The sequence below is a fragment of the Caenispirillum salinarum AK4 genome, from assembly GCF_000315795.1.
Classification (GTDB): Bacteria; Pseudomonadota; Alphaproteobacteria; order Rhodospirillales; family Rhodospirillaceae; genus Caenispirillum; species Caenispirillum salinarum.
Map to the genome: position 1 here is coordinate 168,204 of NZ_ANHY01000017.1, position 57,671 is coordinate 225,874.

The window sequence follows — 57,671 nt, forward strand, 5'->3', positions numbered from 1 at the left end:
AGCAGTGGGCCGCCCACGCCTGGACCTGGCACGAGGCCGCCGACACCGCCCTGTTCCACCCGCGCGACGACATCGCCGCCAGCCGCGACCTTGTGTGGATCGGCAACTGGGGCGATGACGAACGGACGGAGGAACTCGACCGCTTCCTGCTGGAGCCGGTGAAGGCGCTCGGCCTGTCCGCGACCGTCCACGGCGTGCGCTACCCAGCCGACGCGCTGGACCGGCTGAAGGCCGCAGGCATCGACTATCGCGGCTGGCTGCCCAACCATCGGGTGCCGGAGGTGTTCGCCGCACATCGGGTGACGGTGCACGTGCCGCGCCGCTTCTACACCGACATCCTGCCGGGCATCCCCACCATCCGCCCCTTCGAGGCCATGGCCTGCGGCATCCCGCTGGTCTCGGCCTCCTGGGACGATGCCGAGGGCCTGTTCACGCCCGGCGAGGATTACCTGATCGCCCGAAACGCCGACGACATGGCCGCCAAGCTGCGCATGGTGCTGACGGATACCGACCTCGCCCGGTCCTTGCGCGAGAACGGCCTGGCCGCCATCCGCGCCCGCCACACCTGCGGCCATCGCGCCGACGAACTGCTGGACATCCTGGCGAGCCTGGGATGCCCCGCCGACACCACCCATTCACCCCGCGCCCGCGTGGAGATCGCCTGATGCACATCGCCTTTTTCGGCTCGTCCCTTGTCTCCGCCTACTGGAATGGCGCCGCGACCTATTATCGCGGGATGCTGTCCGCGCTCGCGCGCCGGGGGCACACCATCACCTTCTACGAGCCGGACGCCTTCGACCGCCAGAAGCACCGCGACATGGACCCGCCGGACTGGGCGCGCGTCGTCGTCTGGCCGGCGACGCAGGAAGGCTGCGAAAAGGCGCTGGAAGACGCCAAGGGCGCCGATCTGGTGGTGAAGGCGTCGGGCGTTGGCGTGTTCGACGCCTTCCTTGAGCAGAACGTACTCCGCCTGAAGGCGCCGGGCACCCGCGTCGTGCTGTGGGATGTGGACGCGCCGGCGACGCTGGAAAACATCCACACCAGCCCCGACGACGTGCTGGGCCCCCTGGTGCCCGACTTCGACATGGTGCTGACCTACGGCGGCGGCGACCCGGTGGTGCACGCGTACACCAGGCTGGGTGCGAAGGCTTGCGTGCCCATCTACAACGCGCTCGACCCGACCACGCACTTCCCGGTGGAGCCCGATCCGGCCTTCGCCGCCGACCTGGCGTTCCTGGGCAACCGCCTGCCGGACCGCGAGGCGCGGGTGGAGGAGTTTTTCCTGAAGGCCGCCGAATTGCTGCCCGAGCAGCGATTCCTCATGGGCGGGTCCGGCTGGGACGACAAGCCCATGCCGGCCAACGTGCGGAACCTGGGGCACGTCTACACGCACCAGCACAACGCCTTCAACTGCTCCCCCAAGGCGGTGCTGAACATCACCCGCGACAGCATGGCCAAGACCGGCTTCTCGCCGCCGACGCGCGTCTTCGAGGCCTGCGGCGCCGGCGCCTGCCTGGTGACCGATGCGTGGGAGGGCATCGACCAGTTCCTGGAGCCCGGCCGCGAGGTGCTGGTCGCCCACGACGGCGCCGATGTCGCTCGCCAGCTTGCGTCTTTAAGCGAAAAAGAGTCCGCCGCCATCGGCAAGGCCGGGCTGAAGCGCGTTCTGGCGGAACACACCTACGATCACCGCGCCGCCGAGGTGGAGGCCCTGTTGGAAGGCTCCGACCGCGCGGCGCCCGTTGCGGAGGAGGTTGCCTCCTGATGCCCTTGTCCATCTGCATTCTCGGCCTGTCCATCACGTCCAGCTGGGGCAACGGCCACGCCACCACCTTTCGCGGACTGGTGCGCGAACTGGCGAACCTGGGTCACCGCGTCACCTTCCTGGAGCGCGACGTGCCCTGGTACGCCGACAACCGCGACAAGCCGGAGCCGGAGGGCTGTGCGACACACCTGTACGCCTCGCTGGATGAGTTGAAGGCCAAGCATGTGGCCGACGTGCGCGACGCCGATCTCGTCATCGTCGGCTCCTACGTGCCCGACGGGGTGGAGGTCGGCCGCTGGGTGCAGAAGACGGCGGCGGGCATCGCGGCCTTCTACGACATCGACACGCCGGTGACGCTGGCGAAGCTGGGCCGCGGCGACCACGAATACATCGCGCCCGAGATCATGCCCGGCTACGACCTGTACCTGTCGTTCACCGGCGGCCCGACCCTGCGCAAGATCGAGCGCGAATACGGCGTGCCCATGGCGCGCGCGCTGTACTGCTCCGTCGACCCCGACCTGTACTACCCGGAGCCGGAAACGCCGGTGAAATGGGATCTGGGCTACCTCGGCACCTATTCCGACGACCGGCAGCCGACCCTGGAAAAGCTGCTGATCGAGCCCGCCCGCCGCGCGCCCGAGTGCCGCTTCGTCGTCGCCGGGCCGCAGTATCCCGACAGCATCCAGTGGCCGGAGAACGTGGAGCGCATCGACCACTGTCCGCCGGCCGACCATCGGGCCTTCTACAACGCCCAGCGCTTCACCCTGAACGTGACGCGCGCCGACATGATCCGCGCCGGCTACAGTCCCTCCGTCCGCCTGTTCGAGGCGGCGGCCTGCGGCACACCCATTCTGTCGGACTGGTGGGAGGGGCTCTATACCCTGTTCGAGCCCGGTCGCGAGATCGTCACCGCCGAAACCGCCGACGAGGCCCGCGCGGTGCTGGAGGACATGCCGGCCGAGGAGGCCCGGGCCATGGGCGAGCGCGCCCGCCAGAAGGTGCTGTCAGCCCACACCGCCGGCCATCGCGCGAAGGAACTGGTGACGGCCTACGAGGAGGCGCGGGCGGAGAAGGACGCGCGCGGCGACGTGCGCCTCGTGCCGTCGGAGGCCCAGGCATGACCCACGGCGCCCACCCCACCGGCCCGTCGGCGGAGGATCTGGCGCCCTGGTTTCACAACCTGCACCTCCCCGATGGCAGCCAGACCCGCCCCGACCACCCGCTGGGCGACTTCCCGCGCTACAAGTGGGAGCAGGTGGCCGAGCACATCCCCGCCGACCTGGCCGGCAAGCGCTGCCTGGACATCGGCTGCAATGCCGGGTTTTACAGCTTCGAACTGGCGAAACGCGGGGCGGAGGTGGTCGGCATCGACATCAACGACCACTACCTGCGCCAGGCCCGCTGGGCTGCGGCGCGCATGGAACTGTCGGAGCGGGTGACGTTCCGCAAGCGCCACGTCTACGATTTCGCGCGGGGCGCGACAGACAATTTCGACATCGTCATCTTCATGGGCGTGCTCTATCACCTGCGCTACCCCATGCTGGCGCTGGACACCATCCGCCACCTGGACCCCGAGCTGATGGTGTTCCAGACGCTGATGACGGCGGATCGCGCGGTGGCCGGGGATGCTGCCGGCGACGTTCATTTCGAGGACCGCGAGACCCTGGACCAGCCGGGCTGGCCGCGCATGGCCTTCATCGAGAACAGTTTGAACCGGGACCCCACCAACTGGTGGGTGCCCAACCATGCCGCCATCCTGGGCATGATGCGGGCGACGGGGTTCCGCGTGGTGGCGCGTCCGGGCGATGAAATCTACATCTGCCGCCCCATGGCGATCCGCACCGGCCACTGGCTGGCCGACGAATTCGACGCCGCCACTGGCCGCGCGGACAAATCGGACGAGGTGGGAGAACCCTGAACGCCCTGCCTCCGTTCCTCGGTCAGACACGGCGCACGCGATACTGCGGCGCGCCGGCATCTTTCAGAAGCACGGAGGAAACAATGGCGACGCGAATCAAGGAAGTGATGACCAAGAACGTCCGCCTCGCCGACCCCAAGATGTCGCTGAAGGAATGCGCCAACGCCATGCGCGAGGACAACATCGGCATGATGCCGGTCTCCGACGACGGGCGTCTGGTGGGCACCATCACCGACCGCGACATCACCCTGAACGGCACCGCCAAGGGCCTGGACCCCAACAACACCAGGGTCGCCCAGGCCATGACCGAGGGTGTGGAATACGTGTTCGACGAAGACACGGTGGACGAGGCCGCCCGCGTCATGGCCGACCGCCAAGTCCGCCGCCTGGCCGTGCTGAACGCCCAGAAGGAACTGGTCGGCATGATCGCGACCGCGGATCTGGCGACTCATGTGCGGTCGTCGGGTCCGGTTGACGAAGCCGTCCGCGGCGTTTCCCAGGGATAACGTCAAAGTCCTGAATTACCATATTTTTCGGCCCGGCTAGCGGAATGCTCGCCGGGCTGTTTTCGTGTGATCCGGGGCGGAATAGGGGCCGTAGACAAAAGCGACACGGCCCCTGGACCTCACCGGTCTGGGCGGCTTCCCAACCCGGCACCGGGGCGTCACCCCTCCGTGCGTTTCCGGTGTGGAAGTCGGGTGGGGCCGGGGGTCGTGCCGCCCGTCTCCGATCCGTCGGAGGCGGGCGCCCTTTCCCCGGACGGGATCTCCGCGAAGAAGAAAGAAGTGACGGCGCATGGCGCACCGCAAGCCCCACCTGCCCACCAAAATCTGCGAGGGCTGCGGTCGCCCGTTTTCCTGGCGGCGCAAGTGGGCGCTGGTGTGGTCGGAGGTCACATGGTGCTCCGACCGCTGCCGGCGCCATCGCGGGCGCGCGCCGGGGACGACGGCCGGCGGACGCCACTCCCCTTCGGCGCCTGCCGCCGTCGCTCCGTGCTTGGAAGGCGCATCACCGGTCGTTCCTCCGGGTCACATGCCGCGCAAGGGCTAGGAGAGCGTTACCCGGATGGCACCGACACATCCGCCAGATGCGCCTTGTACAGCGGCAAGAACCGCGATCTATCCTGCTCCGAGATCAATACCCCGATACCACTTTTCGTTTCTTCCGTGCGCCGCGGCTGCTGTGGCGCCGACGTCCAGTGTTTTCGGGTGGAGGAATGTGGGGGCGCACGACGCCATCGCCGGAGGGAGATGCTTCATGAAACCCAGGGGTCATTCGCTCGCCTGTGCCATCCTTGTCGCCGCCCTGGCGATGCCGGGGCCTGCCCTGGCCTACATCGGGCCGGGTGCCGGCCTCAGCGCCATCGGCACAGCGCTTTCGGTCGTCTTCGCCGTTGTCTTCCTGATCGTCGGATTCCTGTGGTACCCGTTGAAACGGCTGCTTCGCCGCTCCAGCGCCGCCAAACGCGGGGCCGGCAAGGCCGCCGCGCGCGACAACTGATCCGGTAGCCGGAGCGCGTCATGGCGGCAATCATCCCGTACCTGATCGCCAGCATGGTGATCGGCGTCTTCGTGGCGGCATTCATGGGGCTGGGCATCGTTGCGACGGCGCGGCGGGTCATCACCGTGGTCCGCGCCACCATGGACGCCATGCGCGCGCCTGAACTGACTGAAGACGAGCGTGAGACGCGCGTTCAGCGCGCGGGCATCCGGCTGCTCGGCCTCTCGACGTCGCTTGCGCTGCGCAGCGTGGCGGCGCTGGGGGCGGCGCTGATGCCGGTGGTCATCGCCGACACCCTGGGGCTGGCCCCCCATCGGATCGTCATGGATCGGATTCTGAGCGTCGAGGTGCTGGTGAGCGGCACGCTCATCGTCTTCATCGGCATTTATTGGAGTCGGCGTCGCGAATGGCTGAAGTCGTAAATTATACTCCCGCCGAGAAGTTCGTTCACACCCTCGCGTTCGCGTTTCCTCGCCTTCAGGTTGCCGTGGCCGATGCTGAGGACGTGCTCTTCGGCAGGTCCCTTGGCAACGCCCGGCCGGAGGCGCCGATCTTTATCACGTCGCTGCCACGCGCGGGCACGACCATCCTGTTGAGGGCGCTCGGCGATGTGCCGGAGACGGCCACGCACGTTTATCGGGACATGCCCTTCATCATGGCGCCACTGATGTGGGCGCGGCTGAGTGCCGGCTTTCGCAAACCCACGATCCTTCGTGAACGCGCGCACGGTGACGGCCTGGACATCGGGTACGACAGTCCCGAGGCCTTCGAGGAAGTGATCTGGCATACCTTCTGGCCCGACCACTATGGCGCGGACGGCATCCGCCTCTGGTCGAAGGACGATGTGTCCGATGAGGCCCGCGTGTTCATGGAGCGCCACTTCCACAAGATCGTCGCCCTGCGTGGGCGGGACCGGCCGGCGACCCGATACCTTTCAAAGAACAACGGCAACATCGCGCGTCTCGGCCTGATCCTTGCGATGTTCCCCGACGCGCATGTCGTCGTGCCCGTGCGGCATCCGGCCGCCCACGCCGGATCGCTGCACCGCCAGCACCTGAACTTTCTGGCGCAGCACGCCGCGGACACGTTCACCGCCCGCTATATGCGGGACATCGGACACTTCGAGTTCGGAGCCCTGCATCGGCCGATCCTCTTCGACGGGTTCGCCGAGCGCGCGGACGGGATGAGCCCGGCCGAGCTCGACTACTGGCTCACCTACTGGATCAGCGCCTTCTCGCACTTGTCGCGCTTCAAGGATCGGGTGCACGTCGTCGGATATGAGGCGCTCTGCAACGGCGGCGAGGCCGCCGCCGCGCGACTGTGCTCTGCCGTGGGGCTGCCGCCCGCACACTCCGGACGCCTTGCCCGCCATTTCCGGGCCGTCGAGCCGGCGGAGTGGCCGGAGGGGCGGCACGCGCCGGCGCTGCGCGACGAAGCCGCCGCCCTGTACGAAACCTTCATTTCCTGACGGAGCGGCGACATCATGGGGTATCGGGACATCGAGGACCCCGCGGAGCAGGGTGCGACCCGCATGGCCCGCGGCCGGATGGAACCCTCAAAAATCGTGTTCCTGGCGGTCTCCGCCGCCACGGTGCTCGGCTTGGCCTTCATGATGGGGCTGTATTCCGGTGTCACCAGGAACGCCGCCTATAGCCTCGTGCGGACCATCAAGAACGACCTGACGCTCGTGATGGAGGAGAGCCCCAACGTCGTAGGCGCCGGGCGGCCCATCCATTTCCTTCAGCCGGCACGGCACAATGGCAGCGGGGTCACGGTTAACGCGGCGGCCGACGACGGGCGGCTGATCCTGCTCGCCGGCATGTTTGACAGCAAAGACAACGAACTGCGGCTCATGCGTCGCGATGGCACCGTGGTCGCGCGCTGGCCGGTGCGCTTCTCAGAACATTTTCCCGATGCTTCGCATCTTCCGTCGGCGCCGGCGACGGACTGGAACATCGACACCCACGGGGCGCTCATGCGGCCGGACGGATCGGTGGTGTTCAACTACGAGTACGGCGGCACAGTCAAGCTGTCCCGCTGCGGTGATGTCGAATGGACGCTGGCCCACCCCACGCACCACTCCATCGAAGCGGCCGAAGGCGGCGGCTTCTGGATTCCCGGCCGGCGTTTTCTGGGGCCCGACGACCCGGACGTCTTTCCGCCCCTGACGACGCGGAGCAACAACGAGGTGATCGAAGACGACCTGATTCTTCGGGTGTCGGAAGACGGCGCGATCGAAGAGCAGGTGTCGGTGACGGAGGTGCTGTTCGACAACGGGCTAAAGCCATTGATGACGGCGACAGGCTACAATTTCAACAACTGGCGCGTACTGAACGGCGAACTTGTGCATCTCAACAAGATAGCGGAACTGCCCAGTCACATGGCTCCGGCCTTTTCCGGTTTTGAGGCCGGCGATCTGGCGCTTTCGCTTCGGCAGCGAAACCTCATTTTTGTGGTCGACCCCGACGACTGGCGGGTCAAGTGGCACCAGGTCGGTCCGTGGGTGCGGCAGCACGATCCCGAGTTCAACGCCGATGGCAGCATCAGCGTGTTCAACAACAATACCTATCGCACGGCGCTGAACGGCGACGACCACAGCGCACTCGACGCGCCGCGCGTCACAACGATCATGAAGGCGTTTCCGTCCGAGGGAGTCACGCGCACCGTGCTGGGCGAGCGTCAGGGGCAGGAGATGCTGTCCGTCATCCGCGGCAAGCTCGACCCAACCCCCAACGGCGGCACTCTGGTCACCGAATTCGAGTCGGGCCGCGCTGTCGAGTTTGACGATAGGGGCAGGGTGGTCTGGGAATACATCAACCGCTACGACGAGGAATGGGTGCTGGAAATAACCGAGGCGCGCAGCTATCCGGCTTCGTTCTTCACCGTCGACGATTGGTCCTGCCCCGGCCGTTAGCGGATACGCGGAGCCGCAAGGGGAGCGCACCGGCATCCGTGCCTCCCCCAACACTCGACATCCGCACGGTGGCGGATTTAATATCCGCTCCCCATGTCGCACGCGGACACGGGCGCCATGACGCGCGCCCTCAACCCAGGATGCCGGATCACCCCATGACCAAGCACTACCCCGAAATCCAATCCAGCCCCAGCTTCCCCAAGCTTGAGGAAGAAATCCTCGAGACCTGGAAGCGGGACAAGATTTTCGAGCGGTCGGTGTCGCAGCGGTCCGGCGAGCAGGAGTTCGTCTTCTACGACGGCCCCCCGTTCGCCAACGGCCTGCCGCACTACGGCCACCTCGTGACGGGGTTCGTGAAGGACATCATTCCGCGCTTCCAGACCATGAAGGGCCACAAGGTCGACCGCCGCTTCGGCTGGGACTGCCACGGCCTGCCGGCCGAGCTGACCACGGAAAAGGAAATCGGCGTCTCCGGCCGCCACGCCATCCTCGACTACGGCATCGGCAAGTTCAATGCGGCCTGCGAGACCTCGGTCATGCAGTTCACGGCGGACTGGGAATACTACGTCACCCGCCAGGGCCGCTGGGTGGACTTCGAGAACGACTACAAGACCCTCGACATCACCTTCATGGAATCGGTGCTGTGGGCCTTCAAGACGCTCCATGAAAAGGGCCTGGTTTACGAGGGCCACAAGGTCGTGCCGTATTCCTGGGCCGTGCAGTCGCCGCTGTCCAACTTCGAGACGCGCCTTGATAACTCCTACCGCGAACGCGAGGACCCGGCGATCACCGTCGCCTTCTCCCTGACTCCGAAGGACGGCGACAAGGCCCCCATGAAGGTGCTGGCCTGGACGACGACGCCCTGGACCCTGCCGTCCAACCTGGCGCTCGCCGTGGGACCGGAGATCGAGTACGCCGTGCTGGAGAAGGACGGCGAACACCTCGTCATCGGTGCCCAGACGCTCGCGCGCTACAAGAAGGAGCTGGGCGCGCTGGAGCAGGTGGGCACCATCACCGGCGCCGACCTCGTCGGCCGCACCTACGAGCCGCTGTTCCCCTACTTCAAGGACACCGAGAACGCGTTCCAGATCCTGGGGGCGGAGTTCGTCGACGTGGCCGAGGGCTCGGGCGTGGTGCACATGGCGCCGGGCTTCGGCGAGGACGACCTGATCGTCTGCGAGCAGTACGGCATTCCGCTGGTCGTGCCGGTGGACAACGAGGGCAAGTTCACCACCGAGGTGCCCGAGTACCAGGGCATGCTGGTGTTCGACGCCAACAAGCCCATCATCCAGGACCTGAAGGCGCAGGGCCGCGTCATCAAGCACGAGCAGTACCGCCACAACTATCCGCACTGCTGGCGCACCGACGAGCCCTTGATCTACAAGGCCATCAACAGCTGGTACGTGAAGGTCTCCGCCTTCAAGGACCGCATGGTGGAGCTGAACCAGGGCATCAACTGGATTCCGGGCCATGTCCGCGACGGCCTGTTCGGCAAGTGGCTGGAGAACGCGCGCGACTGGAACATCAGCCGGGCGCGTTTCTGGGGCACGCCGCTGCCCATCTGGAAGTCCGACGACCCGCGCTATCCGCGCGTCGACGTCTACGGCAGCCTGGATGACCTGGAGCGCGACTTCGGCGTGCGCCCGGACAACCTGCACCGCCCCTACATCGACGAACTGACCCGCCCGAACCCCGACGACCCCACCGGCAAGTCCACCATGCGCCGGGTGGAGGACGTGTTCGACTGCTGGTTCGAAAGCGGCTCCATGCCGTTCGCCCAGGTCCACTACCCGTTCGAGAACAAGGAGTGGTTCGAGGATCACTTCCCCGGCGACTTCATCGTGGAATACGTGGCCCAGACGCGCGGCTGGTTCTACACGCTGGTGGTGCTGGCGACGGCGCTGTTCGACAAGGCGCCGTTCCGCAACTGCATGTGCCATGGCGTCGTGCTGGACGAAAACCACCAGAAGTTGTCCAAGCGCCTGAAGAACTACCCGGACCCGGTGGAGGTCTTCAACACCTACGGCTCGGACGCGCTGCGCTTCTACATGGTGTCCTCGCCCCTTCTGGTGGGCGGTGACCTCGCCATGCCCAAGGATGGCCGCGCCATCGCCCAGACCCAGCGGCAGGTGCTGATCCCGCTGTGGAATGCGTATTACTTCTTCACCCTTTATGCGAATGCCGAGGGCGTGAAGGCCGAGGCCGTGACCTCCAGCGAGAACGTGCTGGACCGCTACATCCTGGGCAAGACCCGCCGCTTCATCGAGGACATCGAAAAGGCGCTGTCGGTCTTCGACATCCCCGGCGCCTGCGCGGTGGTGCCGCCGTTCATCGACACGCTGAACAACTGGTACATCCGCCGCTCCCGCCCGCGCTTCTGGGCGGAGAACGGGCAGGCCGACACGGCGGCGTTCAACACGCTCTACACCGTGCTGACCACCTTCTGCCGGGCCGCGGCACCCCTTCTGCCGTTCCTGACGGAGAAGATCTATCGCGGCCTGACGGGTGCGGAAAGCGTGCATCTGGCCGACTGGCCCGATGCGTTCGCCCTGCCGGCGGAGGCCGACCTGCTGGAGACCATGGACCTGGTGCGCGAGATCGCATCCGGCACCCTGGCCCTGCGCGAAACGGCGGGCAAGCGCGTGCGCCTGCCGCTGCCGGAACTGACGGTCGCGGTCTCGGGCGTGGAGCGCCTGAAGGCGTTCGAGGACGTCATCAAGGACGAGGTGAACGTCAAGACGGTCACCTTCGACGACAATCCGCACACGTACGGTACCCAGTCCCTGCACGTGAACCCCAAGATCGGTGCGCGCATCGGCAAGGCCATGCGCGACGTCATGGCCGCCAGCAAGAAGGGCGAGTGGGCGTTCAAGGACGACGGCACGGTGGAGATCGCCGGGCAGGTCCTTTCGGGCGATGACTTCAGCCTTCGCGTGCTGACGGCGGAAGGCGTGCACAGCCAGACCATCGCGCGCGGCCACGGCGTGGTGATCCTGGACGTGGAAACCACGCCGGACCTGGAGAACGAGGGCCTGGCCCGCGACGTCATCCGCCTGGTGCAGATGACCCGCAAGGAGGCCGACCTGCACATCTCCGACCGCATCGTGCTCACCATCGCCGCCGGTACGGCCCTGCGTCCGGCGCTGGAGCAGTTCGGCGAGACGGTCAAGCGCGAGACCCTGGCGGTCGACCTGCGCCTGTCCGACGACATGGACGGCGCGCATGTGGCCGAGCACCAGATGCAGGGCGAGCCGGTCAGGATCGGCGTCGCCAAGGCGGAGACGGCGGCCGCCTGAGCCGCTGCTCCGGGACAGTCCCTGTGAAGTGCGAAGCCCGGCGGTTGGGCCGACTCCGCAACGGCCGCGCCGCCGTCCATGGCTGCTCAAGAGAATGCCCCGCATGTCCAGGACGTGCGGGGTATTTTTTTTTGAATCGTGAAAAATTCAGAAGTAAATAAACAGCCGATCCGGAAAAATCGGCTGAATGGTTTTGTCAAATTCCCCGAGACGGAGATAGTCTTTCCACGGGAAGACCTGATTCGCAGTCGCGGGCCGGCGCAGGGGAGAAGCGTCGGGTTTCGCAATGGTATGAGGGAAAGGCCGCTCGTCTTTCTTGTTCTTAAGGGGGGATCTGTAATGAACGGGCTTGAGGATATTGTTTCCGCTACGGCTGATCTGATCACGAAAAACAACATTGTGATGTCGGCGATTTTTCTGCCGGCGGGTGTTGTTTGTCTGTTGTATGGCCTGAAGCTGTTCCACTTTATCATCGCGATTCCGGGCCTCGCCATCGGAGCCGTTCTCGGCTACATGGCGGCCGATGTGCCGGGCGCGGTTGTCCTGGGCGTTCTCTTCGGTCTTTTGGCGGTCGTTCTGTTTCGCCTGGGGGTTTGGTTGAAGGGGGCGGCCCTCGGGCTTCTTCTCGCGATCTTCCTGGACAACTATTACGGCTGGGAGGGTGACTGGGTCTGGGTGGCGTATGTTTTCATCCCTCTTCTGTCGGGTGACCTCGCGCTGCGCCTGACCGACCTTTTGGCGATCATCACGACCTCGGCCACGGGAGCAGTGTTCGTGTCGTACGCCTTGGTGAACGGCTGGATGATCCTTAACGGCGGGCTGGGCTACACCTACGGCTTCCAGAAGTGGATCGGCATGATCGCCCAGGGGCTGGACCACCATGGGATTGAGGGAACGTTCCGCTATATTGCTTTCGAACTCATCGCCATCGCCGTTCTGTTCCTCTTTGGCGTCTTCTATCAGCTCAGGTTCAAGCCGAAGCGGGGCGCGGTCGAGCAGACCGACGACAAACCGGTCGTTCTGGAGAAGGTCGAGGCGGCCGATGCCGTGGGTCGGAAGTGACGCGGCGTCGGACGTGTCGCCGGTCAATGATCCGCGTGCCGGTGCAGCCGGTCGGGCTGGCTCTCCGGTGGGTGCCGTCCGGCCCGTGCGGCGACTCGGGGCAGGAACATGATGCCGGGTGGTGACCGCTTCGCCTAAGGTTCTAGTCCGAAGGGCGTGCAGAAAGCGGCAAGTCGCAGCCCTTCGATCCGTGCGAGAGGAGAAGATGCAACGCAGAACAAAGGGTGGGCGTTTAAAATGTGGATCATTCCGACCGTGCTGAAATATTTGGATATTTCGGCGCAATAGGCCTCCCCGGCCTTGCATCCGCGGCGCGCATCTCCCACCCTTGTCAGCAAGTCGCACCACGCCCGGGCGGTTTCTGGTGCATGGTCCATCGCGCCTGCCGCCCCGGCAAAACAGGGAGGACCCCGTGGCCGATACGGACCCGAACAAGAGCTATGTCGCCCTTTTTGGGTGGAGCCTGCGCGCTATCGCCGGCGTCGCCAAATTCAACCGCAAATACGTCGTCGTGGCGCCAAGCTGGGCGGAACAGTACGCCAAGGAAAACGACATCCCCTTCATCGCCTGGGATTTCGAGCGCCTGAACGAACGCTCGTGGGAGATCGCCAAGATCCTCCAGGATGAAGGCGTCGAGGTCGCCGTGCCGCTTTACGAGGAAACGGTGGAGTGGGCCGGTGCCGTGAACGCCGTGCTCCAGAACAAGCCGCGCCTTTTGTCCCAGGCCATGCTGTTCCGCGACAAGGCGCTGATGAAACGCCGCGCCCAGCTGGCCGGCATTCGCGTCGGCATCTTCGAGGAAGCGCATGACCGCGTGGACGTCGTCCGCTTCCTCAAGCGCGTCAACCAGACGCTGCTGAAGCTGGACGGCGACCCCAACGACCCGATCCACTTCAAGGCCTTCGACAAGGCGGGCTGCCTGGGGCACCGGGTCATCCGAACCGTCGACGATGTGGAGAACATCTCCGACGACGAGTTCCCGGCGCTGCTGGAAAGCCATCTGGACGGTTGGGAGTTCGCCTGCGAGGTGTTCATCCACAACCGCAAGATCCGCTTCCTGAACATCTCGGAATACGTCCACCTGGGCTACTCGGTGTTCATCCCGGCCAGCCCCAAGCTGGAGGCCTACCGCGAGCAGATCACGCGCGAGATCGAGAAGCTGATCGAGGCCTTCGACATCGACTACGGCCTGATCCACCCCGAGTACTTCATCGCCAACGACGGCGTGATGTACTTCGGCGAGGTGGCCTACCGCGTGCCCGGCGGCAATGCCTTCGAGCTGATGGAACGCGCCTATGGCTTCAATGCCTATCAGGGGCAGGTCCTGGTCATGGACCCCAAGGCCACCGACGAGGAGATCGAGGCGTTCTTTCCCAAGGAGGTCGTGGACGCCAAGGGCCACGCCGGTTGCTTCCTGGTCTACCCGCGCCGGCGCGTCGTCTCGGAGATGCAGATTCCCGAGGAAACCGAGAACGACCCCTACTTCGAGTACCACGATCTGGCACCGCCCCTGGAACAGAAGGTTTCCAAGCGTGCCGCCTTCGGTAATCATTGGGGCACCTGCTATTTCTTCGGCCCCGACGCCGACAGGATGAAAGAGGTGCTGCTCGAGCAGGAAGAGCGCGACTTCTACACCTAAGCGTCCGGGACACGGAGTTCCGCGGCGCCGGACGGAAGCCAAGCGCGCCACGGAGAGGGAGTGTTGCGTGACTGATCCCAGCACGGGTGCGGCCGAAGATCCGGCCGTCACCCTGGAGCGCCTGACAGGTCGTTTCGACGACTGTCTGGCGCGGCTCGCCGACACGCCGGCCTTCGCCAAGCATACGGCGAAGGGCGGCGTCATCGACTACGGCCGCCGCATCATGGGCCTGCCCGGCGGGCCGGCGGTGCTGTACGACCGTGTGGCGACGATGGAGGAGGCCGGCATCTTCGCCGGCACCGACTGGGACCACCCGGAAATCCTCCAGGCGCCGCTGGCGCCCAACACCCTGCGCACCGCCGACCAGTCCACCGCCACGCTGGAATGCCTGAGCGAGTTGCGACTGCTCGCGGTGGGGCAGGGGGACTACTTTCATCCCGCAATTTCCTCGGAACAGGCACGGCACTTCGTCAGCCAAGTGCTGGCGCTGAACCTGACGTTCCTGTTCTCAGCCCCCAGCGAGGCCGACCGGGTGGCGCTGGGACGGCTGGCGAAGCCCGTGCGCAACCTCTATGCCTTCATCGCCGAGCGCACCGGCTACGACAACATCATCGGCAGCCTGATCGCCGAGATCGAGCGCATCCTGGCCCAGCGCCCCATCATGGTGGACGACGTGAAGGCCATGGTGACGCAGATCGCCATCTGCATGGCCGACGCCAGCATCGACACCGCCGCCGCCGGGCGCGGGGCGGACCGGCTGGTCAGCGCCCTGTTCGGCCCCACCGCCGGCTGTCGCGAGGACCCGGGCATCCAGGTCTATGCCGAGCGGCTGGAGACCATGGACGTCCACATGCTGACGCAGGAGGCCAACGGCTTTGCCCGCGCTATGCACGACACCGGGCTTGTGTCGCCCTACCACCCGGTGTTCCTGCGCTATGTGGCCTACCAGCGTCCCGACCTCGTCTCGGCCGCGCTGGGCCTCAGCAGCACCGGGCGCGACGGCTTCCTGTGCTATCAGCAGCTCATTCTGCGGCTCATCGAGGACGCCGTGCATGTGGAGACGGCGCAGTCCGTTTACGGCCTGGCGCTGATGCTGGAGCGCGGGATTCTTTACGTCCCGGCCATCGGGCCGGCCTTGTGGCGGCAGATCTTCCTGCCGCTCCATCCGGCGGTGGAGCAGTCCATCGCCGCCACTTTCGGCGCGGCAAGGCCGGCGCGGGTGTTCCTGCTGGCAGGGGTTCTGACCGTGCTGGGCCAGCCCATGGGCGTCGGGCAGGGCAACAATCCCACCTGCCAGTCGGCCCGTGCCATCTCCATGTGGGCCTACACCGACCCCGACTACCTGTTGCAGCTGATCGCCTGGGCGGCGCGCGACAACACGCTGACCATGCACTTCGAGGGACAGCCCATCACCTCGTCGGAGCTTCAGCAGGGCCTCATGGCCGGGCCGCTTCTGGACGTGGATGCCGTGTCCATCGCGCTGGTGCCGCACCTGGACCGCGTCTACATCGAGATGGGCCGCCACACCGCCGGCCGCCCCGGCGACCCGCACCGCTGGATCAATGCCGAGTTTCACGGCTGGTGGGTCGGCCGCGGCTGCCGCCTCGCCATCGACGTGCCGACGGGTATGCTGGAGGACTTCGACGGCTTCGTGCGGCAGTTCTATGCCACCTATCACCCCTATCACAACGGCAACCAGCCGGTGATCCACCCGCAGCCGGCGGGCATCGCCGTCACCGACAGCGCGGCGCGGTTCATCGGCTGGCACGCCATCGCCATCTACCGCGTCGGGCTGGACCCGAGCGGCGGGATGCGCGTGTACTTCTACAACCCCAACAACGACGGCGGACAGGACTGGGGCGACGGCGTCGTGGTCTCCACCGACGGTAACGGCGAGCGCTTCGGCGAAAGCTCGCTGCCCATCGCCCAGTTCGCCTCGCGTCTCTACCTGTTCCACTTCGATGAGCGTGAACGCGGCTGGCCGGAGACGGTCACGGCGGAAGAGGTGCAGACGGTCGAGGACTTCGCCCGCCGAAGCTGGGCCGCCGCACGCTGAGCCCCGGCTCGGCGCAGAAAAAAGGGCTCCGCCCCTGGGGAAAGGGGGTGGAGCCCTGGTCGTGAAAGAACCGCTCCGGAAGCGCGCCGCGTCGGGGGTCGATGACGAGGGGCGCCTCAGGCAGGTACGTACCCCACACCGGCGTATCCTTCAGGATATGAACGTATCCGGTCGGGTTCGGCGTTCCCACAAAGGCGAGGGATTAAGCCGTGGGGAGTAGGTCCGTCGCTGTTCGACCGCGTCAGACGCGCGGATCGCGCTCGGATGCGGCTTCCAGAGACGCCATGCGGTCGCGCAGGGCGGCCAGGCGTGCGATGGTGCCCGCGACGGCCTCTTGCGCCAGGGCCAGCACCGCTTCGTCCTGCGCACGGTCAACGACGCGCATGAGCATGTCGTATTCCTCGCTGCCGAGGCGGATTTCGTGACGCAGCATCTGGACCAGCGACACCGCGTCGCCCAGGTCGGCATCGGTGGCCGGGGCCGACTGAGGGTCCCGTTTGGCCGCCATATCCTCCAGCAGCGCCGCCGTTTCCGGGTCGCCGCTCAGGCGCGCGACGGCCGCCGACATGCGGTGGCGGGCGGCGGCCTCGGCGTCGCGGTCGGCCAGCCAGGTCGCCAGGTCTTCCACCGTGTCCACGTCCGGGGCCTGACTGGGCGAGGACCCGCCGTGCTCCGCCCGCCAGGCATGGCGGCGTTCCAGACGCAGAAGGGCGACGTGGTGCAGTTCCTCGTCGGCCATGCGCTCGGCATACTCGCGGACCGTCGGGTCGGAGGACTTGGCGGCGACATTGGCGTAGAAGGCGAACGCGCGCTCCTCGTTCCGCACGGCCAGTTGCAGCGCCTTGTAGCTGGTCAGGCTTTCGGCCCCGCCGGCGTCGGCCAGGGCGGCCTCGGCGATGCCTTCCGCCATGTCCCAGGTGAACGACAGGCGCTGTTCGGGCTCCACCTCGGCGCGCGTCGCCCAGGCCTGGATGCCTTCCTCGTGCTCGCTTTCCATGGCCTTCAGCCGGCGGAACAGGGCCGCCAGGTCGGGCACGTCGATGTCGTCCATGCGCTCGGCCAACTGGTCGTAGCGCCGCGCCGCCTCGCGCTCCATGGCGGTGGCGACGGCGAACAGGTCCTCCGGGCGTTCGATGGCGGGCACGGAATCGAAGGTAACCGGGGGCGTGTCCTGCGCCATGACAAGGGTCTCCGTCAGCATTCGGGTATGTTGGACTCAAGATGGCGCGGAGTTTTGCCGCGCCCCTTGATCCCGGTCAACGGGGAACGATCGCTTATTGTGCCGGCGTCAGCCTGAGAAGGGCCCCGTCGGCCTCGTCGGTCAGCACGTAGACGGCGCCGTCCGGCCCCTGCTTGACCGCGCGGACCCGCTGGCCGACGGGCAGGCGCTCCTCGCCGGCGACGTCCTGGCCGTTCAATTCCAGGCGCGAGACGGCCTCCGAGACCAGTCCGCCCACCAGCAGGTCGCCCTGCCATTCGGGGAACAGGTCGCCGGTGTAGAAGTCCATTCCCGACGCCGCGATGACCGGATTCCAATAGTGGATGGCATCGGCGAACTCGGGATGGGTCGGCGGGTCGGGGATGGGCTGGCCGTTGTAGTGCTGGCCCCAGCTCACCACGGGCCAGCCGTAGTTGCGCCCGGCCTCGGGCACGTTGATCTCGTCGCCGCCCCGCGGGCCGTGTTCGTGCATCCACAGGCGCCCCGTCTCGGGGTGCACCGCCGCCCCCTGGCTGTTGCGGTGGCCGAAGGACCAGATTTCCGGCAGCGCGCCTTCGGTGTTCACGAAGGGATTGTCGTCCGGCACAGAGCCGTCCGGCCACAGCCGCACCACGGTGCCCAGGTGGTTGGTCAGCTCTTGGGCCGGCTGGAACTTGAAGCGCTCGCCCAGGGTGATGAACATGTAGCCGTCGGGCGTGAAGGCGATGCGCGACCCGAAGTGGTTGTTGCCCGTCACCTTGGGGATCTGGCGAAACACCAGGTCGACGTCCGTCAACCGCATGCCGTCAAGCTTCGCCCGCGCCGCGGCAGTGGAGGCGCGGCCCTGCTGGTTGGCCTCGGCATAGGTGAAGTAGATCCAGCCGTCCTGGTCATAGGTGGGACCGACGCGCACGTCCAGCAGGCCGCCCTGGCCGCGGTTGAACACCTCCGGCACGCCGTCCAGCGGTGCCGACATGGTGCGCTCCTGCGGGTAGACGATGCGCATCTGGCCAGGGCGCTCGGTCACGAGGATGCGGCCGTCGGGCAGGAAATCCATGCCCCACGGGTGGTCGAGGCCCGTCACCACGGGCTCCACGGCGACCGGGCCGCGCTGGGCGTCGATCTGCTGGGTCTGCGCCGCGGCGGGCACCTGCGCGACCAGCAACGGCGCAAGCGCGGCGGCGGTGGCGACAAGGGCGGCGGACAGGATCGGCATCCTTGGTGACATGCGCGCTCTCCCTTTCTGGGTGCGAACGATGGTGGTGGTGGCGATTGTCCCTCAACATGAACCCGTCGAGCCGCTGGCGCGTTGCGGCGCGGCCCTGTTTTCACCCATATGGGGTCGGCTCGGCCGGTTTCCGCCCCCGGCCGTTGAACCGGGAAGGGGAGTGGAGTAAAACCCGGTCACCTTGATCGTATCGCAGCGCCGGAGGTTTCCTTGGCCGCATATCAGTACATCTACGTGATGAAGGGGCTCACCAAGATCTATCCCGGTGGGCGCGAGATTCTCAAAGGGCTGACGCTCTCGTTCCTGCCGGGCGCCAAGATCGGCGTCCTGGGCCCCAACGGCGCCGGTAAGTCGACGGTGCTGAAGATCATGGCCGGCATCGACAAGGACTTCGGCGGCGAGGCCTGGTCGGCCGAGGGCGTCAAGGTCGGCTACCTGCCGCAGGAACCGGAGCTGGATGCCTCCAAGTCCGTGCTGGAGAACGTTCTCGACGGCGTGCGCGAGATCAAGGACCTGGTGGTGCGCTTCGAGGAAGTCTCCGCCAAGTTCGCCGACCCCGACATCTCCGACGACGAGATGAACGACCTGATGGTCGAGCAGGGCGAGCTGCAGGAAAAGATCGACGCCGCCGACGCCTGGGAGATCGACCGCCGCGTCGAGATCGCCATGGACGCGCTGCGCTGCCCGCCGGGCGACGCCGACGTCGCCAAGCTGTCGGGCGGCGAGAAGCGCCGCGTGGCGCTCTGCCGCCTGCTGCTGTCGCACCCCGACATGCTCATGCTTGACGAGCCGACCAACCACCTGGACGCCGAGTCCGTGGCGTGGCTGGAGCGCTTCCTGCGCGACTACACGGGAACCGTCGTGCTGGTCACCCACGATCGCTACTTCCTGGACAACGTCACCGGCTGGATTCTGGAGCTGGACCGCGGCAAGGGCATCCCCTACGAGGGCAACTACTCCAGCTGGCTGGAGCAGAAGCAGAAACGGCTCGAGCAGGAGCAGCGCGAGGAAGCGTCGCGCCAGCGCACCATCAATGCCGAACTGGAGTGGATCCGCTCCAGCCCGAAGGCCCGCCAGGCCAAGAGCAAGGCCCGTATCACGGCCTTCGACAGCCTGGTGGCCGAAGCCGGCAACAAGCAACTGGACCAGGCGCAGATCATCATTCCCGCCGGCGAGCGCCTGGGCAACCTGGTGATCGAGGCCGAGGACATCTCCAAGGCCTACGGCGACCGCCTGCTGATCGAGGACCTGTCCTTCAAGCTGCCGCCGGGCGGCATCGTCGGCGTCATCGGCCCCAACGGCGCCGGCAAGACGACGCTGTTCAAGATGATCACCGGCCAGGACGAGCCCGACAGCGGGTCCTTGCGCGTCGGCGAGACGGTGAAGCTGGGCTACATCGACCAGAGCCGCGACAGCCTGGACGACAAGAAGACGGTGTGGGAGGAAATCTCCGACGGGCTGGACGAGCTGGAACTGGGCAAGCGCAAGATCGCCAGCCGCGCCTACGTGGGGCAGTTCAACTTCAAGGGCCCCGACCAGCAGAAGCGCGTCGGCCAGCTTTCGGGCGGTGAGCGCAACCGCGTCCACCTGGCCAAGATGCTGAAGTCCGGCTCGAACGTCATCCTGCTCGACGAACCGACCAACGACCTGGACCTGGAGACCCTGCGGGCGCTGGAAGTGGCGCTGCTGGACTTCCCGGGCTGCGCCGTGGTCATCTCGCACGATCGCTGGTTCCTGGACCGCATCGCCACCCACATCCTCGCCTTCGAGGGCGACAGCCAGGTCACCTGGTTCGAGGGCAACTACGAGGACTACGAAGCCGACCGCAAGCGTCGCCTGGGCGCGGAAGCGGAACAGCCGCACCGCATCAAGTACAAGCCGCTGGTGCGCAGCTGATCGGACCGGCAGCACGCCGAATGAAGAAGGGGCGGCCCGCGACGGGCCGCCCCTTTTCGTTTGCCGGCTTCGCCCTGCAGGGCGCCGCGCCGTCCTGACTCAGGCGGCGGCGACCGGGGCCGGGGCGGTCTGCTCGCCGGCCAGCGGGTCGTTTCCGAAACGGTTCGGGCCGTCGGTGCCCTTGCCGATCATCCAGATCACCAGGACGATCCAGCCGACGATCGGGATCAGGCTGATGAGCGCCCACCAGCCGGAGCGGTCGGTGTCGTGCAGGCGACGCACCATGACGGCGATGCTCGGCAGAAGGATGGCGATGTTGAACACCGCGTTGAGCGGGCTCCACATGTTGTTCTGGAAGATCACCGCGTCGAGGATCGACGTGCAGATGCTCACGACCACCGTGAACAGGGTCCAGTACCAGTATTCCGCGCGGCGGGCGCGGCCCGAAAAATCGACGTATTTCTTGAAACAGATGCTGATGGCATCGACGAAGTTCATATCCCCTCTCCGCGATACGTTACGATGGAGGCGGAGACGGTATCCCATTATGTTTTTACCGCATAGGGTAATTGCACATAACCTTCCAAGAATCACAAAAATGACGCCGGAGCCGCGCGGTGTTCGGCCCCGGCGCCGATGATCGCCGGGCGGCGCGCCTTACATGCCGGGCACCACTTCCACCTTCATCCAGCCGGCCCTGGCCTGGTCGAAGGTGCGGTAGGCCTCCAGAACGTCGGTCATGGGCGCAACCCGGGTCAGCACCCGCAGCGGGTCGATGCTGTTGGACCGCACCAGTTCCACCAGGTGGGGCAGGTACTTGCGGTGGTTGCAGTTGCCCATGTTGATGGTCAGGTTCTTCTGCATTGCCTGACCGATGGGGAAGCTGTGGTCGGTGGGCGGATAGACGCCGATGATGCCCAGCGTCCCAGCCTTGGCGACCGCCTGAACGCTCCATTCCAGGGCCTGGTTGGGCGCGTCTCCGGGCGCGAAGACGTCGGCGCCGGCGCGACCGCCCTCGGCGATGGCGTCCCGCTCCGCCTTCTGGCGGTCCGCCTGCTGCTCCGCCTCCCCGGCGGCGGGGCCGGAGCGGGGCGGGTGGGCATCGACGCCGACGGCGTCGATCACCCGGTCGACGCCGATGCCGCCGGTCAGCTCGCGGATCATCTCGACGGGATGCTCACGGCCGAAGTTGATGACCTCGGCCCCCTGCACCCGTGCCATCTCAAGCCGGTCCTCGTTGTCGTCGACCACGAGAATCCGCTCCGCTCCCATCTGCCGGGCGGAGACGATGGCGAACTGGCCGACGGGACCGGCGCCGAACACCGCCACGGTGTCGCCGTCGACGATTTCCGCCAGGTCGGCGCCGAAGTAGCCGGTCGGATAGATGTCCGACAGCAGGATGGCGCGGTCGTCGTCGATGTCGTCGGGCAGCTTCACAAGGTCGGTGTTGGCGAAGGGGATGCGGGCGTATTCGGCCTGCAGCCCGTCGAACGGCCCGGTCTGGCCGGGGCCGCCGTAGAAGGCCGTTCCCGCCAGATGGCCGTTGGGGTTGGCGGTGTCGCACTGGGCGTGGTAGCCGGCGCGGCAGTAGTTGCACGACCCGCAGGAGATGGTGGACGGGATCACCACCCGATCGCCCTTTTTCAGGTTGCGGACGTTGGGGCCGATCTCCTCGACCACGCCGACCCCCTCGTGCCCCAGCACGGTGCCCGGAACCATGCCGGGCAGGGAGCCGCGCACCATGTGCAGGTCGGTGCCGCAGATGGCGCTGGCGGTCAGGCGGACGATGGCGTCGGTGGGCTGCTTGATGGAGGGATCGGGAACGTCCTCCAGGCGCACGTCGCCGATATCGTGGAACACCACGGCTTTCATGGGGGCCTCCTTCGGGCTTCTGCCGTTTCGGATGCCCGCTGAAACGCCAAGGAGTCCGGGCCGTTGCTGATTGCAAGGCACGGCTGCGTCAGGCCGCCACCGTCTCCACCACCGATCGTCCGCCGCCGGCCTTGGCCACACGCACCTGCACGCCGATGCGGTCGACCATGGCCTGCACGTGGCTGATGACGCCCACCTTCCGGCCCGTCGCCTGCAACGCCTCCAGGGCGGAAATGGCGACGTCCAGGCTGTCGGAGTCCAGAGCGCCGAAGCCCTCGTCGATGAACAGGCTTTCCACCAGCGCCCGCTCGCCGGACATGCTGGCGAGGCCGAGCGCCAGTGCCAGCGACACCAGGAAGCGCTCGCCGCCCGAGAGCGACCCGACGCCGCGCACCTCGTCGCCCATCTCGCGGTCGATGACCTGCAGGTCCAATTCCCCGCCGGGCGCGCGCTGGAGCACGTAGCGCGGCGTCAGGTCCGCCAGGTGCGCGTTCGCCATGCCGAGAAGCCGGTCGAGCGTCAGGCTTTGCGCGAAGCGGCGGAACTTGTCGCCCTTGGCCGAGCCGATGAGGTCCTGCATGGTCGCCCACAGGCCGGTGACCTGGCGCTGCTCGGCCATGCGGTCTTCCAGGTCGCGGCCGCGGTCGCGCTGCCCGGCGTCATGGGCCAGCCGCGCACGCTCCCGCGCCGCCGTCTCCTGGGCGGTGTCGCAGGCCTGCTGGCGCTTGTCGGCCTGGGCGGCCAGATCCTCTTCCGGCGTCTCGGGCGCAGGCGTCTGAAGATGGGCGTCGAGCGCGCGGCGCCGGTCGTCGAGTACGGCGCGGGCGGTGGTGACGGCGGTGTCGACCTCTTTCAGATGCGCTTCCAGCGCGGCGACGGCGTCCTCGCCCTTGGCAAGGGCCGCGCGGGCCTCTTCCAGCGTCGCGCCGGCCTCGGTCAGCGCCGCGTCGCGCCCGGCCAGCGCCCGGTCGCGGGCCTCGGCGGTGTCCGTCAGCCGCTTGCGCAGGGTGTCGCGGGCCGAGACGGCGGCGGAGCACTCGGCGGCGGCCTCGGCGGCGGCCTTCTGGGCTGCGTCCCGGTCCGTTTGCGCCGCCAGCCGAGCGCCGTTGAGGCGGGACCGCACCGAGGCCGTCGGCTCGCCGTCGAACAGCCCGGCCCGCTCCACGCGCAGCCGCTCGTGCTCGCCGGCGGCTTCGTCCAGGCTGGCCTGGGCGGTGTCCAGGGCGTCGCGCCGGTTGGCGGCATCGGCCTCCGCGGCCCGAATGTCGGCGTCCAGATTGCCCAGCGCCTGCCGCGCGTCGTCCAGGGCGCGGCGGCGGTCCGTGAAGGCGTCCGCCAGTGCCCGGCACTGTTCGGCGAGGGCTTGCCAGCCGGCGCGGACCTCGGTGCGCCAGTCGGGCAGGGGGGCGAGGGCATCCGCCAGGGCGATGTCGGCGCTGTCGCGGGCCTTGGCGGCGCGCACGGCCTCGCGCTCCGCGGCCTCGCGGCGGGCCTCGGCGTCGGCCAGGTTCTTTTCCAGGCCGGACAGGGCATCACGCTCCTGGTCGCGGGTGAGGCGCAGGCTGCCCAGGTGCCTGGCCCGGCGGTCGGCCTCGCCGCGCAGGCGAGCGGCTTCCGCCATGTCCTGCTCGGCGGCTTCGCGGGCGCGGGCGGCTTCGGCGGCCTGATCGGCCAGCGCCGCATGATCGGCCTCCGCCGCCGTCTCGGGCAGGGCCAGGCCGTGGGCACGCTCGCGGGCGTCGGACCAGCTTTCCGCCAGTTGCGCCACGTCGCGCTTGAGGCGGCGTTCCTCCTCGGCGCAGTTCGCGAGAACCGCGTCGGCGGCGGCCTTATCGGATTCGGCGGCGCGTTGCGTCTCGTTGAGCGTGCGCATGTCCGCACGCAACGCCTCCACCCGCTCCCGCTGCTCGCGCGCCAGGGTGTCCAGAGCCGTTTCCGAGTGCGCCAGGGGATGGTCTTCGGACCCGCAGACGGGGCAGGGGGCGCCATCGACCAGCAGGCCGCGCAGCTTGGCGGCGGCCTCGTCGGCGGCGGCCTCCGACAGGTCCAGCGCCCGCTGCGCCTCGCTCAGCCGCTGGTCGAGCAGGCCGCGCTTGCCGTCCACCTCGGCCAGGGCGTTGTCTGCCTGGGCGCGGCGCTTGCGGGCGGCTTCGGCGCGGGCCTCGTGGTCGGCCTTGCGCTCGGCCAGGTCGTCGGCCAGGCCAGCCAGCCGTGCCAGTTCCGCCACCGCATCGGCCCGAGCGGCGGCGCGCGCGCGGCGATGCTCCAGCGCGTCGGGGTCCAGGGCCTCCAGCCGCTCGGCAATGGGCTGAAGCGCGGCCTCGCCCTCGGCGATGCCGGCCTCGGTCTCCTCCAGCCGGGCGGCGCGCTTGCGATGGTTGGCGGTCAGGGCGGCGTGCCGGTCCGCCAACTCCCGCGCCTGTGTCTCGGCGGCGGAGAGGGCGCTGTCGGCCTCGGCCCAGTCCTCGATCTCGCCGATCCAGCGGTCCACCTGCTCGGTCAGCGGGCGGTGATGGTCGTGGTCGGACAGCCACGTCTCGGCCTCTTGTGCCGTGGCCTCGGCCTTGGCGCGGGCGGCCTTGCGGGATGACAGGGCGTCCTCGGCCTCCTTGCGCCGGGCGGCGGCGGCATCGCGGGTGGCGGTGCAGCGGGACACATGCTGCTCCGCGCCCTCGATCCGGCTGTCCAGGGCGGCGGCGGCGTCCAGATCGGGGCCGGCATCCTTGAAGGCCTTTTCCGCGGCGTCCAGGGCGTTGCGCGCCTGTTCGCCGCGCGCCTGGGCGGCGTCGCGGGCGGCTTCGGCGTCGCGGCAGCGGATTTCAGCGGCGCCGGCCTCGCCGGATAGGCGTTCGTGTTCCGCCGTCAGGCGGTCGGCCTCGTCGACCAGCGGCCGCAGGCGTTCCAGCCTGCGCAGCGTCGCCAGGTCCTCGCGCTTCGGCGCGGTGTCGGCCTGTGCAGCCTCCGCGTCGGTCAGCGCCTGTTCTGCGGCGGCGACGGCCTCCCGCCGCGTGCGCGCCTCTGTGTACCAGGTCTGCTGCGCCCGCAGGCCGTCGAGCGCCTGCCGCGCCGCCCTGGCCTCGGCCTCGGCGGCGCGGGCGGCCTGCTCGGCGGCTTCGCGGTCCTCGGGCGTGAGCAGGTCCAGCGCCCGGCGCTGGGCGTCCAGCGCATCCAGCGCCTCCCGCTCCCGCTTGTGGCGCTCGAAGGCGGCCACCGACAGGGCGCCGTAGATCTCCGTCCCCGTCATCAGCTCCAGCAGGTCGGCGCGGTCGGCGGGACGGGCCTTCAGGAAGGCGTCGAAATCGCCCTGCGCCAGCAGGACGGAGCGGCGGAACTGCTCGAAGGTCAGGCCGGTGCGGGTGGCGATTTCGCCCAGGACTTCGGTCTTGGTGGAGCCGATCTGCTGACCCGTTTCCAGGTCCGTCAGGCTCATTTCCTGGTTCTGGAGCCGGCCCGAGGCCTTGTTGCGCGCCCGGCGCACCTGCCAGCGGGCGCGGTAGCGGCCGCCGTCGCGCCCGGCGAAGTCGACCTCGGCGAACCCTTCAGCCTCGCCATGGCGCAGGATGGTGCGCGGATCGGTGCCGGTGACGTGCAGGGCCTCGTCAACGCCCGTCTGGCCGATGGCGACCTTGGCGGCGTTCTCCAGGCGGGGGAAGCGGTCGTAGAGCGCCACGCACAGCGCGTCCAGCAGGGTCGACTTGCCCGCCCCCGTGGGCCCGGTGATGGCGAAAAGCCCAGCCCCGGACAGCGGGCCGTCCTCGAAACTGACCTCGAAGTCGCCGGCGAGCGCGGTCAGGTTGCGGCCGCGGATGGCGAGAATCCTCATGCCGGTTCCTCCTCGGCCGCCGCCGGGTGCGCGCGCGCCTCGCCCTGCACGGCTTCCATCAGTTCGTGGAAGGCGTGGCGGTGGGCGGCGTCGGGAGTGCCGTCGTAGGCCCGCGCCCAGGCCTTCTCGAACACCTCTTCCGGGTCGAGGCCCGCCAGGTCCGGCGCCTCGGCGGTGGCGGCGAGCGCCTGGCCGGTGCCGCTGTACTCCACCGCCAGCCGGCAGAGCCGCACCGGCTTGTCGGCCAGGGCCTGCTCCACGTCGTGGCGGAGCGAGGGGCTCGGCGCTTCCAGCCGCACCACGACTTCCAGGTAGGGACGCAGGTCGCGTCCGGGGTCGGGCTCGGACGGCAGGGCCTCCAACTCCTTCAGCACGGTTTCCGGCGGCGCGGCGCCGGTGGAGGGGATGCGGATGTAGTTGATGACGCGCGGCACGGGCAGCGACGTGACGGTACAGGGGGCGGCGGCGTCGGAGACCTCCACCAGCAGGGCCTGGTGCCGGTAGTCCTTTTCCGTCACCGACAAGGGGAAGGGGCTGCCGGCATAGCGCATGGTCTCCCGCCCCGCCACGCGCTGGGGCTTGTGCAGGTGGCCGAGCGCCACATAGGTGCAGTCGTCGGGAAAGATGTCCGCCGGCAGGGCGTGCTGATTGCCGCCGAGCACGCGCCGCTCGCTCATTTCCGACAGGGCCGAGCCGCTCATGTAGCAATGGCCGGTCACGATCAGCGGCAGGCCGCCGGCGGCCTCGCGGGCGTGGGCGATGAAACGGTCGTAGACGCTGCGCACCCCGTCGATCAGCGGATCGCGGCCGTCCTCGGCCTCCTTCAGCGGCGGCAGGTCGGCCATGCGCAGGAAGGGCACCGCACAAACCACCGCGCGCGGTCGTTCTTCGGCATCCGTCAGCGTGACCAGGGCGTCGGCGGGATCGCGCGGCAGGCTGCCGATGACGCGCACGTCGAAGGGCTTGAGAATGGCGTCGGGGGCTTCCAGCCTGGTCGCGCTGTCGTGGTTGCCGCCGATGATGACGATATCCAGGGCGGGGCGCCGCCGCTTGGCCTTGGCAAGAAAATCGTACAGCCGCCTCTGCGCCGAAACGGGCGGGTTCTGGCTGTCGAAGACGTCGCCGGTGACCAGCAGGGCGTCGACGTCCTGGTCGTCCATGGTGTCCAGCAGCCAGTCCAGGAACGCCCGGTGCTCCGCATCGCGCGGCAGGCCGTGCAGGTCCTGGCCCAGGTGCCAGTCGGAGGTGTGGAGAAGCCGGAGCGGCGTGGGATCGGTCGTCATGCGCCGCATCATGCCAGAGGCCATCGCCGCGCGTCATCATCGCGATGCGGCGGTGGCGTCAGGCCTTGGCCTGCGGCTGGTGGTCGGCGACGACGGCCCCCCGCTTGCCCGGCGGACGCTCGGGGCCGACGGTGGAGTCACGGGCGGTGCCGCGCTCAAGCTCCGCATTGATCTCGCCACCGATCAGCACCGCGTAGGCGCCGATGAAGAACCACATGAGCAACACCACCACGGCCCCGAGCGACCCGTAGGTCTCGTTGTAGGAGGCGAAGTTGGCGACGTAGAAGGAGAACAGCATGCTGGCCGCCAGCCACAGAACCGCCGCCACCACGGCGCCCCAGGTCAGCCACTGGAAGCGCGCCGGGCGGCGGTTCGGGGCGATGCGGTAGATCACCGCCAGCGCGCCGAACAGGCCGATGGCCAGGATGCTCCAGCGCGCCAGGTCCACCAGGGTCCCGGTGATCCCCTGGCCGAGTCCCAGAAGGCCCAGCACGACGGGCGTGACCACGACAACCAGCAGCGCGATGGTCATGCCGATCACGAAGCCCGCCGTCAGGCCCAGGGCGACCAGGTTCTGCATGATGATGTTCCGCTGTTCGGTCTCGTCGTAGACGATGTTGAGCCCCCGCATGACCGCCTTCACGCCTTTGGTGGACGAATACAGGGCGATCGACGTGGACAGGATCAGCCCCAGGCTCAGCGATGCATCCTGCGCCGAAAGCTGCTGCACCTGGGCGCTGACGATGTCGTACACCTGATCGGGCACGGTGCCCTCGATCAACTGAAGCTGTTCGCTGACGGCCGCAGGATCGGACAGCAGGCCGTAGACCGAGATCAACGCCGCCAGGAAGGGAAACAGCGCCAGCAGCGCGTAGAAGGCGCATCCGGCCGCGACCACGCCCAGGTTGTCGGTGCCAATGCGCACGTAGACCACCTTGGCCACGTGCCATGCGCGGACAAGGGGGATGCGGCGGGGATGGTCGGCGGCGGTCGAGGCCATGAAGGCGGGTCTCCGATGCGGGGTCTTTCGAGAGGAACGGGACCATCCGCCGCCGGGTTCTGTTGCAATTCCGCACGGCGTGCGTCCCTGCCGCTGCCGCCGACAAGGTTTTTTCTCTTGCGCGGGCGCGCATGCGACGGTACCGAACGGCGGGAATACCCGACCATCCGACAACACCTATCATCCGAGGGGGACACCATGGCCGCCGACATCGACGTGGTCCTGGATGTGCACGACCGGCCGAATCCCGGCTCCTGGGTCGTGCTCAGCCTGCAGCATCTTTTCGCCATGTTCGGGGCGACCATCCTGGTGCCCTTCCTGACGGGGCTGAACCCCGCCGTCGCGCTGGTCTCCAGCGGTCTCGGCACGCTGCTCTACATCCTGTGCACGCGCGCGCGCATCCCGGCCTACCTGGGCAGCTCGTTCGCCTTCATCGCGCCGATCATCTCGGCCTCCACCATCGCCGGGCCGGGCGGTGCGCTGCTGGGCGCGCTGGTGGCCGGCCTGATCTATCTGGTGGTGGCGTTCTTCATCTGGAAGGCCGGCGTGAACTGGCTGATGCGCCTGCTGCCGCCGGTGGTCGTCGGCCCGGTGATCATGGTGATCGGTCTCAGCCTCGCCTCGGTGGCCGTGGACATGGCGATGAATATTCCCGGCGAGGGCACCTACTCGGCACCGCACTTCGGCACCGCCATGGCGACGCTGCTGATCGCCATCCTGTGCGGCATGTTCCTGAAGGGCGTGTTCGCGCTGGTGCCGATCCTGTTCGGCATCATCGGCGGCTACCTGATCGGCTTTGCGGTCGGCATCGTCGATTTCAGCCAGGTGACCGAGGCCGCGTGGTTCGCCATCCCCGATTTCATCATGGCCGACTTCGGCCTGCAGTGGCCGCAGATGGTGGCCTGCATCCTGGTTGTGGCTCCCGTCGCCATCGTGACGCTTGCCGAGCACACCGGCGACCAGATGGTGCTGAGCAAGGTGACGGGCCGCAATTTCCTGAAGGAGCCCGGCCTGCACCGCTCCATTCTCGGCGACGGCGCCGCGACCATCCTGGCCTCTCTGGTGGGCGGTCCGCCGAACACCACCTATGGCGAGAACATCGGCGTCATCGCCATTACCCGCGTCATGAGCGTCTGGGTCATTGGCGGCGCCGCCGTTCTGGCGGTGCTGTTCGGCTTCGTCGGCAAGATCGCCGCGCTGATCCAGACCATTCCGGTGGCGGTGATGGGCGGCGTGTCGATCCTGCTGTTCGGCATCATCGCCAGCTCCGGCATGCGCATGATGATCGACCGCCACGTGGACCTGGGGCGCAAGCGCAACCTGATCATCAGCTCGGTGATCCTGGTCATCGGCATCGGCGGCGCGCTGGTGAACGTGCCCCTGACCTTCGACATGGCCGACGGCAGCACCATCGAGGCGGACGTCGAGATCGCGGGGATGGCGCTGGCCGCCATCGTTGGCCTGATCCTCAACCTGGTCCTGCCCGGCCGCCAGGAAGCGGAGCACGGTGGGTCCATCTTCCTGCGCACGGAGGCCTGATTCTTTAGGCGTACGGATTTCCGAAAAGGCTGATGACTGTCAGCTAGGGGAGGAAGACGCCTGCATCCTGCATCGTCTTCCTCCTGTAAAGGACAGGCCACCGCCAGAAGGGCGCGTGGCCTGTTCATTTTTGGATGGAGCGCTTCGGGACACGGCGCGGGAGCCCCTTGCGATCGGCACGCATTGGTGTACTATCAGGAGGAGACCGAACGGGCACAAGACCCGCCCGGCCTCCTGCTAGGTTATCTTCAGGGTGATGAGAATGGCAGTTCTCATCACCCTTATTTTCACCCGCAGGAAAAGACGTCTGCCCTTAAGCATCTGTCCTCTCCTCCTGTGTGCGGCGCCGCCGACACAGAACGCGCGGCAGGGCCGCCCGAGAATAATGACAGGGCTACGCTTCTCCGCAACATCTTTTACGGGAATTCCCGGTTCGCGCGCGGGCGGTCACGCCCGCTCCACGAACCCCGCCAGCACCTTTTTCAGCCCCGCCTTGTCGAACTGGACGGCCAGTTTGTCCTCGTCCTTGCGCTGGATGACGCCGTAGCCGAACTTCTGGTGGAAGACGCGCACGCCGACCGCCAGGCCTTCCTCGGCCTCGCGCGGCTTGACGTTGAAGGACGTGCCGTCGCCGGGGATGATCTTGGACGAGCGCTGGCGCCCGCCCCAGCCGTCTTCCCACGCACCGCCCCAGGCGCCGCCGCTTTCAGCGAAGCCGGCGCCGTAGAGGCCGGACTCGCTCTGGGCTTCCACGCATTCGGGCGGCAGTTCGTCGATGAAGCGGCTGGGGATGGCGTTGACCCACTGGCCGAACACCCGACGGCTGGCGGCGAAGCTGATGAACACCCGCTGGCGCGCCCGCGTGATGCCGACATAGGCGAGCCGCCGTTCCTCTTCCAGCGCCGCCATGCCGCCTTCCTCCAGGGCGCGCTTGTGGGGGAAGATTTCCTCTTCCCACCCCGGCAGGAAGACCACGTCGAACTCCAGCCCCTTGGCGGCGTGCAGGGTCATGAGGGTGACACCCGGGTCCTCGGCGGCGCGGGCCTCGTTCTCCATGACGAGGCTGATGTGCTCCAGGAATTGGGTCAGGCCGTCGTAGGCCTCCACCGCGCCGTACAGTTCGTCCAGGTTCTCCAGACGGCCCGGCGCTTCCGGCGACTTGTCGCGGCGCCACATCTCGGCGTAGCCGCTGTCCTCCATGAGCGTCCTGACCAGTTCGGGCAGGTCCATGACCGGGGCCAGCGACTTGAACCGCTCGATGGTCTCGCAGAAATCGCGCAACGCCGCCCGCGGCTTGGGCTTGAGTTCGTCGGTCTCGATGACGTCCAGCGCCGCCAGGTAGAGCGGCTTGCCCAGTGCCCGGGCGCTCAGGTGCAGGGTCTGGATGGTCGCCTCGCCCAGGCCGCGCTTGGGCTTGTTGACAACGCGCTCGAACGCCAGGTCGTCGTCTGGCGAGACCAGCAGGCGCAGATAGGCGAGCGCGTCGCGGATCTCCATGCGCTCGTAGAAGCGCGGGCCGCCGATGACGCGGTAGGGCAGGCCGGTGGTGATCAGCCGTTCTTCGAACTCGCGGGTCTGGAAGCCGGCGCGCACCAGAACCGCCATGCCCGACAGCGGCGCGCCCTTGGCCTGGAGGCTTTCGATCTCGTCGACCAGCCAACGCGCTTCCTCGTCGGCCGACCAGACGCCGCGCACGCACAGCTTGGGCCCGACATCCTCCACGCCGGGCGCGCGAAGCTCCTTGCCCAGGCGTTCCTCGTTGTTGCGGATGAGGTGGCTGGCCGCCTTCAGGATCGTGGGAGTGGAGCGGTAGTTGCGCTCCAGCCGCACCACCTTGGCGCCCGGAAAATCCTTCTCGAAGCGCAGGATGTTGCCGACCTCGGCACCGCGCCACGAGTAGATGGACTGGTCGTCATCCCCGACGCAGCAGATGTTGCGGTGCTTGCGCGCGAGCAGCCGCAGCCAGAGGTACTGGGCGACGTTGGTATCCTGGTACTCGTCCACCAGGATGTAGCGGAAGCGGTCCTGATACTCTTCCAGGATGTCGTGGTGGGTCTGGAACAGGGTCAGGCAGTGCAGCAGCAGGTCGCCGAAGTCGCAGGCATTCAGTTCCGCCAGCCGCGCCTGATAGGACTTGTAGAGCGCCAGGATGGAGCCGCCGCCGGCGGCACGGGCGTCTTCCGCCGGGACCTTGTCGGGCGCGAGCCCGCGGTCCTTCCAGCGCTGGATGACCCCCATGATGGCCTGCGGCGGCCATTTCTTGCTGTCGATGCCGGCACCCTCCAGAAGCTGTTTGAGGAGCCGCATCTGGTCGTCGGTGTCCAGGATCAGGAAGCCGGACTTCAGCCCGACCGCCTCGGCATGGCGGCGCAGGATGCGCACGCAGATGGCGTGGAAGGTGCCCAGCCACACGCTTTCCGCCGGACCGCCGATCATCCCCGACAGGCGCTCTCGCATCTCCCGGGCCGCGCGGTTGGTGAAGGTGACTGCCAGGCACTGCCAGGGCTGCGCCATGCGCAGGCCGATGATGTGCGCCAGCCGCGTGGTCAGCACGCGCGTCTTGCCCGTGCCCGCGCCCGACAGCACCAGCAGCGGCCCGTCGATGGTGGTGACGGCCTCGCGCTGCTCGGGGTTCAGGTCGACCAGCCACGGCGGCTCGCCCCCGCCGAAGGTGGCTTGCGCGGACGGAACGGCGGACGGCCCCGGCGGCGCCTGCGGCTCGTCGTCGAGGGAGAATGGATCGGAAGCAGTCATGCGCGGACTATAACCAGAACGGAGGGCAGGCTCACGGGGAAATATGGGATCGGCCCGCCGCCCTGTCAGCCGCGACCGTCAGCAGCCCAGGCCGCCGCCGTTGTAGAACACCAGCAGCCCCCACTCGCCCCAGAGCGCAACGCCAGCCGCCAGCCCCGCCGCCAGAAGGATGGCGGCGAGGAGGGAGGCCGTGTGATGGGAGGGCGCGGCGGGCATGATACTTACGTCAGCCCCGCCGCATCGGCCCGGCTGACGCTTTCGGATGCGCGTTTGGCGGCGTCGGACAGTTCTTCCTGGCCGGCGCGGGCGAACAGGTCGGCGGCGTGGTCGAAGACCTTGCGGGCGTGCTTGGAATTGCGCCCCGCCTCGATCTCGCCGATTTCCATCAGCATCTCGGCTTCGCCCTCAAGATGCCCGGCGGCTTGATACAGCTTCTCGGCCTTGCGGAAGTGCTCGTAGGCCGAGTCCTCGTTGCCCACAGAACGCAGCAGGAGCGCCAGCGCGCCGGTGGCCTCCGCCTGGTCCAGCGCGTCGCCGTTCTCGTGGAACAGGCCGATGGCCTCCTCCAGCAGTTCGTGGGCGGTGTCGGGCTGGCCCATCATGTGGCGCAGGTGGCCCAGCGCCTTCATGGCATGCGCCTCGCCCAGGCTGTCGCCCGCCTTGTTGTAGAGGGCACGGGCGTGCGTGTAGTGCATCAGGGCGTCGTCGTCGCGCTCCCGCGACTGGGCCAGGTGGCCGATCTGCATGTTGGCCAGCGCCTCTCCGCCCAGGTCGCCGGCGGCGGAGAACAGCTCGATGGCGGACTGGAAGTATTCCACCGCCTCGTCCGTCTTGTCCTCCAGCCGGTCCAGCAGGCCGAGCCGCATCAGAACCGATGCCTGGTGCCCCTGCTCGCCGGAGGGGGCGAGCAGCCGGCGGGCCTCCACATAGGCCTCGCGCGCGGCGGACAGGCGGTCGTCGTCCAGTTCGATGTCGCCCAGCAGGACCAGGGCCGAGGCCTCGCCCGGCGGGTCCTTGGCCTCGTGGTAGAACAACCGCGCCCGGCGGGCGGCTTCGGCGGCGCGCTGGCGGTCACCCTCCACCCAGTGCGCTTCGGCCTCGTTCAGGGCTTCTGCGGCTTTCGTTTCGGGCATGGCGTCCTCCTGCGCGTTCGCGTCGTTTTCATTCGGCATGGTTCTGACAGTATAACGGAAAGACCCGCCGTGCGCTGCCATCGCGCACAATGCGGCCATGCACACGCCGAAGAGGAGGATGACCGTGCCCGCACAACCCCACCAGGAGACCGTCAAACCCGACTGGGTGGACTACAACGGCCACATGAACGTCGCCTATTACGTGCTGGCCTTCGACCACGCCACCGACACCTTCCTGGATTCGGTGGGGATGGACGCCGCCTGGCGGGAGCGCACCGGCAATTCAGTCTTCGTGGTGGAGGCGCATGTGACCTACGACCGGGAAGTGCACGAGGGCGACCCGCTGACCGTCCACAGCCGGCCGCTGGAGGTGGGCACGAAGACGCTGCGCCTGTTCCACCGCATGGAGCACGGGACGGAGGGGTTCCTGGCTGCCACCAACGAGGTGATGATCCTGCACGTGGACATGGCCACCCGCCGCACCGCGCCCTGGCCCGACGATGTCCGCTCGGCCCTGGAGTCGGCCGTTGCCGCCTTCGATGCGCCCTGGCCGGAGCAGGCCGGGCGTGCCATCGGCAAGCGCTGAAAGCCGCGGCAGGCGGGGCTTCCCGATTTTTTTACGGTTTGGCGGCGGCGTGGGGGTGACGCGGGCTCCCATCCGGCGTAAGACTAACGACATAGTGTGGGGCGTTTTGGGGAAGCCTGAGGGATGCAGTTCGCGCACAGCATGGAGCGTGCGGTGACCTGTGCGGTCACGGCGTTCGAGCGCATGAAGGCGCTGAAGGTCGCGCCGACGCCGAACAACTATGAAATGTGGTACGCCTACGTGGCCGACAGCCTGCCCGAATTGCGGCAGGAGATCGACCAGATGCTGTCGCGCGGCACCGCCTTCACGCCCGATGTCTGCGAAAGCCTCTACCAGCGCCACATCGGCAGCCGCGACACCCGCGACGGCATCGACGACGCCTCGCGCCGCCTGCAGGACACCATGACCTCGGTGGCGACGGCGGTGGGCACGGCCCAGGCCGGAGCGCAGGCCTATGGTCAGTCGCTGGAAAGCTTCTCGGGCGCCATGCAGCACGGGGGCGACGGCGACCGGCTGGCCGCCATGCTGGCCGAGACCCGCCGCATGACCGAGCTGAACCGCAAGCTGGAGCAGAAGCTGACCGCCAGCCGCAAGGAGGTGGAAGACCTGCGGCGGAACCTGGACACGCTGGAGGAGGAGGCCTCCACCGACGCGCTGACGGGCATCAGCAACCGCAAGATTTTCGACCGGGTGCTGACCGAGGAAAGCGCCAAGGCCCAGGCGAACGGGACGTTCCTCAGCCTGCTCATGGTCGACATCGACCACTTCAAGGCCTTCAACGACACCCATGGCCACCCGCTGGGCGATCAGGTGTTGAAGCTGGTGGCGCGGTCTATGGTCCAGTGCGTGCGCGAGACCGACACGGCGGCGCGCTATGGCGGCGAGGAGTTCTCCGTCATCCTGCCCAACTGCACCATTGCCGAAGCGTCCACCATTGCCGAGAAGATCCGCCGCACCGTGGCCGGCCGGCGTGTGATCAACCGCCGCACCAACCAGGACCTCGGCCGCGTGACGCTGTCCGTCGGCGTGGCGGAAATGGCCCTGGGCGAGCCGTTGACCGGCTTCGTCCAGCGCGCCGACGAGGCCCTGTACGCCGCCAAGCGCACCGGCCGCAACCGGGTGGTGTCCCAGCGCGACCTGGAGCGCGCCGACGCCGGCTGACGCCGCGTCCGGGCCGGCGGACCGTCCGCCAGTCCGGGGATGCATCCGAAAGGCGAAACCGGTAAGGTTGGCGCGACCCCCAGGTTCGCCGGTGCCTTCGTTGAAACTCAAGCCTAGCCAGATCCTGCTCCGCCTTCGCCGTCTCGTGCGCAACGACCAGTTGATCCTGGGCGGGCTGGCCCTTGTGGTGGGGCTGACGGTCGGCTTCGGCGTCGTGCTGTTCCGCGAAGCCATCGACTACGTCCAGGCCCTCTATTACGGATCGTCCGACGAGCACCTGGCATCGGTTGCTCGTGCCCTGCCTTGGTATTGGGTGATGCTGGCGCCCGTGGTCGGCGGGCTTGCGGTGGGCATCTTCTACAAGCTGCTCATGCCCGGGCGCCGGCCGCTCGGCATTCCCGAAGTGATCGAGGCCGCTGCCTTCAAGGGCGGGCGGATGCCCGTGCGGCCCGGCCTGATGGCCGTGGTGGGTTCGGCCCTGTCCCTGGGTGCCGGCGCCTCGGTGGGGCGCGAGGGGCCGGCGGTGACGCTGGGGGCCGCTGTTTCGGCCTGGCTGGCCGAGCGCCTGCATTTCGGCCGGTCGCTGTCGCGGGTGCTGCTGGGCTGCGGCGCGGCGGCGGCGGTGGCGGCCAGCTTCAACGCACCCATTGCAGGCGTGCTGTTCGCCCACGAGGTGATCGTCGGCCACTATGCCATGCGGGCCCTGGCGCCGGTGGTCATCGCCTCGGTCACCGGCACCATGGTGAGCCGGGGGTGGTTCGGCGACTTCCCGGCTTTCATGATTCCGACGATCCATCAGGTCAATGTCTGGGAGTTCCCGGCCTTTGCGGGGCTGGGCATCCTGTGCGGGCTTGTGGCGCTGGTGTTCATGCACGGCATCGTCTGGGGCGAGAAGGCCGCCGAGCGCTCACGCCTGCCGCGCTGGGCCCGTCCCGCCGTCGCCGGCCTGGCGCTGGGCGTGCTCGCCATCTGGTATCCCGAGGTTCTGGGGGTGGGCTACGAGGTCACCGACAACGCCCTGTCGGGCACGCTGCCGCTGTTGTTCCTGACCGCCTGCGCGGCGGCAAAAATCGTCGCGACGTCGGTGTCGCTGGGCTTCGGCTTCGGCGGCGGCGTCTTTTCGCCCAGCCTGGCCGTGGGTGCGCTGGTCGGCGGCGCCTTCGGCATCGTCGCGACCAGCGCCTTCCCCGAGCTGTCGTCGGGCAGCGGCGCCTATGCTGTGGTGGGCATGGGGGCGGTGTCCTCGGCGGTGCTGGGGGCGCCCATTTCCACCGTGCTCATCATCTTCGAGCTGACCAGCGACTACGGCCTGACCATCGCCGTCATGGTGGCGGTGGTGATCGCCAACGTCGTCACCGCGCAACTGGGCGGCATCACCAGCTGGTTCCACTGGTGCCTGGAGCGCCGGGGCCTGCGCATCGGCGGGCACGAGGTACGGCTGCTGAAGACCCTGCGGGTGCGCGACGTCATCAACCCGGACTGCCTGACGGTGCATCCGGGCACGCGGCTGAAGACCGTGCGCGAATACCTCCAGCGCACACCTTATGCCGAGTTGTTCGTGGTGGAGCAGAAGGACGGCCGCTTCATCGGCACCATCACGTTGGCCGACCTGTCGGAAGCGGCCTTTGACCCGGCCTTGGACGACCTGGTGAATGCGTCGGACGTCTGCCGCCGCGATGCTCCCATGCTGGAGGCCGACGACAGCCTGGAACGCGCGCTCAACACCATGCTCGACTGCAAGGAGGAGCACGTGGCGGTGGTGGCGCACGAGGAGACGCGGAAGTTCGTGGGCTGCGTCCACGAAAGCGAGGTCCTGCTGGCCTTCAACCGGGCGCTCATGGAAGCGCGGGCGGAGGAACGGGGGGATCAGAAGGGGCCGGCGACGCCGTTCTAGAGCAAATCCCGAGCGGACGGAATCGTCCGCGACGACGTATTTGCTTCAAAATCAACAGGCTAGAGCGTGCGCAGCGACCGTGAGGGAGCGAAGGACGCTCTAGTCTTCTTCGGAGTATAGCGCCGAAAGCCAGTCCTGCCGCGCGTGCAGCAGGCGCACGACCAGGATGCCGTCATCGATGATGCGGTAGACGATCACGTGGCGACGGTACGGATGGAGGCGGACCGGCGGGTCCACATCCAGCCGTTCCCGCGCGATTCGTGGCGCCTGATCGAGGACGTCGAGCGTGGCATCAAGGCCCTGCTTGTATCGCAAAGCCTGATCCTCGCCGAACGCGCGCCACGTGTGAGACAAAATGTCGTCGAGATCGTTCAGGGCGCTCGGTGACAGCCTAACCGTCATGGCGCGGTCTCTCCGAGCCCATGCGGCGACGCACACCCTCCCAGACGTCGTCCGTCGTCCGGCTGCTGATGCCGCTGTTGATGCCCTCCGTCACCAGCGCCTGAAGCTCGGCCAGCGCCGCCGCCCGCTCCTGGTCACGGCGGATCAGGTCGCGGACGTAGTCGCTGGCGTTGCTGTAGCGGCCGGTGCGGGCCTGGGCCTCGACCCAGTCCTTCATGGGATCGGGCAGGGAAACGTTCATGGTCGCCATGGCGGAACCTCCTTGGTTTCCCAAGATAATGGCAAACTTTGCCAAATCTCTCAAGAGGGAGGCTCCGCCGTCGCGGCGATTAATGCCCGATGGCCTGACGCACCGCCGCCGCCACGTCGCTGGGCTCGACGCCCTTGGCCGGCACCTTGAAGCGGTAGCCCTGTTCGCCGCCAAAGCTGAACAGCCCGCCCCGGCGGTCCACCGTCACCAGAACCTCCATGCCGCCGCCCGTGCCGGGGCGGAAGGCGATTTCCACTTCCTCCACGCCCCAGTCGCGCACGCGGGACGGCTTGAAGTCGAACTCCTGGGTGAAGGGAACGGGCGCGCGCGGGGTGTGCTCCACCTCCACCTCGGCGATGCGGAAGCCGGCCATCTCCATGCCCTGGAACACCGACCGCATGGCGGCGTTGGGCAGGATGCGCACGGCGTCGCTGTCGCGCGGGTCGACGGCCTGGGGCACGTCCAGGCGGGTGCGCAGGGCGGTCTTCGTGGGGCCGACCGAGAGCGGCGCGAAAACCGGCACCTCCATGTCGAAGGGCAGCTCAAGCTCTTGCTTCGGCGCCACCTCGATCTCGGCGGCGGCGCGGGCGGCGGCCACCTCGATCTCGGCATAGACCTTCTGGTCGTTGCGGGCCTCGACGATGCAGCGGGTCATCAGTTCCAGCACGATGGCGTCGATGCGCTGGGGCACGTCGCCGCCCTTGATGGTCACCACACCCGAGAGCCGGCCGCCGGCCTCGATCTCGGGCTGGTCGACCAGCGTGTCGACCTTCATGCCGCCAATGCCGATGCTGGCGAGAACGTTCTTGAGCATGGATCAAATCTCCGCGTCGTAGCTGCGCTTCGCGCGCGGGCTGCCGCCCGCACCCGCTTGGGAGGCACAGCCTCCCAAACCCTCCAGTCTTTTGTCCACGGGAGAGTTGGGCGCCGCCTGACGGAAGAGAAATAAAAAACTGAAGGGTTCGGGAAGCTGTGCTTCCCGATCAGGGGGATCGGGGGACCGAGGTCCCCCGAAAACGTCGCGATGCTAAACGTTGAAGTACTTCGCCTGCGGATGATGACACACCAGCGCGGACGTCGACTGCTCGGGGTGCATCTGGCCTTCCTCGGCCATCTGAATGCCGATGCGCTCCGCCCCCAGCAGGCTCAGCAGCTTTTCCTGGTCGTAGAGGTTCGGGCAGGCCGGGTAGCCGAAGCTGAAGCGGCTGCCGCGGTATTCCTGCTTGAGCAGCTTCTCGATGTCGCGGCCTTCCTCGGACGCGAACCCCAGTTCGGCGCGGATGCGCTTGTGGATGTATTCCGCCAGCGCCTCGGCCATCTCCACCGACAGGCCGTGCAGGTACAGATAATCCTGATAGCGGTTGTCGGCGAACCATTCGCGCGCCACGTCCGACGCCTTCTGGCCCATGGTCACCACCTGGAAGCCGACCACGTCGCGCTCGCCGCTGTCGACGTCGCGGAAGAAGTCGGAGATGCAGATGCCGTTCTCCACGTTCTGGCGCGGGAACTCGAAGCGGGTCAACTCCGTCTCACCGTCCTGGTCGAAGACGATCAGGCTGTTCTCGTGCGCCGCGGCCTTCCAGTAGCCGTAGATGGCCTGCGGCTTGAGAATCTGCTCCTTCTCGCACAGGTCGATCATGCGCGCGAGGATCGGGCGCACTTCCTGGTCGGCCCACTTCTTCCATTCCGTCAGGCTGCGGCCCTGCTTCTTGAAGCCCCACTGGAACTGATAAAGCATGGTTTCCGACAGATACGGCACCAGCGCCTTGATGGGCACGTTCTCCACCACCTGCGGGCCCCAGAACGGCGGCGTGGGCACCGGCGCCTTGGCCGACAGCTCATTGCGGCGGGTCTTGACGGCCTCGAAGTCGACGGGGCGCTGGGTCTGCTTGGCGGCTTCGGCGGCGATCTTGGCCGGGTTGCGCGACGATGGCTTGGAGGCGCGCTTCTCCTGGACCTTCTGCAGGTGTTCGTCGAAGCTCTTGTCGGCGATGCGGGCCATCAGGTTCAGGCCGTCGAAGGCGTCGCGGGCATAGGCCACGCGCTTGGCGCCGTAGGCCTCCACGCAGTCGGTTTCCACGTAGTTCCGCGTCAGCGCCGCACCGCCCAGGATCACCGGGATGTCCAGCCCCTCGCGGGTCATTTCCTCCAGGTTCTCGCGCATGATGACGGTGGACTTCACCAGCAGGCCCGACATGCCCACCGCATCGGCCTTGTGCTCCTTGGCCGCGGCGATGATGGAGGCGACGGGCTGCTTGATGCCCAGGTTGATGACCTTGTAGCCGTTGTTGGTCAGGATGATGTCCACCAGGTTCTTGCCGATGTCGTGGACGTCGCCCTTCACGGTGGCGAGCACCAGGATGCCCTTTTCCTGGCCCTCGATCTTCTCCATGTGCGGCTCCAGCCATGCGACGGCGGCCTTCATGGTCTCGGCGGACTGGAGCACGAAGGGCAGCTGCATCTTGCCGGCGCCGAACAGTTCGCCCACCACCTTCATGCCGTCAAGCAGCAGGGTGTTGATGATTTCCAGCGGCGGATACTTTTCCATCGCCTCGGCCAGGTCTTCGTCCAGGCCCTTGCGGTCGCCGTCGATGATGCGCTCCTTCAGGCGCTCCTCGACCGTTTCCGGGCGGGTCTTCTCGACGGCCGCGACGGTGCGGTCCTTGAACTTGTCGATGAAGGCGTGCAGCGGGTCGTAGCCCTCGGCCCGGCGGTCGAAGATCAGGTCTTCGGCGGCCTTCACCTCGTCCTCGGGGATCTTGTGCAGCGGCATGATCTTGGAGACGTGCACGATGGCGCCCGTCATGCCGCGCTTGACCGCGTGATCCAGGAACACGGAGTTGAGAACGTGCCGCCCGGCCGGCTTCAGGCCGAAGGAGATGTTGGACAGCCCCAGGATGATCTGCGCCTCGGGCAATTCCTTGGCGATCATCTCGATGGCGTCGAGTGTCTCCAGCCCCAGCTTGCGGTCGTCCTCGTTGCCCGTGCAGATGGTGAACGTCAGCGGGTCGAACATCAGGTCCGATGCCGGCAGGCCGTGCTTGTTGACCGCGAAGTCGTACAGGCGCTTGGCGATCGCGAGCTTGCCCTCGGCGGTCTTTGCCATGCCCTCTTCGTCGATGGTCAGCGCCACCACGGCGGCGCCGAACTTCTTGGCGAGCGCCAGGCGCTCCGCGGCGTGCTGCTCGCCGTCCTCGAAGTTGATGGAGTTGATGATGGCCTTGCCGCCGTACAGCTTCAGCGCCGCTTCCAGCACCGGCGTTTCGGTGGAGTCGAACACCAGCGGCGCATTGATGCCGCCGCGCATGCGGGTGACCACGTTGGTCATGTCGCGCACCTCGTCGCGGCCGACGAAGGCGGTGCAGACATCCAGCGTGTGGCTGCCTTCCTTCACCTGGTCGCGGCCGACGCCGACGATGGCGTCCCAGTCCTCGGCCTCCTGAAGCTCGCGGAACTTCTTGGAGCCGTTGGCGTTGCAGCGCTCGCCGATGGACAGGAAGGCGTTCTCCTGGCGCATGTCGACCCGGCCGTACAGCGAGGCCACGCCCGGCACCCAATGCACGCTGCGCTTGACCACGCTGGGCCGGGCGTGGGAGCCGCCCAGGTCCTTCAGCATGGCGTCGACGGCGGCGGTGTGGTCGGGGTTGGAGCCGCAGCACGACCCGATCATGTTCACGCCGTCTTCCAGCACGAACCGCTTGTGCCAGTCGGCCAGCTCGCGCGGGGTCAGCGGATAGAAGGTGGCGCCGTCGCGCAGTTCCGGCAGGCCGGCGTTGGGCTGAAGCGTGATGGCGCGCGGCCAGTTCTCCTTCAGCCAGTTGACGTGCTCGGCCATTTCCTGCGGCCCGGTGGCGCAGTTCAGCCCCAGGCTGTCGACGCCCATGGCCTCCATGATGGTGGCCGCGCCCGCGATGTCGGTGCCGACCAGCATGGTGCCGGTGGTTTCGACGGTCACCTGCACCAGGATCGGCATGGACACGCCGGCGGCCTCGCGGGCGATCTTGGCGCCGTTGATGGCGGCCTTGACCTGCAGCGGGTCCTGCGCCGTTTCGATCAGGATGCCGTCGCAGCCGCCGGCGATCAGGCCCTTGGCCTGGGTGGCGAAGCCGGCTTCCAGGCTGTCGTAGTCGATGTGGCCCAGGCTGGGCAGCTTGGTCCCCGGGCCGATGCCGCCCAGCACGAAGCGCCGGCGCTCGTCCGAGAACTGCTCGCAGGCTTCGCGGGCGATCTCCACCGAGCGCTTGTTCAGCTCGAAGCACTCGTCCTGCAGCCCGAATTCGGCCAGCGTGATGGTGCTGCCGCCGAACGTGTTCGACTGCACCACGTCGGCGCCGGCTTCCAGGTACTTGGTGTGGATCTCGCGCACCACGTCGGGGCGCGAACGGGTGAGGATTTCCGTGCAGTTCTCCTGCCCCTGGAAATCCTCTTCCACCGACAGGGACATGGCCTGGACGAGCGAGCCCATGCCGCCGTCGCACAGGAGGACGCGGTCGTGCAGGTGGTCGAGGAAGTCGGTCATGGCGCTATCGGTCTCTTCGGGCTGAAAGCTGGGGCGAATAAACGGTGCGTTCGGTCAGGCCGAGGCGGGCGCCGGCTCGGCCGGTTCGGCCGCGGCCTGGGCGCGAACGCCGAGCACGTGGCAGATGGCATAGGTCAGGTCGGCGCGGTTCAGCGTGTAGAAGTGGAACTCCCGCGCCCCCTCGCTGACCAGCTTGCGCGCCGTCTCGATGGCGACGGTGGCGGCGATCAGCTTGCGGGTGGTGGGGTCGTCGTCCAGGCCCTCGAACAGCTTGTGCATCCATTCCGGCACGCTGGCACCGCAGGCGGCCGAGAAGCGGCAGACGGTGCCGAAGTTGGTTACCGGCAGGATGCCCGGCACCAGCGGTGCCGTGATCCCGGCCGCAGCCACGCGATCGCGGAAGCGCAGGAAGTCCTCGGGATTGAAGAAATACTGGGTGATGGCGCGGGTGGCCCCGGCATCGAGCTTGCGCTTGAGGTTGTCGATGTCGGCCTCTGCGCTCTGGGCCTCCGGGTGGATTTCCGGGTAGGCGGCGACGGAGATCTCGAAGTCGGCGACCTTCTTGAGACCGGCCACCAAATCGGCGGCGTAGGCATAGCCGCCGGGGTGGGGCACGTACTTCTCGCCCATGCCCTCGGGCGAATCGCCGCGCAGGGCGACGATGTGGCGGATGCCGGCGTCCCAGTAGCGGCGCGCGACCTCGTCCACCTCTTCCCGGGTGGCGCTGACGCAGGTCAAGTGCGCGGCCGGCTCGAGGTTCGTCTTGTTGCGGATGTCGACCAGCGTCTCGTGCGTGCGCTCGCGGGTGGAGCCGCCGGCGCCGTAGGTGCAGGAGACGAACTTGGGATTGAGCGGCTCCAGGCGCTTGATGGCGGCCCACAGGTTCTCCTGCATCTTCTCCGTTTTGGGCGGGAAGAATTCGAAGCTCACCTCAATGGGGCCCACGGGCGCCTCGGCCACGGGCAGGCCGGCGCGCAGGGCGTCAAGCGTGGTGTCGGCGTTGGTCACGGTCGACTCTCCTCTGAAACGGCCGGCACCTTTCGGGGCCCGGCGGTGTCGGTGGCGGCGGGCCGGGAGGCCTGCCACAGGGTGACGGTCAGCGGCGTGCCCGGCAGGTGCGCGACGGCGCCGGCGGTCAGGCCGACGGCGGCGCACCAGTCGAACACGTCCTTGTCGGAAAAGCCCAGGCGGCGGTGGTTGTGGGCCTGGCGCAGCTCCTCCAGGTCGTGGGGCGCGAAGTCCACCACCACCAGGCGGCCGCCGGGACGCAGCACGCGCGCGGCCTCGGCCAGGGCGTCGGCCGGGCGTTCCGCATAGTGCAGGACCTGATGGATGACCACGCTGTCGAACGAGCCGTCGGCCACGGGCAGCTGGTACATGTCGCCCAGCCGCACCATGCAGTTCGCCAAGCCCTCGCGGTCCAGCGAGGTGCGGGCGACCGACAGCATCTCCCGCGAGCGGTCGACGCCCACCGCGCGCTCGACGTGAGGCCCGTAGAGGGTGAGGACCCGGCCGGTACCGGTGCCGATGTCCAGAAGCTCGCCGGCCGAGTCGGGCGGCAGAAGGGTCAGAAGCTGGCGCTCCACCTCGGCATCGTCCACATGCAGGCTGCGGATTCGGTCCCACTCGGCCGCATTGCGGCTGAAGTATTCGGCGGCCTCGGCGTCGCGCTCGGCGCGCAGCGACTCGAGGCGCGTGATGTCCAGGGCCAGCACCGGGTCCTGGTCGTCCAGCAGGCGGCTGATGGCGCGCGCCACGGCGGCGCCGGTGCCGTCGTAGGCCAGCCGGTAGAACACCCAGGCGCCTTCGCGGAACCGCTCCAGCAGGCCGGCGTCGACCATCACCTTGAGGTGGCGGGAGATGCGCGGCTGGCTCTGGCCCAGGATGCGGGTCATGTCGCTGACGGTCAGTTCGCCGCGGCTGCACAGGGCCAGCAGCCGCAGCCGGGTTTCCTCCCCGGCGCCGCGCAAGCCCGACAATACCGTTTCCAGCGGCTGGACCACCGTCGCTCTTCCCCGTTCCGCATGAATGAACGGCGCCGCTGCCGACGCCTCGGATCATGATATAAAGATATCTTTATATGTTGTCCAGTCCGGAGTCGAGCCTCGGGCGGCGGCAAGGCTGCGACATATTCGCCACGGCACGCGGGGGACGCAGGGTAACTTGGTTTCAGGTTCTGGTATTTATCATGGTGATATGATACCAGCAGAACCGTGGGGTCGTTTTCGGCGGCGCCGCATTGGGGGGATCGGCAGGCAGCGCAGGAACGGCGTGGCCGCTCTTTGTTCGCATGCATGGTCTCCGTCAAGGGATTGTCTGAAGAAGAGACTGGACCGTATGCCGACCACCGTCATCAAGCGCCTTGCCGCCTGCGTCCTTGTCAGCGCCACGCTCACGGCCTGTGCCGCCACGCCCAGCGGCAACGACGCCTCGGTGCAGAGCATGCGGGACAACGACCCGCTGGAAACCTACAACCGCGCCATGTTCCAGGTGAACGATGCCATCGACACGGTCCTGATCCGGCCGGTGGCGTGGACCTACAAGAACGTGGTCCCCGGCCATTTCCAGTACCAGATCGACAGCTTCCTGAACAACCTGAGCGCCCCCGTCGTGCTGGCCAACGACATTCTGCAGGGCAACCCGGACCGCGCCTTCAACACCTTCATGCGGTTCATGCTGAACTCCACCTTCGGTCTGGCGGGCATCAACGACTTCGCGGCCGAGGCCGGCTTCCCGCGTCACGAGGAAGACTTCGGCCAGACGCTGGCGGTCTGGGGCGTGCAGGACGGTCCGTACCTGGTGCTGCCCATTCTGGGCCCCAGCAACCCGCGCGACACGGTCGGCATGGTGGTCGACAGCTTCCTCGATCCGTTCAACTACCTGGCGCGCGCCAACTCGGCCGAGGCGTTCCCCTGGGGTCGCCGCGTCGCCTCGGGCATCGATACCCGGGCCGAGTTGATCCCGCAGTACGAAAACCTGAAGGAAGAGTCGGTCGACTTCTACGCCACCATCCGCAGCGCCTACCGCCAGCGCCGTGCGGCGGAGATCGACAACATCACCGAATCGGGTGACCTGCCGGAGTACGATTTCGGCAACGGCGCCATGGATGGCGCAGCATTCGACGGCGACGCCTTCGACGCGCCGGCCGAGGAAATCCAGGAGGGCGGTCAGGCGCAATAGGCGCCCCCGCCGCATCCCGGCCGCGCCCTTGGGCGTAATGCCCGGCACCGGATTGATTTCAGCTAAGGACCGACCATGATCCGCCGCTTCCTCGCGCCGCTTTTCCTGCTTCTGGCTGTCGCCGTGGTGGCCCAGCCGAACGCCGCCCGCGCCGAGATCACGCCCGAGCAGGGCATGGCCTTCATCGAGAACATCGCCAACAAGGGCATCAACGAAGTCATCGCCGCGGATGTGCCGCAGCAGGAAAAGACGCAGCGCTTCCGCGACATGTTCCTGGCCAATTTCGGCACCGAGTCGACCGCCCGCTTCGTGCTGGGGCGCCATTCGCGCGGGGCCGATCCGGAGCAGCTCGACCGTTTCCAGCAGCTGTTCCGCGAATACAACGTGCTGATCTGGGCGCGCCGCTTTGACGAGTACAACGGGCAGGAACTCAAGGTCACCGGCACCCGCCCGGATGACGACAAGGGCCTGTTCGTCGAGAGCCAGGTGGTCAACACCGAGGGCGGCGAGCCCATCAACATCGTCTGGCGCCTGCGTGAGCGCGAGGGCGGACCCAAGGTGGTCGACATCATCGTCGAGGGCGTGTCCATGGCGCTGACCTATCGCTCGGAGTACGACGCCATCATCTCGCGCTCGGGGCTGTCAGGGCTGAACGACCAGTTGGCGCAGAAGGTGCAGGAGCTGAAGGGCGGCTGATCCGACGCCCGCCCGCCTCGCAATTCAGGGCCCGGTGCCGTCGGTGGCGCCGGGCCTTTTTCATGATCGGACGGCGGGTCGCGTCCATTCGGCGGGACCTTCGGCGTAGGTCGTCAGGATGATGAACGGTGGTCCGCGGGGGACGTTCCTGCGACGTGCATTGGCACTTTCGCAGCGCAACGTCCAAGAGAGGAGCGGCCCATGGTCACCACCATTGGCACCGAATCCAGCTTGACCAAACTGGTCGAGAACCTGATCCACCTGGAATACGACGCCATCGCGGCCTACGAGGCGGCGGTGGATCGTCTCGACGACACGGCCATCAAGGAAAGCATGCGCGGCTTCCTCTCCGATCACCAGAACCACGTCCGGGCGCTTGGTGAGGTCTCGCGCGAACTCGGCGAAACCCCGCCCACCGGCGGCGACGCCAAGCAGATGCTGACGAAGGGCAAGGTGGTGTTGGCCGACATGGCGGGCGACAAGGCCATCCTCCAGGCCATGAAGACCAACGAGGACGATACCAACACCGCCTACGAGCGCGCCGCCGGTCATGACGACGCCACGCCGGCGGCCAGGACCATGTTCGATGGCGCCCTGGCCGACGAACGCCGCCACAAGGCCTGGATCGAGGAGACCATCGCGCGGCTTTAGGGGAAGGCGCCGCAGGAGGCATGGGCAGGGCGGCGCATGCGGGCGCCGCCCGTGCCGCGTCCGCCCTACCGGCTGAGCACCAGCGTCGCCCAGGGGTCCAGCTTGTAGCGCTTTTCCAGCACCAGGCCCTGCATGCGGTAGGCCGACAGCACCATGCGCTCCTGGCGCTGCAGCAGGCCTGCCAGGATCACCTTGCCGCCGGGAGCCAGGTTGGCGGAAACGTCCTTGGCCATGCGCATGAGCGGGCGGGCCAGGATGTTGGCGAAGATCAGGTCGTAGGGGCCGCGGCGCTTCACCGCGCCCAGCTTGAAGCCGTCGCCGGCGTAGGAGGCCACCCGCGGGCCGACGGCGTTGCGCCGCGCGTTGAAGTCGGTCACCCGCACCGCCTCGGCGTCGATGTCCACCGCCGTCACCGGGGCGTTGACCGTCAGGGCGGCGGCGATTCCCAGGATGCCGGTGCCGCACCCCATGTCCAGCACTTTGCGGAAGGACCGGCGGCCGGTCAGTTCGTCCAGCGCCAGCAGGCAGCCGCGCGTGCTCTGGTGCTCGCCCGAGCCGAAGGCGGTGGCGGCGTCCACCAGCAGCGGAATGGTGCCGACGGGCGGCGGGTCCTCGTGGTGGCTGCCGTGGACGAAGTAGCGGCCGGCGCGGATGGGCGGAAAGCTTTGGAGGTTCTCCGCCAGCCAGTTGCGCGGCTGCTCCCTGGCGATGGTCACCTCGGGCTCGGGAATGCCGGCCACCTTGGCGGCCACGGCCACGGCGGCGATCACCGCCGGTCGGTCGGGTTCGCCCTCGCCGAACCCGTCCAGGCGCCACAGGTCCTTTTCCGGGCCGTCCTCGATCTCGAAGGCGAGCACGGCGGTGGCGTGTTCCTCCAGCGCCGCCTCGAAGACAGGCACGGCCTCCTTGGGCACGGTCGCCTGAATGCGCCAGATGTCTGCGGAATCCTTGGCCGTCATGGGTCGCCTGAAACTCTCGTGGTGGGGAGGGTGGCGCCTTCCTAGCAGAGGCGGGGCCGAAAGTCATGCGCGCCGCGCACTGCTGCGGCGCACAAACCCGCCACCACTTCCGGTCGGAGGCGCCTATAGTCCCTTACGGAATTGATGCCTTCCCCAAGCACAGCGCCCCGTTCCCGGCGGGGCCGAAGAGAGCAGACATGAGCACGCAGACCGAATACCACGTTCCCGACTTCGACGAGATCCGCGCCTACGAACGCCGTGCGCACGAGATGCGCGCCCAGGAATGCAGCCGCATGGTGCGCAGTGCCCTGGCTTGGCTGCGCGACGCGCTGCACATCGGCGGCCACCACGGCGCCCGTCCGGCGCACTGAACGTCGCGCGCCTTCACCGGCCTCTTCCCGGCAGAGGTCGCCGGGTTCTCCCCTGGTGAGGGTTCGTGCTGAGAACCCGCCGCCCGCCTTGCCCATCCCCTTGGGCTGAGCGAGCGGCGGGTTTTTTTCATGCCTGGGCCTCTCCGGGCAGGGGCTCGGCCGGTTCCCGCACCACCCGGCGTTCGTCGATGGGCCAGTGCAGGGCGGCGGCGGCGAGCCCCAGGGCCACCCCGGCCCACCACACGACGTCATAGCTGCCCGTCGCGTCGTAGAGCGCCCCGCCCAGCCACACGCCCAGGAACGCGCCCAACTGGTGGCCGAGGAAGACGATGCCGAACAGCGTCGCCATGTAGCGCGGGCCGAAAATCTGCGCGACAAGGCCCGACGTCGCCGGCACCGTCGACAGCCACAGCAGGCCCATGGCGGCGGAGAACAGAAGCACGCTCGCGGGCGAGATCGGTACCAGCAGGAACAGGGCGATGATGACCGCGCGGGCGAGGTAGATGCCCGACAGCACCATCTTCTTGCTGAACTTGCCGGACAGGATGCCGGACGTATAGGCGCCGATTACGTTGAACAGCCCCACCAGCCCCAGCGCCCAGGCGCCGAGTGCCGGGCTCAGGCCCTTGTCCACCAGGTAGGCGGGCAGGTGGACCTGGATGAAGGCGACGTGAAAGCCGCAAACGAAGAAGCCCAGGAACAGCAGCACGTATCCCTTGTGGGCGGCGGCCTCTTTCAGAGCCGCGCCCAGCGTCTGTTCCATTTCCGCCACGGCGGCCGCGCCGACACCGCTTTTCGCTCCGCCCGGCTTGCCGCGCAGGGCGGGCGCGAGCAGGGCGATCACCAGCGCGAACAGCGCCAGCAGCCCAAGCGCGGTCTGCCAGCCATATTCCGCGATGAACCCCTGGCCCAGGGGCACCATGAGGAACTGGCCGAGCGATCCGGTGGCGGTGCCCAGGCCCAGCACCCACGAGCGCCGGTCCTCCGGCACGTTGCGCGCCATGGCCGACAGCGCAATGGCGAAGGAGGAGCCAGCGAGCCCGAGCCCCACGATGAACCCGCCCGTGACGGTAATCGCCAGCGGCGTGGAACTGACCGCCATCAGCGCCGTCCCCGCTGCATAGAGAATGCCGCCGGCGATCAGCACGCGGGCGGTGCCGTAGCGGTCCGCGATGGCCCCGGCAAAGGGTTGGCCCAGGCCCCACATGAGGTTTTGCACGGCGATGGCGACGGAGAACACCTCGCGTCCCCAGTCGCGCGCGTCGCTCATGGGCTCCAGGAACAGGCCGAAGCCCGACCGCACGCCGAAGTTCAGCAGCCCCACCAGACAGCCGGCGACGATCACCAGCCACACGGCGGGCGGCAGTCCGGCAACGGTGGGGCGGTCAGGGGCGGCGGAGGACATGGACGGAACTCCCGGCTTTGGTGATCAGCCCATCCTACCGATGCGATGGCCTTCCGCCATGGCCGCTCAAGCGGCGGAGGAGGGGGCCAATGCGGGTCATCCACCATCGGCGGCGGGTGCCGCCTCCACCAGCTTCAGCAGGGTCTCCAGGCGGTCGGCCTCGGCGTGGGGCTTGTCCCAGCGGATGCGGCTGATGCGCGGGAAGCGCATGGCGAGACCCGACTTGTGGCGCGGGCTGGGGTGGACGCTGTCGAACGCCACCTCGAACACCAGCCCCGGCGTCACCGCGCGCACGGGGCCGAAGCGGTCGGTGGTGTTGGCGCGCACCCAGCGGTCGATCTGGCGCAATTCCTCGTCGGTGAAGCCGAAGTACGCCTTGCCGACGGGCACCAGTTCATCATCCCGCCAGACGCCGAAGGTGTAGTCGCTGTAGAAGCTGGAGCGCTTGCCGTGGCCGCGCTGGGCGTAGAGCAGCACGGCGTCCACCGTCAGCGGGTCGCGCTTCCACTTGAACCACGGCCCCTTGGGACGGCCTGGGACGTAGACGCTGTCCCACCGTTTCAGCATCAGCCCCTCCATGCCGCGCGCCCGCGCCTCGTCGCGCAGCTCCGCCATCCGGCTCCAGTCGTTGAGCGGGATGAGGGGCGACAGGTCGAAACGGTCGCGCGGGGTGCCGAACAGCGCCTCCAGCCGTTTGCGGCGGTGGCGGAAGGGGTGCTCGCGCAGGTCTTCCGGCCCGTCCTGCAACAGGTCGTAGGCGCGCACGAAGGCCGGATACTTGCGCAACATGGCGGCCGAAACGGTCTTGCGGTTCAGGCGCTGTTGCAGGTGGTTGAAGGGCGCGGGCTCACCGCTTGCGTCCATCACCAGCAACTCGCCGTCCAAGGCACCGTCGAAGTCGGCGGCCTCCACCACGTCGGGGAAGGCGTGGGTGATGTCGTCGCCGGACCGCGCGAAAATGCGCGTCTCCCCAAAGCGCCGCGCCACCTGCACGCGGATGCCGTCCCACTTCCATTCCACGGCATAGTCGGCGGGGTCGAGGGCCGGCATGTCCGTTTCCTCCAGCGGGTTTGCCAGCATGAAGGGGCGGAAGGCCGGCATGTCGCGGACCTCGGGCTTCGGCCCGCCGGCGGCCCAGGCGAACAGGGGCTCATAGGGCGGCTGGACGCAGGGCCAGGCTTCCTCCACATCGTTCAGCGGCAGGCCCGCCCAGCCCGCGAAGGCGGTGCGGGCCAGCCTCCCCGAGACGCCGACGCGCAGGCCGCTGGTGATGAGCTTCAGAAGCGCCCAGCGCCCCGTCGCGTCCAGCCGGTCGAGCCAGCCGGCCAGAAGCTCGGGGATGCGGGTGCGTGGGGCGGCCATGAGGGTGTCGATCACCTCCCACAGCGGCGGCGGGTCCTCCGGCGTGTCCTCCGGCCCCTGCCACATGAGTGCCAGCGTTTCCGCCAGGTCCCCTACGTAGTCGTAGGAAAGATAGAACAGCACGGGGTCGCACCGCGCCTCCGCCAGTTCGCGGATGGCCTTGGGCTTGGCGGTGCCGAGGTCCAGCTCGCCGGTCAGGGCGGCGAGGCCGTAGCCGCGATCGGGGTCGGGGGCGTGGGCCAGGTAGTCCTCGATCAGCCGCAGCTTGCCGTTGCGGCTGGGCATGGTGACGAGGCCGTCGAGAAGGTCGGCGAAACGCTGCATGGCCGTCAGCCGCCTCCGCCGGTGGCGTCGGCCGGGTCTTCCTCGTAGCCCTCGATGTACAGGGCTTCGGCGTGCAGGCCCTTGGTCTTGGCGAAGTGGACCAGCGCGTCCTCCCGCCCGTGGGTGACCCAGATCTCGCCGGCCTGGACCTCCTGGATGGTGGTCGTCAGTTCGTCCCAGTCGGCGTGGTCGGAGAGGATCAGCGGCAGTTCCACGCCCTTCTGCCGGGCCCGCCCGCGCACCCGCATCCAGCCCGAGGCGACGGCGGTCACGGGATCGGGCAGGCGGCGGCTCCAGCGGTCTTGCAGCGCGGCGGGCGGGGCCATGACGATCTCGCCCTTCATGTCGGCCTTGGCGGCACCCGTGGCGGGGCGGGTCTCGCCCAGGTCGACGCCGTGGGCCTGATAGAGATCGACGAGGTTTTGCAAGGCCCCGTGCAGCCAGATGGGGCGGTCGTAGCCGGCTTTCCGCAACAGCGCGATCACCCGCTGCGCCTTGCCCAGCGCATAGGCTCCGACCAGATGGGCGCGGTCGGGGAACAGGCGCAGGCTGTCGAGCAGCTTGGCAATCTCGTGCCCGTCGTCGGGGTGGCGGAAGACGGGCAGGGCGAAGGTGGCCTCGGTGACGAACACGTCGCAGGGCACGACCTCGAAGCCTGCGCAGGTGGGGTCGGGGCGGCGCTTGTAGTCGCCGGAGACGACGACGCGCGCTCCCCCGTACTCCATGACGATCTGCGCCGCCCCCAGCACATGACCGGCGGGAACGAGGCGGACCGAGACGTCGCCGATGCGCCGTGTCTCGCCGTAGGGCAGGGCGTCGGCGCCGTCCAGCGAGCCGCCGTTGCGCGCGGCCATGATCGCCAGCGTCTCGGGCGTCGCGAGCGTGGCGCCGTGGCCGGGGCGGGCGTGATCGGCGTGTCCGTGAGTGACCACCGCGCGCGGCACGGGGCGCAGCGGGTCGATATGGAAATCGCCGGGCTCGATATAGATTCCCTGGCGGGTGACGGTGATCCAGTCGCGCGGGTGCATGGGGATGGATGTTTGGCGCAGGGGCGTCCGCGTCAAGCGTCGACGGGGCCGATGCGCCTGCTCCAGTCCTCCACGCCGTTGGTCTCCAGGCGCTTGGCGGCGATCTTGCGCCATCCTGCCGCCAGTTCGGGCAGACCGGCGATGGCTTCCAGATCCGCACGGTTCAGCGTGTCGACGTACAGCACATGGAGGATGCGGGCGAGCGACCAGTCGGGATTGGGGCGGTCCTCCAGCACCAGCCGGTCGCCGGGGCCGACAAGGCCCGGCTCCAGCACGCGGTAGTACCAGCCCGACCGGCCGGTGTCCTGGACCCGCTTCGCCATGTCCTTGCGGTCGAAGCGGGTGTTGAGCTTGTGGCACGGCTGGCGGCCCTGGCTGACCTGGACGCGGGCGGTGCCCAGGCGGACGATATCGCCGACGCAAACGTTTGCTTCGGTTAGGCCGGTGGTGGAGATGTTCTCGCCGAACGCCCCCACCTCGGCCAGGAACGACGGCGCCGGGGCGAGGTCGGTGATCCAGGCGGCATAGTGGTCGCGCGGGTAGTGGTGGATGGCCTTGTCCGCGTCGCCGTGCACCGTCGGGTCGCCCACCTGGTCGCCGGCCAGCCCCTCAAGCGTCACCGCCACGGGCTCCGACCGTGGGTAGCGGCTGGCGATGGAGCTGGGGTTGCCCCTGGGCCCGAAGGCGCGCGGGGTGCCGGTCAACACGGCGTCGATGCGGATGTGGGTCATGGTCTGGATGCCTTCTGAAGCCCGTAACGAAGATGAGGCCGGGGCTGAAGAAGGTCCAGGGCCACTTTCCTTTGCCCGCCGAAATGCCCATTTTTGCCGCCATGACCACCGCCGACCGCTTGCCGAAACCTCTTAGCCACTGGTTCGCCGTCCAGGGCTGGACGCCGCACCCCCACCAGCGCGCCATGCTCGACGCCGCGCGGGCGGGGCAGAGCGTGCTGCTGATCGCGCCGACGGGCGGCGGCAAGACCCTGGCGGGCTTCCTGCCGAGCCTCGCGGACCTGGCGGAAAACCCGCGCGACGGCCTGCACACCCTGTATATCTCGCCGCTCAAGGCGCTCGCCCAGGACGTCCACCGCAACCTGACGCGGCCCATCGAAGAAGCCGGCCTGCCCGTCACGCACGAGACGCGCACCGGCGATACCCCCTCGGCCAAGCGCCAGCGGCAGAAGCAGCGCCCGCCGGACATGCTGATGACCACGCCGGAAAGTCTGGCGCTCATGCTGGCCGCGCCCGACGCGGAGCGGGTGTTCGGCGGCCTGGAGTGCATCATCGTCGACGAGTTGCACGCGCTGGCCGGCACCAAGCGGGGGGATCAACTGGCGCTCGGCCTCTCCCGCCTGCGGAGCCTGCGGCCGGGCCTGCGCGCCGTCGGGCTCTCGGCCACCGTCGCGCGGCCGGAGGACCTGGCGAAGCACGTCGCCCCCGACGCCCGCGTCATCCACGGCGAGGGCGGGGTGATGCCCGACGTCGGCATCCTGGACGCCGCCAAGGACCCGCCCTGGGCCGGGCACATGGCCCACCACGCCATGCCCGAGGTCATGGACTGCATCCGCGCCCACCGCACCACGCTGGTCTTCGTCAACACCCGCGCGCAAGGCGAGATCGTCTTCCAGAGCCTGTGGAAGCTCAACGACGAAGCCCTGCCCATCGCGCTCCACCACGGGTCGCTGGCCGTGGAGCAGCGCCGCAAGGTGGAGGCCGCCATGGCGGCCGGCAAGTTGCGGGCGGTGGTGGCGACAAGCTCGCTCGATCTCGGCATCGACTGGGGCGCGGTGGACCTGGTGGTGCAGATCGGCGCGCCCAAGGGGTCGGCGCGGCTGATCCAGCGCATCGGGCGGGCCAACCACCGGCTGGATGCACCGTCCAAGGCCCTGCTGGTCCCCGGCAACCGCTTCGAGTACCTGGAGTGCGAGGCGGCCCTGGATGCCATGCGGGCGGGCGAACTGGACGACCCGCCGCCGCGCGCCGGAGCGCTCGACGTGCTCGCCCAGCATGTCATGGGGACGGCCTGCGCCGGGCCGTTTCATCCCGACGCGCTGTATGACGAGGTCCGCACCGCCGCGCCCTATGCAGGGTTGGAACGCGACACCTTCGACGCCGTGCTCCGCTTCGTGCGCGACGGCGGCTACGCGCTGAAGGTCTACGACCAGTACCGCCGGCTCGCGCCGCTGAAGGACGGCCGGCTGAAGGTCGCCAACCCGCGCTTCGTGCGCGACTGGCGCATGAACGTCGGCACCATCGTGGAGGCGGAAACGCTGAAGGTCCGGCTCGGGCGCGGCCCGTACCTGGGAGAGGTGGAGGAGTACTTCGTCATGGGCCTGGAGCCCGGCGACACCTTCATCTTCGCCGGCCAGTCCCTGCGGTTCGAGGGCGTGCGCGAGATGACCGTCATCGCCAGCAAGGCGCCGGGCAAGGACCCCAAGGTGCCGGCCTACGTGGGTGGACGGCTGCCGATCTCCCAGCGGCTGGCGGATCGGGTGGTGGCGATCCTCACCGATCCGGCGCGCCGTGCCGCCCTGCCGCCGGCGGTGCGGGAGTGGGCCGACATCCAGGCGGCGCGTTCAAGCCTGCCCCGGCCCGGCGCGCTGCTGGTGGAGACCTTCCCGCGCCAGGGACGGGAGTTCCTGGTGGCCTACAGCCTTGCCGGCCGCAACGCGCACCAGACGCTCGGGATGCTGCTCACCCGCCGCATGGAGCGCATGAAGCTCAAACCGCTGGGCTTCGTCGCCAACGACTACGCCATCGCGGTGTGGAGCGTCGAAAGCGCGGCCGAGGACGTCGACCGCCTGTTCGACTACGACATCCTCGGCGACGACCTGGAGGACTGGATGGCGGAAAGTCCCATGCTCAAGCGCGCCTTCCGGCAGGTGGCCGTGATCTCGGGCCTCGTCCAGCGGCGCGTGGCGGGGGCGGAGAAGTCCGGCAGGCAGATGACCTTCAACTCCGACCTCATCTACGACGTGCTGCGGAAATACGACCCCGATCACGTGCTGCTGCGCGCCACGCGGGCGGACGCGGAAGGCGGCCTGATCGACCTGCACAGGCTGACCGACATGCTTTATAAGGCGCAAGGCCACATCGATCACCGGCGGCTGGCGCGGGTGTCTCCGCTGGCGGTGCCGGTTCTCTTGGATATCGGGAAGGAAAACATGGCGGGCGCCATTCTGGACGATCTGTTGGACGACGCGGCGGCGGAGTTGATCGCCGAGGCCACGCACCCGTTTGCGGCGGAGGCTAAGGCCTGATGCTGGTCAACGGAGCCATGGTCCTGCCCGACCCCTCGGGCGCGCTGTTCTGGCCCAAGGAACAGACGCTGGTGGTCGCCGACATGCACCTTGAGAAAGCGGCGACACTCGCCCGCCGGGGTGCGGGCTTCCTGCCGCCCTACGACACGCGCGAAACGCTGCGGCTGCTGGAAGGGCTCATGCGCCGCCACGCGCCCAAGCGCCTGATCGCGCTGGGTGATGCCTTCCACGACGCCAAGGCCGCCCACGGGCTGACGGAGGCCGACGCGGCGCGGCTGCGCAAGCTGACGGCGGCGACGGACTGGATCTGGATCACCGGCAACCACGACCCGGTGGCCCCCCTGCACCTGGGCGGTCGGGCGGAACAGGTGGCGGAGATCGGTCCCCTGGTCTTCCGCCACGATCCGCAGCCGGCGACGGGCCTGCGCGGCGCGGACGGAGAGGTCGCCGGCCACCTCCACCCCAAGGCGGCGGTGACGGTGCGTGGGCAGCGCCTGAGCCGGCCGTGCTTCGTGACCGACACCCGCCGCCTGGTGCTGCCGGCCTTCGGCGCCTTCACGGGCGGGCTGGACGTGTTCGACCCGGAGATCCGCGGCCTGTTCCGCCGCGACTTCACGGTGTTCCTCACGGGGCGCGACAAGGTCCACAGCTTCCCCGCCGGCCGGCTGGAGCGGGCCGAGGAGGCGTCCGTCAGGCGCTGAGGTTAATGCCGCCGCGCGACAGGGCCGCGCCGTGGCGCGCGTGCAGGGCGGTCAGCCGGGCGCCGGTGTCGTCCAGGTGGCGGGCGGCGTCCATGGCGCGCTCGAACCCAGAGGCCTGGTTCAGCGGTCCCCGGTCGAAGGATGCGCCCACCGTCAGCGTCAGGAACGACGCGCCCGTCAGCGCGCGCGAGGCCTGGCCGAACAGGTCGGTGAAGCCGGGCCGCTCGGCGAAGGGTTCGCCGGGCAGGGCGCGGCGGCCGAACTCCTGCTCCATGTCGCGGACGACCGAATTGATCTCGGCCGACAGGTGCTCCACCGTACCGGCCACGGCCCGGGCCAGCGACCCCGACATCATCCACAACGAGGCGGCAGGGCGCAGGGCCTCCATGATCATTTCCGCCGTCTCCAGACGGCGGGCCATGAACTCTTCCTGCATCTGCCGGCGGGTGGTTTCCCATCCGTCCAGCAGCGACGGCGCCCTGGCGCCTTCGGCCTGGGGCGCCTTGGCGGGCGCGGCCTTGCCCTCGGCCGCCGCGGAGCGGGCGGTCGGCTGGGGCTGCCAGAGGGCGGGGTTGAGGGCGGTCGCGATCATGGTCCGGCGTCCGAACATGCAACAAGGGCAGGCGCGATGCCTGCCCTTGTCAGTATGAACCGCCGCGAAAGCGCGTCAATGCGGAAATTGCGCGCAGCGCGCGATCAGGCGCCGGGGCCTTCCACCATCCAGGTCCGGCCGCGCTTGAGCAGCGCGTTGATGGAGACGTCCGGCGTCTTCTTCCGGGCGTCCGCCTTGTGGGATGCAACGGAGTCGTCGTGCACCGGGGCGGCGTCCTCGTACAGCACACCGAAGGCCACGGGAAAGTCCGGCCCGGTCATGGCGGCCAGCAGGCCGGCGAGCACGGGGTCGGTCTTGTCGTGGACCAGCACGTCGGCCTCGCTGATGCCGTTCTCGCCCAGCGTCACCACCTCCAGCTTGAAGGTGCCGGGCTTGACGCGGATGCCCTTGACCGGCGGCTCGTTCCTGCCGCCGCCGAACAGCAGCGGCTTGCC

General features: G+C 68.2%; 48 protein-coding genes (2 of these 48 cut by a window edge). 25 read left to right on the plus strand and 23 right to left on the minus strand.

Translation table 11 applies throughout. The features are described 5' to 3' along the window. The 14 genes from C882_RS16765 to C882_RS16825 form a co-directional block, all read left to right on the plus strand. Window positions 1-665, plus strand: the 3' portion of a protein-coding gene (locus C882_RS16765) for a CgeB family protein (protein WP_009541841.1). It extends 472 nt beyond the left edge of the window; only the last 665 of its 1,137 coding nucleotides appear in the window; its start codon lies off the left edge, out of view; it ends in the stop codon at window positions 663-665. Then, window positions 665-1,765, plus strand: a complete 1,101-nt coding sequence (locus tag C882_RS16770; RefSeq protein WP_009541842.1) for a CgeB family protein — start codon at window positions 665-667, stop codon at window positions 1,763-1,765. Before C882_RS16765 ends, C882_RS16770 begins: the two co-directional genes overlap by 1 nt. Then, window positions 1,765-2,886 (plus strand): CgeB family protein, encoded by a 1,122-nt coding sequence (locus C882_RS16775; protein WP_009541843.1) that lies wholly within the window; start codon window positions 1,765-1,767, stop codon window positions 2,884-2,886. The genes C882_RS16770 and C882_RS16775 overlap by 1 nt, the downstream gene beginning before the upstream one ends. Further along, a complete protein-coding gene (locus tag C882_RS16780; RefSeq protein WP_009541844.1) occupies window positions 2,883-3,683 on the plus strand; it encodes a TIGR04290 family methyltransferase in 801 nt (266 codons plus the stop codon). Before C882_RS16775 ends, C882_RS16780 begins: the two co-directional genes overlap by 4 nt. 83 nt (window positions 3,684-3,766) lie before the next feature. Further along, window positions 3,767-4,189, plus strand: coding sequence for a CBS domain-containing protein (locus C882_RS16785; RefSeq protein ID WP_009541845.1), 423 nt, complete (start codon window positions 3,767-3,769; stop codon window positions 4,187-4,189). A 289-nt stretch (window positions 4,190-4,478) separates the two neighbouring features. After that, window positions 4,479-4,733, plus strand: coding sequence for a DUF2256 domain-containing protein (locus C882_RS25770; RefSeq protein ID WP_083875975.1), 255 nt, complete (start codon window positions 4,479-4,481; stop codon window positions 4,731-4,733). 207 nt (window positions 4,734-4,940) lie between these two features. Continuing rightward, a complete protein-coding gene (locus C882_RS16790) occupies window positions 4,941-5,183 on the plus strand; it encodes a hypothetical protein (protein WP_201448385.1) in 243 nt (80 codons plus the stop codon). A gap of 20 nt (window positions 5,184-5,203) precedes the next feature. Beyond that, window positions 5,204-5,605 carry a hypothetical protein gene (locus C882_RS16795; protein ID WP_009541847.1) on the plus strand — a complete coding sequence of 134 codons (402 nt, stop codon included), beginning with the start codon at window positions 5,204-5,206 and terminating at the stop codon, window positions 5,603-5,605. Next, window positions 5,590-6,651 carry a sulfotransferase family protein gene (locus tag C882_RS16800; protein ID WP_083875977.1) on the plus strand — a complete coding sequence of 354 codons (1,062 nt, stop codon included), beginning with the start codon at window positions 5,590-5,592 and terminating at the stop codon, window positions 6,649-6,651. The genes C882_RS16795 and C882_RS16800 overlap by 16 nt, the downstream gene beginning before the upstream one ends. A gap of 15 nt (window positions 6,652-6,666) precedes the next feature. Further along, window positions 6,667-8,097, plus strand: coding sequence for an arylsulfotransferase family protein (locus C882_RS16805; protein ID WP_009541849.1), 1,431 nt, complete (start codon window positions 6,667-6,669; stop codon window positions 8,095-8,097). A gap of 155 nt (window positions 8,098-8,252) precedes the next feature. After that, on the plus strand, window positions 8,253-11,393 hold the full coding sequence (gene ileS, locus C882_RS16810; RefSeq protein WP_009541850.1) for an isoleucine--tRNA ligase: 3,141 nt from the start codon (window positions 8,253-8,255) through the stop codon (window positions 11,391-11,393). Between the two features lie 339 nt (window positions 11,394-11,732). Then, a complete protein-coding gene (locus C882_RS16815; protein ID WP_009541851.1) occupies window positions 11,733-12,455 on the plus strand; it encodes an ABC-2 transporter permease in 723 nt (240 codons plus the stop codon). A gap of 412 nt (window positions 12,456-12,867) precedes the next feature. Further along, window positions 12,868-14,094, plus strand: coding sequence for an ATP-grasp domain-containing protein (locus tag C882_RS16820; RefSeq protein ID WP_009541852.1), 1,227 nt, complete (start codon window positions 12,868-12,870; stop codon window positions 14,092-14,094). A 67-nt stretch (window positions 14,095-14,161) separates the two neighbouring features. Further along, window positions 14,162-16,150 carry a hypothetical protein gene (locus tag C882_RS16825; RefSeq protein ID WP_009541853.1) on the plus strand — a complete coding sequence of 663 codons (1,989 nt, stop codon included), beginning with the start codon at window positions 14,162-14,164 and terminating at the stop codon, window positions 16,148-16,150. A gap of 241 nt (window positions 16,151-16,391) precedes the next feature. Here the strand turns inward: C882_RS16825 and C882_RS23465 are convergent, their stop codons facing one another. Both C882_RS23465 and C882_RS16835 read right to left on the minus strand, forming a co-directional pair. Beyond that, a complete protein-coding gene (locus C882_RS23465) occupies window positions 16,392-17,330 on the minus strand; it encodes a ferritin-like domain-containing protein (RefSeq protein WP_009541854.1) in 939 nt (312 codons plus the stop codon). A 94-nt stretch (window positions 17,331-17,424) separates the two neighbouring features. Further along, window positions 17,425-18,576 carry a PQQ-dependent sugar dehydrogenase gene (locus tag C882_RS16835; protein ID WP_009541855.1) on the minus strand — a complete coding sequence of 384 codons (1,152 nt, stop codon included), beginning with the start codon at window positions 18,574-18,576 and terminating at the stop codon, window positions 17,425-17,427. A 210-nt stretch (window positions 18,577-18,786) separates the two neighbouring features. On the opposite strand from C882_RS16835, the gene ettA reads away from it, so the two are divergent. Further along, window positions 18,787-20,472, plus strand: a complete 1,686-nt coding sequence (gene ettA / locus C882_RS16840) for an energy-dependent translational throttle protein EttA (RefSeq protein WP_009541857.1) — start codon at window positions 18,787-18,789, stop codon at window positions 20,470-20,472. Between the two features lie 99 nt (window positions 20,473-20,571). Here ettA and C882_RS16845 read toward each other — a convergent pair whose 3' ends face one another. From C882_RS16845 to C882_RS16865, 5 genes are all read right to left on the minus strand, one after another. After that, a complete protein-coding gene (locus tag C882_RS16845; protein ID WP_009541858.1) occupies window positions 20,572-20,970 on the minus strand; it encodes a DUF805 domain-containing protein in 399 nt (132 codons plus the stop codon). Between the two features lie 159 nt (window positions 20,971-21,129). Then, window positions 21,130-22,344, minus strand: a complete 1,215-nt coding sequence (locus C882_RS16850; protein WP_009541859.1) for a zinc-dependent alcohol dehydrogenase — start codon at window positions 22,342-22,344, stop codon at window positions 21,130-21,132. 88 nt (window positions 22,345-22,432) lie between these two features. Next, window positions 22,433-26,167: an AAA family ATPase gene (locus tag C882_RS16855; protein ID WP_009541860.1), complete on the minus strand. Its 3,735-nt coding sequence runs from the start codon at window positions 26,165-26,167 to the stop codon at window positions 22,433-22,435. Beyond that, window positions 26,164-27,450, minus strand: coding sequence for an exonuclease SbcCD subunit D C-terminal domain-containing protein (locus C882_RS16860; protein WP_052000202.1), 1,287 nt, complete (start codon window positions 27,448-27,450; stop codon window positions 26,164-26,166). The genes C882_RS16855 and C882_RS16860 overlap by 4 nt, the downstream gene beginning before the upstream one ends. 58 nt (window positions 27,451-27,508) lie before the next feature. Beyond that, window positions 27,509-28,450: a YihY/virulence factor BrkB family protein gene (locus tag C882_RS16865; protein ID WP_009541862.1), complete on the minus strand. Its 942-nt coding sequence runs from the start codon at window positions 28,448-28,450 to the stop codon at window positions 27,509-27,511. 198 nt (window positions 28,451-28,648) lie between these two features. On the opposite strand from C882_RS16865, the gene C882_RS16870 reads away from it, so the two are divergent. Beyond that, entirely contained in the window at window positions 28,649-29,989 is a 1,341-nt protein-coding gene (locus C882_RS16870) for a uracil-xanthine permease family protein (RefSeq protein WP_009541863.1), read from the plus strand. Between the two features lie 447 nt (window positions 29,990-30,436). On the opposite strand, the gene C882_RS16875 is transcribed toward C882_RS16870, so the two are convergent. The 3 genes from C882_RS16875 to C882_RS16880 all read right to left on the minus strand — a co-directional run bounded on the left by C882_RS16875 (window position 30,437) and on the right by C882_RS16880 (window position 33,876). Further along, complete coding sequence (locus C882_RS16875; RefSeq protein WP_009541864.1) at window positions 30,437-32,743, minus strand: ATP-dependent helicase; 2,307 nt, start codon at window positions 32,741-32,743, stop codon at window positions 30,437-30,439. Between the two features lie 78 nt (window positions 32,744-32,821). Beyond that, the gene (locus C882_RS25085) at window positions 32,822-32,959 is read right to left on the minus strand and encodes a hypothetical protein (RefSeq protein WP_009541865.1); all 138 of its coding nucleotides are present in this window, start codon (window positions 32,957-32,959) and stop codon (window positions 32,822-32,824) included. Window positions 32,960-32,964: 5 nt separating this feature from the next. Next, window positions 32,965-33,876: a tetratricopeptide repeat protein gene (locus tag C882_RS16880; RefSeq protein ID WP_009541866.1), complete on the minus strand. Its 912-nt coding sequence runs from the start codon at window positions 33,874-33,876 to the stop codon at window positions 32,965-32,967. Between the two features lie 118 nt (window positions 33,877-33,994). Here C882_RS16880 and C882_RS16885 point away from each other — a divergent pair, with 118 nt between their 5' ends. The 3 genes from C882_RS16885 to C882_RS16895 all read left to right on the plus strand — a co-directional run bounded on the left by C882_RS16885 (window position 33,995) and on the right by C882_RS16895 (window position 37,517). Continuing rightward, a complete protein-coding gene (locus C882_RS16885) occupies window positions 33,995-34,462 on the plus strand; it encodes a thioesterase family protein (protein WP_043646062.1) in 468 nt (155 codons plus the stop codon). A gap of 123 nt (window positions 34,463-34,585) precedes the next feature. Continuing rightward, window positions 34,586-35,623 (plus strand): GGDEF domain-containing protein, encoded by a 1,038-nt coding sequence (locus tag C882_RS16890; RefSeq protein ID WP_009541868.1) that lies wholly within the window; start codon window positions 34,586-34,588, stop codon window positions 35,621-35,623. A gap of 100 nt (window positions 35,624-35,723) precedes the next feature. Further along, window positions 35,724-37,517 carry a chloride channel protein gene (locus tag C882_RS16895; RefSeq protein ID WP_043646064.1) on the plus strand — a complete coding sequence of 598 codons (1,794 nt, stop codon included), beginning with the start codon at window positions 35,724-35,726 and terminating at the stop codon, window positions 37,515-37,517. Window positions 37,518-37,616: 99 nt separating this feature from the next. On the opposite strand, the gene C882_RS16900 is transcribed toward C882_RS16895, so the two are convergent. From C882_RS16900 to C882_RS16925, 6 genes are all read right to left on the minus strand, one after another. After that, on the minus strand, window positions 37,617-37,919 hold the full coding sequence (locus C882_RS16900; RefSeq protein WP_043646066.1) for a type II toxin-antitoxin system RelE/ParE family toxin: 303 nt from the start codon (window positions 37,917-37,919) through the stop codon (window positions 37,617-37,619). Then, window positions 37,909-38,169 (minus strand): type II toxin-antitoxin system ParD family antitoxin, encoded by a 261-nt coding sequence (locus C882_RS16905; protein WP_009541871.1) that lies wholly within the window; start codon window positions 38,167-38,169, stop codon window positions 37,909-37,911. Before C882_RS16905 ends, C882_RS16900 begins: the two co-directional genes overlap by 11 nt. A 79-nt stretch (window positions 38,170-38,248) precedes the next feature. Further along, window positions 38,249-38,983 (minus strand): sporulation protein, encoded by a 735-nt coding sequence (locus tag C882_RS16910; protein WP_009541872.1) that lies wholly within the window; start codon window positions 38,981-38,983, stop codon window positions 38,249-38,251. A 213-nt stretch (window positions 38,984-39,196) separates the two neighbouring features. Further along, the gene (metH, locus tag C882_RS16915) at window positions 39,197-42,688 is read right to left on the minus strand and encodes a methionine synthase (RefSeq protein WP_009541873.1); all 3,492 of its coding nucleotides are present in this window, start codon (window positions 42,686-42,688) and stop codon (window positions 39,197-39,199) included. A gap of 54 nt (window positions 42,689-42,742) precedes the next feature. Further along, the gene (metF, locus tag C882_RS16920) at window positions 42,743-43,696 is read right to left on the minus strand and encodes a methylenetetrahydrofolate reductase (protein ID WP_009541874.1); all 954 of its coding nucleotides are present in this window, start codon (window positions 43,694-43,696) and stop codon (window positions 42,743-42,745) included. Then, complete coding sequence (locus tag C882_RS16925) at window positions 43,693-44,691, minus strand: ArsR/SmtB family transcription factor (protein WP_009541875.1); 999 nt, start codon at window positions 44,689-44,691, stop codon at window positions 43,693-43,695. Before C882_RS16925 ends, metF begins: the two co-directional genes overlap by 4 nt. Before the next feature lie 334 nt (window positions 44,692-45,025). On the opposite strand from C882_RS16925, the gene C882_RS16930 reads away from it, so the two are divergent. The 3 genes from C882_RS16930 (at window position 45,026) to C882_RS16940 (ending at window position 47,215) form a co-directional block, all read left to right on the plus strand. After that, on the plus strand, window positions 45,026-45,868 hold the full coding sequence (locus C882_RS16930; RefSeq protein ID WP_009541876.1) for an MlaA family lipoprotein: 843 nt from the start codon (window positions 45,026-45,028) through the stop codon (window positions 45,866-45,868). A 75-nt stretch (window positions 45,869-45,943) separates the two neighbouring features. After that, window positions 45,944-46,564 (plus strand): MlaC/ttg2D family ABC transporter substrate-binding protein, encoded by a 621-nt coding sequence (locus C882_RS16935; RefSeq protein ID WP_009541877.1) that lies wholly within the window; start codon window positions 45,944-45,946, stop codon window positions 46,562-46,564. A gap of 201 nt (window positions 46,565-46,765) precedes the next feature. Continuing rightward, window positions 46,766-47,215: a DUF2383 domain-containing protein gene (locus tag C882_RS16940; protein WP_009541879.1), complete on the plus strand. Its 450-nt coding sequence runs from the start codon at window positions 46,766-46,768 to the stop codon at window positions 47,213-47,215. A 65-nt stretch (window positions 47,216-47,280) separates the two neighbouring features. Here C882_RS16940 and C882_RS16945 read toward each other — a convergent pair whose 3' ends face one another. Continuing rightward, window positions 47,281-48,174, minus strand: coding sequence for a 50S ribosomal protein L11 methyltransferase (locus C882_RS16945; RefSeq protein WP_009541880.1), 894 nt, complete (start codon window positions 48,172-48,174; stop codon window positions 47,281-47,283). A 197-nt stretch (window positions 48,175-48,371) separates the two neighbouring features. Between C882_RS16945 and C882_RS25090 the strand changes: the two genes are divergently transcribed. Continuing rightward, complete coding sequence (locus tag C882_RS25090) at window positions 48,372-48,545, plus strand: RSP_7527 family protein (RefSeq protein ID WP_009541881.1); 174 nt, start codon at window positions 48,372-48,374, stop codon at window positions 48,543-48,545. 127 nt (window positions 48,546-48,672) lie between these two features. Here the strand turns inward: C882_RS25090 and C882_RS16950 are convergent, their stop codons facing one another. From C882_RS16950 to C882_RS16965, 4 genes are all read right to left on the minus strand, one after another. Continuing rightward, entirely contained in the window at window positions 48,673-49,950 is a 1,278-nt protein-coding gene (locus C882_RS16950; protein ID WP_009541882.1) for an MFS transporter, read from the minus strand. Window positions 49,951-50,046: 96 nt separating this feature from the next. Continuing rightward, window positions 50,047-51,636, minus strand: coding sequence for a cisplatin damage response ATP-dependent DNA ligase (locus C882_RS16955; protein WP_009541883.1), 1,590 nt, complete (start codon window positions 51,634-51,636; stop codon window positions 50,047-50,049). A gap of 5 nt (window positions 51,637-51,641) precedes the next feature. Then, window positions 51,642-52,664, minus strand: a complete 1,023-nt coding sequence (locus C882_RS16960) for a ligase-associated DNA damage response exonuclease (protein WP_009541884.1) — start codon at window positions 52,662-52,664, stop codon at window positions 51,642-51,644. 32 nt (window positions 52,665-52,696) lie between these two features. Then, on the minus strand, window positions 52,697-53,395 hold the full coding sequence (locus C882_RS16965; RefSeq protein ID WP_009541885.1) for an MOSC domain-containing protein: 699 nt from the start codon (window positions 53,393-53,395) through the stop codon (window positions 52,697-52,699). Window positions 53,396-53,478: 83 nt separating this feature from the next. Between C882_RS16965 and C882_RS16970 the strand changes: the two genes are divergently transcribed. Next, window positions 53,479-55,923: a ligase-associated DNA damage response DEXH box helicase gene (locus C882_RS16970; protein ID WP_052000203.1), complete on the plus strand. Its 2,445-nt coding sequence runs from the start codon at window positions 53,479-53,481 to the stop codon at window positions 55,921-55,923. Next, window positions 55,923-56,624: a ligase-associated DNA damage response endonuclease PdeM gene (pdeM, locus tag C882_RS16975; RefSeq protein WP_009541887.1), complete on the plus strand. Its 702-nt coding sequence runs from the start codon at window positions 55,923-55,925 to the stop codon at window positions 56,622-56,624. The genes C882_RS16970 and pdeM overlap by 1 nt, the downstream gene beginning before the upstream one ends. On the opposite strand, the gene C882_RS16980 is transcribed toward pdeM, so the two are convergent. Next, window positions 56,614-57,216, minus strand: a complete 603-nt coding sequence (locus C882_RS16980) for a hypothetical protein (RefSeq protein ID WP_009541888.1) — start codon at window positions 57,214-57,216, stop codon at window positions 56,614-56,616. The two genes, pdeM and C882_RS16980, sit on opposite strands and share 11 nt — an antisense overlap. Before the next feature lie 104 nt (window positions 57,217-57,320). After that, window positions 57,321-57,671 carry the 3' portion of a 2-oxoacid:ferredoxin oxidoreductase subunit beta gene (locus C882_RS16985; protein WP_009541889.1) on the minus strand. It continues 699 nt past the right edge of the window, so only the last 351 of its 1,050 coding nucleotides appear in the window; its start codon lies off the right edge, out of view; its stop codon occupies window positions 57,321-57,323.

Coding starts and splice junctions, on each gene's coding strand:
- C882_RS16790 (WP_201448385.1), top strand. CDS start 4,941: ATGAAACCCAGGGGTCATTCGCTCGCCTGTGCCATCCTTGTCGCCGCC.
- C882_RS16845 (WP_009541858.1), bottom strand. CDS start 20,970: ATGAACTTCGTCGATGCCATCAGCATCTGTTTCAAGAAATACGTCGAT.
- C882_RS25090 (WP_009541881.1), top strand. CDS start 48,372: ATGAGCACGCAGACCGAATACCACGTTCCCGACTTCGACGAGATCCGC.
- pdeM (WP_009541887.1), top strand. CDS start 55,923: ATGCTGGTCAACGGAGCCATGGTCCTGCCCGACCCCTCGGGCGCGCTG.
- ileS (WP_009541850.1), top strand. CDS start 8,253: ATGACCAAGCACTACCCCGAAATCCAATCCAGCCCCAGCTTCCCCAAG.
- C882_RS16835 (WP_009541855.1), bottom strand. CDS start 18,576: ATGTCACCAAGGATGCCGATCCTGTCCGCCGCCCTTGTCGCCACCGCC.
- C882_RS16910 (WP_009541872.1), bottom strand. CDS start 38,983: ATGCTCAAGAACGTTCTCGCCAGCATCGGCATTGGCGGCATGAAGGTC.
- C882_RS16955 (WP_009541883.1), bottom strand. CDS start 51,636: ATGCAGCGTTTCGCCGACCTTCTCGACGGCCTCGTCACCATGCCCAGC.
- C882_RS16855 (WP_009541860.1), bottom strand. CDS start 26,167: ATGAGGATTCTCGCCATCCGCGGCCGCAACCTGACCGCGCTCGCCGGC.
- C882_RS16900 (WP_043646066.1), bottom strand. CDS start 37,919: ATGACGGTTAGGCTGTCACCGAGCGCCCTGAACGATCTCGACGACATT.
- C882_RS16850 (WP_009541859.1), bottom strand. CDS start 22,344: ATGAAAGCCGTGGTGTTCCACGATATCGGCGACGTGCGCCTGGAGGAC.
- C882_RS16930 (WP_009541876.1), top strand. CDS start 45,026: ATGCCGACCACCGTCATCAAGCGCCTTGCCGCCTGCGTCCTTGTCAGC.
- C882_RS16945 (WP_009541880.1), bottom strand. CDS start 48,174: ATGACGGCCAAGGATTCCGCAGACATCTGGCGCATTCAGGCGACCGTG.
- C882_RS16805 (WP_009541849.1), top strand. CDS start 6,667: ATGGGGTATCGGGACATCGAGGACCCCGCGGAGCAGGGTGCGACCCGC.
- C882_RS16965 (WP_009541885.1), bottom strand. CDS start 53,395: ATGACCCACATCCGCATCGACGCCGTGTTGACCGGCACCCCGCGCGCC.
- C882_RS16860 (WP_052000202.1), bottom strand. CDS start 27,450: ATGACGACCGATCCCACGCCGCTCCGGCTTCTCCACACCTCCGACTGG.
- C882_RS16905 (WP_009541871.1), bottom strand. CDS start 38,169: ATGGCGACCATGAACGTTTCCCTGCCCGATCCCATGAAGGACTGGGTC.
- C882_RS25085 (WP_009541865.1), bottom strand. CDS start 32,959: ATGCCCGCCGCGCCCTCCCATCACACGGCCTCCCTCCTCGCCGCCATC.
- C882_RS16800 (WP_083875977.1), top strand. CDS start 5,590: ATGGCTGAAGTCGTAAATTATACTCCCGCCGAGAAGTTCGTTCACACC.
- C882_RS16885 (WP_043646062.1), top strand. CDS start 33,995: ATGACCGTGCCCGCACAACCCCACCAGGAGACCGTCAAACCCGACTGG.
- C882_RS25770 (WP_083875975.1), top strand. CDS start 4,479: ATGGCGCACCGCAAGCCCCACCTGCCCACCAAAATCTGCGAGGGCTGC.
- C882_RS16870 (WP_009541863.1), top strand. CDS start 28,649: ATGGCCGCCGACATCGACGTGGTCCTGGATGTGCACGACCGGCCGAAT.
- C882_RS16880 (WP_009541866.1), bottom strand. CDS start 33,876: ATGCCCGAAACGAAAGCCGCAGAAGCCCTGAACGAGGCCGAAGCGCAC.
- C882_RS16775 (WP_009541843.1), top strand. CDS start 1,765: ATGCCCTTGTCCATCTGCATTCTCGGCCTGTCCATCACGTCCAGCTGG.
- C882_RS16780 (WP_009541844.1), top strand. CDS start 2,883: ATGACCCACGGCGCCCACCCCACCGGCCCGTCGGCGGAGGATCTGGCG.
- C882_RS16950 (WP_009541882.1), bottom strand. CDS start 49,950: ATGTCCTCCGCCGCCCCTGACCGCCCCACCGTTGCCGGACTGCCGCCC.
- C882_RS16795 (WP_009541847.1), top strand. CDS start 5,204: ATGGCGGCAATCATCCCGTACCTGATCGCCAGCATGGTGATCGGCGTC.
- metH (WP_009541873.1), bottom strand. CDS start 42,688: ATGACCGACTTCCTCGACCACCTGCACGACCGCGTCCTCCTGTGCGAC.
- C882_RS23465 (WP_009541854.1), bottom strand. CDS start 17,330: ATGGCGCAGGACACGCCCCCGGTTACCTTCGATTCCGTGCCCGCCATC.
- C882_RS16815 (WP_009541851.1), top strand. CDS start 11,733: ATGAACGGGCTTGAGGATATTGTTTCCGCTACGGCTGATCTGATCACG.
- C882_RS16960 (WP_009541884.1), bottom strand. CDS start 52,664: ATGCACCCGCGCGACTGGATCACCGTCACCCGCCAGGGAATCTATATC.
- C882_RS16890 (WP_009541868.1), top strand. CDS start 34,586: ATGCAGTTCGCGCACAGCATGGAGCGTGCGGTGACCTGTGCGGTCACG.
- C882_RS16980 (WP_009541888.1), bottom strand. CDS start 57,216: ATGATCGCGACCGCCCTCAACCCCGCCCTCTGGCAGCCCCAGCCGACC.
- C882_RS16935 (WP_009541877.1), top strand. CDS start 45,944: ATGATCCGCCGCTTCCTCGCGCCGCTTTTCCTGCTTCTGGCTGTCGCC.
- C882_RS16875 (WP_009541864.1), bottom strand. CDS start 32,743: ATGACTGCTTCCGATCCATTCTCCCTCGACGACGAGCCGCAGGCGCCG.
- C882_RS16940 (WP_009541879.1), top strand. CDS start 46,766: ATGGTCACCACCATTGGCACCGAATCCAGCTTGACCAAACTGGTCGAG.
- C882_RS16865 (WP_009541862.1), bottom strand. CDS start 28,450: ATGGCCTCGACCGCCGCCGACCATCCCCGCCGCATCCCCCTTGTCCGC.
- C882_RS16785 (WP_009541845.1), top strand. CDS start 3,767: ATGGCGACGCGAATCAAGGAAGTGATGACCAAGAACGTCCGCCTCGCC.
- C882_RS16970 (WP_052000203.1), top strand. CDS start 53,479: ATGCCCATTTTTGCCGCCATGACCACCGCCGACCGCTTGCCGAAACCT.
- C882_RS16770 (WP_009541842.1), top strand. CDS start 665: ATGCACATCGCCTTTTTCGGCTCGTCCCTTGTCTCCGCCTACTGGAAT.